The organism is Streptomyces sp. NPDC030799 (assembly GCF_055572255.1).
In genome coordinates this window covers 683,013-738,953 of record NZ_JBVIDS010000001.1, presented here as the reverse complement: position 1 = coordinate 738,953, position 55,941 = coordinate 683,013, and the positions used below count along the sequence as shown (strand labels likewise).

Annotated in this window: 53 protein-coding genes (2 of these 53 running past the window's edge); 27 read left to right on the top strand and 26 right to left on the bottom strand. The window is 72.0% G+C overall.

Going from position 1 to position 55,941, the window contains the following annotated elements:
- Positions 1-1,791, top strand: the 3' portion of a protein-coding gene (locus ACZ41I_RS03245; RefSeq protein ID WP_363216311.1) for a S53 family peptidase. The gene continues 162 nt to the left of window position 1, outside the view; 1,791 of the gene's 1,953 nt are visible here — the last part of the coding sequence; the start codon falls outside the window, past its left edge; it ends in the stop codon at positions 1,789-1,791.
- Between the two features lie 59 nt (positions 1,792-1,850).
- Here ACZ41I_RS03245 and ACZ41I_RS03240 read toward each other — a convergent pair whose 3' ends face one another.
- The 4 genes from ACZ41I_RS03240 to ACZ41I_RS03225 form a co-directional block, all read right to left on the bottom strand.
- On the bottom strand, positions 1,851-3,068 hold the full coding sequence (locus ACZ41I_RS03240) for an MFS transporter (protein WP_363216312.1): 1,218 nt from the start codon (positions 3,066-3,068) through the stop codon (positions 1,851-1,853).
- A gap of 117 nt (positions 3,069-3,185) precedes the next feature.
- Positions 3,186-4,235, bottom strand: a complete 1,050-nt coding sequence (locus tag ACZ41I_RS03235) for an endonuclease/exonuclease/phosphatase family protein (protein ID WP_363216313.1) — start codon at positions 4,233-4,235, stop codon at positions 3,186-3,188.
- Between the two features lie 186 nt (positions 4,236-4,421).
- The gene (locus ACZ41I_RS03230) at positions 4,422-5,051 is read right to left on the bottom strand and encodes a TetR/AcrR family transcriptional regulator (protein WP_363216314.1); all 630 of its coding nucleotides are present in this window, start codon (positions 5,049-5,051) and stop codon (positions 4,422-4,424) included.
- A gap of 75 nt (positions 5,052-5,126) precedes the next feature.
- Positions 5,127-6,713, bottom strand: coding sequence for an MFS transporter (locus ACZ41I_RS03225; protein WP_363216315.1), 1,587 nt, complete (start codon positions 6,711-6,713; stop codon positions 5,127-5,129).
- A gap of 201 nt (positions 6,714-6,914) precedes the next feature.
- Here ACZ41I_RS03225 and panB point away from each other — a divergent pair, with 201 nt between their 5' ends.
- The 3 genes from panB to ACZ41I_RS03210 all read left to right on the top strand — a co-directional run bounded on the left by panB (position 6,915) and on the right by ACZ41I_RS03210 (position 9,854).
- Positions 6,915-7,781 carry a 3-methyl-2-oxobutanoate hydroxymethyltransferase gene (gene panB / locus ACZ41I_RS03220; protein WP_399773744.1) on the top strand — a complete coding sequence of 289 codons (867 nt, stop codon included), beginning with the start codon at positions 6,915-6,917 and terminating at the stop codon, positions 7,779-7,781.
- A gap of 229 nt (positions 7,782-8,010) precedes the next feature.
- Positions 8,011-9,036 (top strand): ATP-binding cassette domain-containing protein, encoded by a 1,026-nt coding sequence (locus ACZ41I_RS03215; RefSeq protein WP_468513031.1) that lies wholly within the window; start codon positions 8,011-8,013, stop codon positions 9,034-9,036.
- On the top strand, positions 9,033-9,854 hold the full coding sequence (locus ACZ41I_RS03210; RefSeq protein WP_399773750.1) for an ABC transporter permease: 822 nt from the start codon (positions 9,033-9,035) through the stop codon (positions 9,852-9,854). Before ACZ41I_RS03215 ends, ACZ41I_RS03210 begins: the two co-directional genes overlap by 4 nt.
- An 8-nt stretch (positions 9,855-9,862) precedes the next feature.
- Here the strand turns inward: ACZ41I_RS03210 and ACZ41I_RS03205 are convergent, their stop codons facing one another.
- Together ACZ41I_RS03205 and ACZ41I_RS03200 are read right to left on the bottom strand one after the other, a co-directional pair.
- The gene (locus ACZ41I_RS03205; protein ID WP_399773752.1) at positions 9,863-13,120 is read right to left on the bottom strand and encodes an AfsR/SARP family transcriptional regulator; all 3,258 of its coding nucleotides are present in this window, start codon (positions 13,118-13,120) and stop codon (positions 9,863-9,865) included.
- Positions 13,121-13,133: 13 nt separating this feature from the next.
- Positions 13,134-13,622 carry a DUF6578 domain-containing protein gene (locus ACZ41I_RS03200; RefSeq protein WP_468323641.1) on the bottom strand — a complete coding sequence of 163 codons (489 nt, stop codon included), beginning with the start codon at positions 13,620-13,622 and terminating at the stop codon, positions 13,134-13,136.
- 109 nt (positions 13,623-13,731) lie between these two features.
- Here ACZ41I_RS03200 and ACZ41I_RS03195 point away from each other — a divergent pair, with 109 nt between their 5' ends.
- Positions 13,732-14,532: a site-2 protease family protein gene (locus tag ACZ41I_RS03195; protein ID WP_399773756.1), complete on the top strand. Its 801-nt coding sequence runs from the start codon at positions 13,732-13,734 to the stop codon at positions 14,530-14,532.
- Here ACZ41I_RS03195 and ACZ41I_RS03190 read toward each other — a convergent pair.
- Together ACZ41I_RS03190 and npdG are read right to left on the bottom strand one after the other, a co-directional pair.
- Positions 14,522-14,740 (bottom strand): hypothetical protein, encoded by a 219-nt coding sequence (locus ACZ41I_RS03190; protein WP_399773759.1) that lies wholly within the window; start codon positions 14,738-14,740, stop codon positions 14,522-14,524. The genes ACZ41I_RS03195 and ACZ41I_RS03190 overlap by 11 nt on opposite strands.
- A 55-nt stretch (positions 14,741-14,795) precedes the next feature.
- Positions 14,796-15,509 (bottom strand): NADPH-dependent F420 reductase, encoded by a 714-nt coding sequence (gene npdG / locus ACZ41I_RS03185; protein ID WP_363216324.1) that lies wholly within the window; start codon positions 15,507-15,509, stop codon positions 14,796-14,798.
- Positions 15,510-15,657: 148 nt separating this feature from the next.
- Between npdG and ACZ41I_RS03180 the strand changes: the two genes are divergently transcribed.
- Positions 15,658-16,254: a hypothetical protein gene (locus tag ACZ41I_RS03180; RefSeq protein WP_363216326.1), complete on the top strand. Its 597-nt coding sequence runs from the start codon at positions 15,658-15,660 to the stop codon at positions 16,252-16,254.
- 62 nt (positions 16,255-16,316) lie between these two features.
- Complete coding sequence (locus ACZ41I_RS03175) at positions 16,317-17,585, top strand: MFS transporter (RefSeq protein ID WP_468513030.1); 1,269 nt, start codon at positions 16,317-16,319, stop codon at positions 17,583-17,585.
- 10 nt (positions 17,586-17,595) lie between these two features.
- On the opposite strand, the gene ACZ41I_RS03170 is transcribed toward ACZ41I_RS03175, so the two are convergent.
- Positions 17,596-17,829 carry a hypothetical protein gene (locus ACZ41I_RS03170; protein WP_399773766.1) on the bottom strand — a complete coding sequence of 78 codons (234 nt, stop codon included), beginning with the start codon at positions 17,827-17,829 and terminating at the stop codon, positions 17,596-17,598.
- Positions 17,830-17,887: 58 nt separating this feature from the next.
- Between ACZ41I_RS03170 and map the strand changes: the two genes are divergently transcribed.
- Complete coding sequence (gene map / locus ACZ41I_RS03165; RefSeq protein ID WP_363216329.1) at positions 17,888-18,745, top strand: type I methionyl aminopeptidase; 858 nt, start codon at positions 17,888-17,890, stop codon at positions 18,743-18,745.
- A 141-nt stretch (positions 18,746-18,886) separates the two neighbouring features.
- Positions 18,887-19,534 carry a heme oxygenase (biliverdin-producing) gene (locus ACZ41I_RS03160; protein WP_399773769.1) on the top strand — a complete coding sequence of 216 codons (648 nt, stop codon included), beginning with the start codon at positions 18,887-18,889 and terminating at the stop codon, positions 19,532-19,534.
- Here ACZ41I_RS03160 and ACZ41I_RS03155 read toward each other — a convergent pair.
- Complete coding sequence (locus ACZ41I_RS03155; RefSeq protein WP_363216331.1) at positions 19,531-20,175, bottom strand: PhzF family phenazine biosynthesis protein; 645 nt, start codon at positions 20,173-20,175, stop codon at positions 19,531-19,533. The genes ACZ41I_RS03160 and ACZ41I_RS03155 overlap by 4 nt on opposite strands.
- A gap of 227 nt (positions 20,176-20,402) precedes the next feature.
- Between ACZ41I_RS03155 and efeO the strand changes: the two genes are divergently transcribed.
- From efeO to ACZ41I_RS03135, 4 genes are read left to right on the top strand one after another with little or no spacing between them, the layout of a single operon-like run.
- Complete coding sequence (gene efeO / locus ACZ41I_RS03150; RefSeq protein WP_363216332.1) at positions 20,403-21,539, top strand: iron uptake system protein EfeO; 1,137 nt, start codon at positions 20,403-20,405, stop codon at positions 21,537-21,539.
- Between the two features lie 15 nt (positions 21,540-21,554).
- On the top strand, positions 21,555-22,805 hold the full coding sequence (gene efeB / locus ACZ41I_RS03145) for an iron uptake transporter deferrochelatase/peroxidase subunit (protein ID WP_363216333.1): 1,251 nt from the start codon (positions 21,555-21,557) through the stop codon (positions 22,803-22,805).
- A 3-nt stretch (positions 22,806-22,808) separates the two neighbouring features.
- Positions 22,809-23,681, top strand: a complete 873-nt coding sequence (gene efeU / locus ACZ41I_RS03140; protein ID WP_363216334.1) for an iron uptake transporter permease EfeU — start codon at positions 22,809-22,811, stop codon at positions 23,679-23,681.
- Positions 23,641-24,633 (top strand): SCO2278 family lipoprotein, encoded by a 993-nt coding sequence (locus tag ACZ41I_RS03135; protein ID WP_468513029.1) that lies wholly within the window; start codon positions 23,641-23,643, stop codon positions 24,631-24,633. The genes efeU and ACZ41I_RS03135 overlap by 41 nt, the downstream gene beginning before the upstream one ends.
- A 5-nt stretch (positions 24,634-24,638) precedes the next feature.
- Here ACZ41I_RS03135 and ACZ41I_RS03130 read toward each other — a convergent pair whose 3' ends face one another.
- The 5 genes from ACZ41I_RS03130 to ACZ41I_RS03110 all read right to left on the bottom strand — a co-directional run bounded on the left by ACZ41I_RS03130 (position 24,639) and on the right by ACZ41I_RS03110 (position 29,540).
- On the bottom strand, positions 24,639-25,364 hold the full coding sequence (locus tag ACZ41I_RS03130) for a bifunctional DNA primase/polymerase (protein ID WP_363216336.1): 726 nt from the start codon (positions 25,362-25,364) through the stop codon (positions 24,639-24,641).
- Between the two features lie 63 nt (positions 25,365-25,427).
- On the bottom strand, positions 25,428-26,057 hold the full coding sequence (locus ACZ41I_RS03125; RefSeq protein WP_468513028.1) for a TetR/AcrR family transcriptional regulator: 630 nt from the start codon (positions 26,055-26,057) through the stop codon (positions 25,428-25,430).
- 26 nt (positions 26,058-26,083) lie between these two features.
- A complete protein-coding gene (locus tag ACZ41I_RS03120) occupies positions 26,084-27,088 on the bottom strand; it encodes a small ribosomal subunit Rsm22 family protein (RefSeq protein ID WP_363216338.1) in 1,005 nt (334 codons plus the stop codon).
- A gap of 20 nt (positions 27,089-27,108) precedes the next feature.
- A complete protein-coding gene (locus tag ACZ41I_RS03115; RefSeq protein WP_468513027.1) occupies positions 27,109-28,290 on the bottom strand; it encodes a serine hydrolase domain-containing protein in 1,182 nt (393 codons plus the stop codon).
- Positions 28,230-29,540 (bottom strand): multidrug effflux MFS transporter, encoded by a 1,311-nt coding sequence (locus ACZ41I_RS03110; RefSeq protein ID WP_468513026.1) that lies wholly within the window; start codon positions 29,538-29,540, stop codon positions 28,230-28,232. Before ACZ41I_RS03110 ends, ACZ41I_RS03115 begins: the two co-directional genes overlap by 61 nt.
- Positions 29,541-29,703: 163 nt before the next feature.
- Here ACZ41I_RS03110 and ACZ41I_RS03105 point away from each other — a divergent pair, with 163 nt between their 5' ends.
- Positions 29,704-30,462, top strand: a complete 759-nt coding sequence (locus ACZ41I_RS03105) for an SDR family oxidoreductase (protein WP_399773776.1) — start codon at positions 29,704-29,706, stop codon at positions 30,460-30,462.
- Positions 30,463-30,691: 229 nt separating this feature from the next.
- Here ACZ41I_RS03105 and ACZ41I_RS03100 read toward each other — a convergent pair whose 3' ends face one another.
- Both ACZ41I_RS03100 and ACZ41I_RS03095 read right to left on the bottom strand, forming a co-directional pair.
- A complete protein-coding gene (locus tag ACZ41I_RS03100; protein ID WP_468513025.1) occupies positions 30,692-31,906 on the bottom strand; it encodes a D-alanyl-D-alanine carboxypeptidase family protein in 1,215 nt (404 codons plus the stop codon).
- Between the two features lie 153 nt (positions 31,907-32,059).
- Complete coding sequence (locus tag ACZ41I_RS03095) at positions 32,060-32,386, bottom strand: nuclear transport factor 2 family protein (RefSeq protein ID WP_363216343.1); 327 nt, start codon at positions 32,384-32,386, stop codon at positions 32,060-32,062.
- Positions 32,387-32,520: 134 nt separating this feature from the next.
- On the opposite strand from ACZ41I_RS03095, the gene ACZ41I_RS03090 reads away from it, so the two are divergent.
- On the top strand, positions 32,521-33,066 hold the full coding sequence (locus tag ACZ41I_RS03090; protein ID WP_399773782.1) for a DoxX family membrane protein: 546 nt from the start codon (positions 32,521-32,523) through the stop codon (positions 33,064-33,066).
- 154 nt (positions 33,067-33,220) lie between these two features.
- Complete coding sequence (locus ACZ41I_RS03085) at positions 33,221-34,087, top strand: LysR family transcriptional regulator (protein WP_363216345.1); 867 nt, start codon at positions 33,221-33,223, stop codon at positions 34,085-34,087.
- Between the two features lie 118 nt (positions 34,088-34,205).
- On the opposite strand, the gene ACZ41I_RS03080 is transcribed toward ACZ41I_RS03085, so the two are convergent.
- The 4 genes from ACZ41I_RS03080 to ACZ41I_RS03065 are packed head-to-tail and all read right to left on the bottom strand — an operon-like array spanning position 34,206 to position 37,762.
- Positions 34,206-35,447 carry an FAD-dependent monooxygenase gene (locus ACZ41I_RS03080; RefSeq protein WP_399773785.1) on the bottom strand — a complete coding sequence of 414 codons (1,242 nt, stop codon included), beginning with the start codon at positions 35,445-35,447 and terminating at the stop codon, positions 34,206-34,208.
- A complete protein-coding gene (locus ACZ41I_RS03075) occupies positions 35,444-35,698 on the bottom strand; it encodes a hypothetical protein (RefSeq protein WP_363216347.1) in 255 nt (84 codons plus the stop codon). The genes ACZ41I_RS03080 and ACZ41I_RS03075 overlap by 4 nt, the downstream gene beginning before the upstream one ends.
- Positions 35,695-36,303 (bottom strand): VOC family protein, encoded by a 609-nt coding sequence (locus ACZ41I_RS03070; RefSeq protein WP_363216348.1) that lies wholly within the window; start codon positions 36,301-36,303, stop codon positions 35,695-35,697. The genes ACZ41I_RS03075 and ACZ41I_RS03070 overlap by 4 nt, the downstream gene beginning before the upstream one ends.
- Before the next feature lie 49 nt (positions 36,304-36,352).
- A complete protein-coding gene (locus tag ACZ41I_RS03065; protein WP_363216349.1) occupies positions 36,353-37,762 on the bottom strand; it encodes an MFS transporter in 1,410 nt (469 codons plus the stop codon).
- Positions 37,763-37,930: 168 nt separating this feature from the next.
- Here ACZ41I_RS03065 and ACZ41I_RS03060 point away from each other — a divergent pair, with 168 nt between their 5' ends.
- A complete protein-coding gene (locus tag ACZ41I_RS03060) occupies positions 37,931-38,806 on the top strand; it encodes a LysR family transcriptional regulator (RefSeq protein ID WP_363216350.1) in 876 nt (291 codons plus the stop codon).
- Between the two features lie 68 nt (positions 38,807-38,874).
- On the opposite strand, the gene ACZ41I_RS03055 is transcribed toward ACZ41I_RS03060, so the two are convergent.
- Positions 38,875-40,584, bottom strand: coding sequence for a class I adenylate-forming enzyme family protein (locus ACZ41I_RS03055; protein ID WP_468513024.1), 1,710 nt, complete (start codon positions 40,582-40,584; stop codon positions 38,875-38,877).
- Between the two features lie 620 nt (positions 40,585-41,204).
- Between ACZ41I_RS03055 and ACZ41I_RS03050 the strand changes: the two genes are divergently transcribed.
- From ACZ41I_RS03050 to ACZ41I_RS03020, 7 genes are all read left to right on the top strand, one after another.
- On the top strand, positions 41,205-41,942 hold the full coding sequence (locus tag ACZ41I_RS03050; protein WP_399773795.1) for a hypothetical protein: 738 nt from the start codon (positions 41,205-41,207) through the stop codon (positions 41,940-41,942).
- Between the two features lie 468 nt (positions 41,943-42,410).
- Positions 42,411-43,106, top strand: a complete 696-nt coding sequence (locus tag ACZ41I_RS03045; protein WP_363216353.1) for an O-methyltransferase — start codon at positions 42,411-42,413, stop codon at positions 43,104-43,106.
- 154 nt (positions 43,107-43,260) lie between these two features.
- Positions 43,261-44,460: a 3-deoxy-7-phosphoheptulonate synthase gene (locus ACZ41I_RS03040; protein WP_468513084.1), complete on the top strand. Its 1,200-nt coding sequence runs from the start codon at positions 43,261-43,263 to the stop codon at positions 44,458-44,460.
- A gap of 97 nt (positions 44,461-44,557) precedes the next feature.
- Entirely contained in the window at positions 44,558-44,890 is a 333-nt protein-coding gene (locus ACZ41I_RS03035; protein WP_363216354.1) for an antibiotic biosynthesis monooxygenase family protein, read from the top strand.
- Positions 44,891-44,991: 101 nt separating this feature from the next.
- Positions 44,992-46,155 (top strand): methionine adenosyltransferase, encoded by a 1,164-nt coding sequence (gene metK / locus ACZ41I_RS03030; RefSeq protein WP_399773800.1) that lies wholly within the window; start codon positions 44,992-44,994, stop codon positions 46,153-46,155.
- Between the two features lie 31 nt (positions 46,156-46,186).
- Positions 46,187-47,158, top strand: a complete 972-nt coding sequence (locus tag ACZ41I_RS03025) for a carbohydrate kinase family protein (protein ID WP_363218922.1) — start codon at positions 46,187-46,189, stop codon at positions 47,156-47,158.
- Between the two features lie 91 nt (positions 47,159-47,249).
- Positions 47,250-47,990 carry a thioesterase II family protein gene (locus ACZ41I_RS03020; RefSeq protein WP_468513023.1) on the top strand — a complete coding sequence of 247 codons (741 nt, stop codon included), beginning with the start codon at positions 47,250-47,252 and terminating at the stop codon, positions 47,988-47,990.
- On the opposite strand, the gene ACZ41I_RS03015 is transcribed toward ACZ41I_RS03020, so the two are convergent.
- Positions 47,970-49,343 carry a class II 3-deoxy-7-phosphoheptulonate synthase gene (locus tag ACZ41I_RS03015; protein ID WP_363218924.1) on the bottom strand — a complete coding sequence of 458 codons (1,374 nt, stop codon included), beginning with the start codon at positions 49,341-49,343 and terminating at the stop codon, positions 47,970-47,972. The two genes, ACZ41I_RS03020 and ACZ41I_RS03015, sit on opposite strands and share 21 nt — an antisense overlap.
- A gap of 218 nt (positions 49,344-49,561) precedes the next feature.
- Between ACZ41I_RS03015 and ACZ41I_RS03010 the strand changes: the two genes are divergently transcribed.
- Together ACZ41I_RS03010 and ACZ41I_RS03005 are read left to right on the top strand one after the other, a co-directional pair.
- Positions 49,562-51,076, top strand: coding sequence for an anthranilate synthase component I family protein (locus ACZ41I_RS03010; protein WP_468513022.1), 1,515 nt, complete (start codon positions 49,562-49,564; stop codon positions 51,074-51,076).
- A gap of 29 nt (positions 51,077-51,105) precedes the next feature.
- On the top strand, positions 51,106-51,702 hold the full coding sequence (locus tag ACZ41I_RS03005; RefSeq protein WP_399773912.1) for an anthranilate synthase component II: 597 nt from the start codon (positions 51,106-51,108) through the stop codon (positions 51,700-51,702).
- On the opposite strand, the gene pdxR is transcribed toward ACZ41I_RS03005, so the two are convergent.
- Positions 51,689-53,065, bottom strand: a complete 1,377-nt coding sequence (pdxR, locus tag ACZ41I_RS03000) for a MocR-like pyridoxine biosynthesis transcription factor PdxR (RefSeq protein ID WP_468513021.1) — start codon at positions 53,063-53,065, stop codon at positions 51,689-51,691. The two genes, ACZ41I_RS03005 and pdxR, sit on opposite strands and share 14 nt — an antisense overlap.
- Positions 53,066-53,197: 132 nt before the next feature.
- Between pdxR and trpD the strand changes: the two genes are divergently transcribed.
- Positions 53,198-54,256, top strand: coding sequence for an anthranilate phosphoribosyltransferase (trpD, locus tag ACZ41I_RS02995; RefSeq protein ID WP_399773816.1), 1,059 nt, complete (start codon positions 53,198-53,200; stop codon positions 54,254-54,256).
- On the opposite strand, the gene trpC is transcribed toward trpD, so the two are convergent.
- Positions 54,234-55,040, bottom strand: a complete 807-nt coding sequence (trpC, locus tag ACZ41I_RS02990) for an indole-3-glycerol phosphate synthase TrpC (RefSeq protein ID WP_468513020.1) — start codon at positions 55,038-55,040, stop codon at positions 54,234-54,236. The genes trpD and trpC overlap by 23 nt on opposite strands.
- Positions 55,041-55,111: 71 nt before the next feature.
- Positions 55,112-55,941 carry the 3' portion of an ArsR/SmtB family transcription factor gene (locus ACZ41I_RS02985; RefSeq protein ID WP_399773821.1) on the bottom strand. 1 nt of this gene lie beyond the right edge of the window, so the window shows 830 of its 831 coding nt (coding positions 2-831); only part of the start codon is in view: it crosses the right edge, with 2 bases visible at positions 55,940-55,941; it ends in the stop codon at positions 55,112-55,114.

The following is a 55,941-nucleotide window of genomic DNA, read 5'->3' as shown; positions in this document are numbered from 1 at the left end:
GACAAGGGCGCGACCCCGGACAGCGCCCAGGTGAAGGCCCGGGTGTACCTGGCCGGCAAGGACGCGGCGGGCCTCGCGGCCTACGCCAAGGCCGTGTCCGACCCCAGCTCGCCGCTGTACGGCAAGTACCTGAACGCCAAGAAGGCGCAGGCCCGCTTCGGGGCCACCAAGGCCCAGGTGACCGCCGTCAAGAACTGGCTGACCTCGGCCGGTCTGAAGGTCACCCAGGTCACCCCGCACTACGTCGCCGTCTCCGGTGACGTCGCCGCCGCCGAGAAGGCGTTCGGCACCCAGCTGCACAACTTCGCCAAGGGCTCGGCGACCTACCGCGCCCCGGCGCAGACGGCCTCCGTGCCGTCCGCCCTGAAGGACGCCGTCCTGACCGTCACCGGCCTGGACAACGCCCCGCACAAGGCGAACCACGACGACCAGCTCCCGCCGCCGGACGCCGTGTTCAAGAACTCCGGGCCGTTCTCCTCGTACTTCGGCTCGAACATCGCGACGACCCTGCCCGACGCGTACGGCGGCAAGATCCCGTACGCGATCAAGGGCTACACCGGCAAGCAGCTGCGCGCCGCCTACGGCGCCGGCTCCTACACCGGCAAGAACGTCCGCATCGCCATCACGGACGCCTACGCCTCGCCGACCATCGCCTACGACGCCGGCAAGTACGCGCTGAAGAACGGTGACGCGGCCTGGAAGACCGGCCAGCTGCACCAGGTGCTGCCGAAGAACTACACCAAGACCAAGGAGTGCGGCGCCGGCGGCTGGTACGGCGAGGAGACCCTCGACGTCGAGGCCGTGCACGCGGTAGCCCCGGCCGCCGACGTCACCTACGTCGGCGCGGCCTCCTGCTACGACGACGACCTGCTCGACTCGCTCAGCAAGATCGTCGACAACCACCTGGCCGACATCGTCTCCAACTCCTGGGGCGACATCGAGGGCAATCAGACGCCGGACCTCGCCGCCGCCTACGACCAGGTCTTCCAGCTGGGCGCGGTGCAGGGCATCGGCTTCTACTTCTCCTCCGGTGACGACGGCGACCAGGTCGCCAAGTCCGGTACGAAGCAGGTCGACACCCCGGCCAACTCGGCCTGGGTGACCGCGGTCGGCGGTACGTCCCTGGCCGTCGGCAAGGGCGACACGTACCAGTGGGAGACCGGCTGGGGCACCGAGAAGGCGACCCTGTCGGCCGACGGCAAGAGCTGGACCAACTTCCCCGGCACCTTCACCTCGGGCGCGGGCGGCGGCACCAGCAGGACGGTCGCCCAGCCGTACTACCAGAAGGGCGTCGTCCCGGACTCGCTCGCCAAGGCCAACAGCGCCGACGGCAACCGTGTCGTCCCGGACATCGCGGCCATCGCCGACCCGAACACCGGCTTCCTGGTCGGCCAGAGCCAGACCTTCCCGGACGGCTCGCAGCAGTACAGCGAGTACCGCATCGGCGGCACCTCGCTCGCCGCTCCGGTGATCGCGGCGGTCCAGGCCCTGGCTCAGGAGGCGCGCGGCGGCAAGGCGATCGGCTTCGCCAACCCGACCATCTACGCCAAGTACGGCAAGAAGGGCGTCTACCACGACGTCACGGACAACCCGACGGGCTCCGGCCTGGCGGTCGCCCGCATCGACTTCGTGAACGGCCTGGACGCCTCCGGCGGCCTCGCGACCTCGGTCCGCAGCCTCGGCAAGGACAGCTCGCTGTCCGCGGTGAAGGGCTACGACGACGTCACGGGCGTCGGCTCGCCGGCAGGCGGATACGTCGCGTCGTACGCGAAGCCCGCGAAGAACCACTGACGCTCCGCTGAGCGGAAGGGGCCCGGGGTCACGAAGACCCCGGGCCCCTTTGCGCCGGGTCAGTGGTGCAGTGCCCCCGACTCCTGCGGAACGCCGGACGTGACGACCCGGCCGGCCGACGGAGTCCCCCGGCGTCGGTCCACCGCGTACGCCACGCTCGCCACGCCCAGCCCCAGCACCGCCAGCGCCGCACCGGCGAGCGCGGGGGACGTCGTACCCAAGCCCGCCGCGAGGGCGAGGCCGCCGATCCACGCGCCGCCGGCGTTGGCCAGATTGAACGCCGCCTGGTTGGCGGAGGAGGCCAGGGACGGTGCCGCGGCCGCCTTCTCCATCACCATCAGCTGGAGGGGCGAACCCGTGACGAACGCCGCCATGCCCAGCAGTGCCACCGCCGGCGCCGCGCTCCACGGCGCCCGCATGAGGAGGGGGAACAGCAGGAGCACGAGCCCCAGAGAAGCCAGCCCGCCGAACAGCGTGCCCCGCAGGGAGTGGTCCGCCAGGCGGCCGCCCAGCAGGTTGCCCGCCGTGGCGCCCACGCCGAACAGGGCCAGCAGCAGCGTCACGTTGCCCTCCGCGAACCCGGCCGACCCGGTCAGCATCGGGGTGACGTAGCTGTAGGCCGCGAAGAGCGCGCCGAAGCCCGCCACCGTCGTACCGAGGGCCAGCCAGACCGGGAGGGAGCGCAGGGCCGCCAGTTCGCCGCGCAGGCCCGCCGACGAAGCCCCGTGCCCCCCGTCACGCGGAACGAGCAGGGCCAGCGAGGCGATCGCCGCCAGGCCGATCACGCTCACACCCAGGAACGCCGCGCGCCAGCCCAGGTGCTGGCCGACCAGCGTCGCCACCGGCACGCCCGCGATGTTGGCGACGGTCAGGCCGAGGAACATCAGGGACACCGAGCGGGCCTTGCGCTCCGGCGGGACCATCGCCGTGGCGACGACCGCTCCGACGCCGAAGAAGGCACCGTGCGGCAGGCCGCTGAGGAAGCGGGCGGCGAGGAGGGAGCCGTCGCCGGGAGCGAGGGCGGAGAGGGCGTTGCCGACCACGAACAGGGCCATCAGGGCGATCAGGACCGTGCGGCGGGACATGCGGGCCGTGAGCGCGGCGAGCAGCGGGGCGCCGATCACCACGCCCAACGCGTAGGCCGAGACCAGGTGTCCGGCGGTGGGGATCGAGATGTGCAGGTCGTCCGCGACGTCGGGCAGCAGGCCCATCATCACGAACTCGGTGGTGCCTATTCCGAAAGCGCCGACGGCCAGGGCGAGCAGGGCCAGGGGCATGAAGGGCCTGTGCCTTTCACGTAGGAGTCGACTCGACGTGGGAGTCGACGAGAGGGAGTTCCGTACAGCTTATGTTCAGCTACAGAACAAACTCTCCCCGGGCCCTGTTCCACCGGCTTACGAGGACGTGTCCAGCTTCACACGGGCGGCCACCGGGAGGTGATCGCTGCCGGTGCGCGGCAGTGTCCAGGAGCTCTCCGGCTCCATGCCCCTGACCATGATCTGGTCGATCCGCGCCATCGGGAACGACGCCGGCCAGCTGAACCCGAAGCCACTGCCGGCCGCGCCCTGGGTGGAGCGCATCTGGGAGGTGACGGCGTTGAGCGAGCGGTCGTTCATCGTGCCGTTCAGATCGCCGAGCAGGACGACCTGCTTCAGGGGCTCGTCGGCGATGGCCTCGCCGAGCGCGTCGGCGCTCTTGTCGCGCTGGCGGGCGGTGAACCCGGCCTCCACCTTCACCCGGACCGAGGGCATGTGGGCGACGTACACCGCGACGGGGCCGTGCGGGGTGGTGACGGTGGCCCGCATCGCGCGCTTCCAGCCGAGCTTGATGTCCACCGCCTGCACATCGCTCATCGGGTACTTGCTCCACAGACCGACCGTGCCGACGACCGCGTGGTACCGGTACGTCGGTGCGAGCGCCTTCTCGTAGACGGCCACCGCCGTGCCGGGGACCTCCTCCAGGGCCAGGACGTCGGCGCCGGAGGAGGCGACGTCACGGGCGGTCACGGCGGGGTCGGGGTTGTCGGCGTTGACGTTGTGGGTCGCCACCATCAGGTCGCCGCCCGAGCCCGACTTGTCGGTGAGCAGCCCGCCGAAGAGGTTCAGCCATACGATCGCCGGGAGGACGACGGCGATGAGCGCGGTCGCCGACTTCCGGATCAGGCCGAGCAGCAGCAGGACCGGGATGGCGAGGCCCAGCCAGGGCAGAAACGTCTCGGTCAGACTGCCGAGGTTGCCCAGCCGGTTCGGGATGCGCGAGTGCAGCAGCATCACCAGGGCCAGGAGCAGCGCCAGCACCGCAAGGACGGTGCCCCGGCGCCAGATCCGTGGATCCCCGCGCCACCCGGCGAGCAGACGGTGCGTCAGGCGCCGAAGCCGGGATCCCGGTCGCTCGGGCCCCGAGCCGCCGTCCGCCGTCTCCGTCATGTACGCCTGCTGCGCCATACCGTCTGCCTCACTGCCTGCCGTGCACACCGTCGTCCCCCGTGTTCTTCCGACCCTAGGGGATGATCGGCTCCGTTCCCGCCGTCCCATGACGGCCGTACGGAAGACGAGGACGAAAGAGCCGGGGCGGGGAGTTCCGTTTTTCCCGGGACGGCCGGGGTCTGTGACGAAACGCGCACATGAGTGCTACGAGGCTGTCGAGCTGACGGGGCGTAGGCCTGCCAGGACCGTGTCGACGATCTGCTCCGCCAGGCCCTCGGGCAGGTCGGCGTCCGGGCGCAGCACGGCCCGGGTGAGCATGGGGCCGACGAGCATGTCGTTGGCCAGTTCCAGGTCCACATCGGCGCGGAGTTCGCCGTTGCGCTGCCCGCGGCGCAGGACTTCGACCCCGAGGTCGCGCCGTGGCGCCACGACGTTCGCGTGGTACGCGGCCCAGATCCTGGGGCTGCTCTTGATCTGGGCGTGGGCGTTGTGCAGGAGCGCCGACGTCCGGCTGGCGAGGCCGCGCTGGCGCAGGTTCTCCAGCAGGACGACGAGGTCGTCGCGCATGGAGACGCCGGGGAGTTCGGGGTCGGCGGGCTCAGCGGCGCGCACGACGTCGATGAACAGGTCCTCCTTGCCGCTCCAGCGGCGGTAGATGGTGGCCTTGCCGACCCCGGCGGTGCGGGCGATGCGCTCGATGGAGAGTTCGGCGAGGGGCACGCCCTCCTCCAGGAGCTTCATCACGCCCTCGATGATGGCGCGCTCCACGGCCTCACTGCGGGGCCTGCCCCGTGCGGGGCAGCCCGGTCGCGGCCGGCTTTCGGCAAGGCTCACGTCGATCCGTCCTCTCACTGTGCTGCGGGAATTGTCCCGCAGCCGCCTCCTTCCCCCGTTGAACCGCGGTCCGCGTCAGTCGGCGGCCGCGACCAGCTCTGCTTCCTTCTCGCCCTGCTCGGTGGCGGGCGGCTTGCCCGGCAGGAACAGGGCCGTGACGACGGCGCCGATCAGTGCGACGCCCACTCCGCACAGCGCGGTGACGTGCATGGCGTGCAGGAACGCGTCGTCGGCGGGTGTGACCAGGGCCTTGCCCTGCGGGCCGAGCTTGTCGGCGATGCCGAGCGTGGCCTCGATGGACTCGGCGGCCTTGTCGCGCAGGGCGGGCGGCAGCATGCCGAGCTTGCCCTCGATGCCGTTGCGGTACGACGTGGCGAGCACCGAGCCGAGGACGGCGATGCCGAGCGCGCCGCCGACCTGGCGGAAGGTGTTGCTGAGCGCGGAGGCGGAGCCGGCCTTCTCGCGCGGCAGCGCCTGCATGATGACGACCGAGGTCGGCGTCATGATGTGCGCCATGCCGGTGCCCATGAGGAAGAAGACGACCTCGAGGATCCAGATCGGCGTGTCGGCCTCGAAGGTGGCGAACATGGCCAGTGTCGCCGCGATCAGCACCAGACCGGCGGTGGTGGTGGCCTTGTTGCCGAACCGGTCGACCAGCAGCCGGGCCCGCGGCGCGAAGATCAGCTGGGCGACGGCGAGCGGCAGCATCAGCACACCGGACTCCAGCGGGGAGTAGCCGCGCACGCTCTGGGTGTAGAAGACGCCGAAGAACGTGACGCCCATCAGCGCGAAGAAGACCAGCGCGATGGCGCTCATGGCGGCCGAGAAGACCTTGTTCTTGAAGTAGGTGACGTCGAGCGACGGGTGGTCGCTGCGCTTCTCGAAGACGACGAACGCGGCCAGCACGACGAGACCGGCGATGATCGTCGCCAGCACCTTGGTGTCGGTGAAGTCGGCCAGCTCGCCGCCCTTGATGATGCCGTAGACCAGCAGGACGAGGCCGACGACGGACAGGACGACGCCGACGGGGTCGAGGCGGCCGGGCTTGGGGTCGCGGGAGTCGGGCACCAGCCAGACCATCAGGACCAGCGCGAGGATCACGATCGGCACGTTGACGAAGAAGACCGAACCCCACCAGAAGTGGTCGAGGAGCGCACCGCCGGTGATCGGCCCGATGGCGATGGCGAGGCCGACGCCGCCGGCCCAGATGCCGATGGCCTTGGGCTGCTCCTCGCGCTCGAAGACGTTCATCAGGACGGCGAGGGTGGCGGGCATGACGAAGGCGGCGCCGACGGCCATCAGGGCGCGGTAGGCGATCAGCTGGTTCGGCGAGCCGGACTCGGCGGCGAGCATGGAGCCGATGCCGAACACGGCGATGCCGCCGAGCAGCACCTTCTTGCGGCCGAGGCGGTCGCCGATGAGGCCGGCGGTGAACAGCAGGCCGGCGAAGACGAGGGTGTAGGAGTTGATCGCCCACTCGATCTCGCCCTGGGTGGCGCCGAGGCCGGTCGGCGCGGGGCTGGAGATGGTCTTGATGGCGACGTTCAGGATCGAGTTGTCGAGCACCACGATCAGCAGGCTCAGCATGAGCACGCCGAGAATCGCCCAGCGGCGCCGGTGCACCGCTTCCGGTATCCGGGAGGCAGGGACGGGACTTGTCATGTGTTCGACCCTACGGCCATTTCGATACGGAACCGTCTCGTATCTTAATTCTTTACCAAGGCCTTACCCGCAGGGACCTTCCCGGGCGCCGGGCGGGGATCACAAGGGGCCCCTCTGGTCCTGACTGGCACGAGGTGCCACCATGGAGGCGATCCGGGGACGCCGTCAGGGCGCCTCGAGATGACTGAAGGAGCCGTTGCCATGACGCAGCTTTCGGCTGCCCAGAACAAGCCTTCCGACGGCAGCAAGGCGCTGTACGGGGGGAAGGGCACCCGCCGCATCACCGTCCGCGACATCACGCTCGCCAAGGAGCGGGGCGAGAAGTGGCCCATGCTCACCGCCTACGACGCGATGACCGCGTCCGTCTTCGACGAGGCCGGGATCCCGGTGATCCTGGTCGGTGACTCGGCGGGCAACTGTCACCTCGGGTACGAGACGACCGTGCCCGTCACCCTCGACGAGATGACGATGCTGTCGGCGGCCGTGGTCCGCGGCACCCAGCGCGCCCTCATCGTCGGCGACCTCCCCTTCGGCTCCTACCAGGAGGGCCCGGTGCAGGCGCTGCGCTCGGCGACCCGGCTGGTGAAGGAGGCCGGCGTCGGCGCGGTCAAGCTGGAGGGCGGCGAGCGGTCGCACGAGCAGATCCGGCTGCTGGTGGAGTCCGGCATCCCGGTCATGGCCCACATCGGGCTGACCCCGCAGTCCGTCAACGCGATGGGCTACCGCGTGCAGGGGCGGGGCGAGGAGGCGGCGCAGCAGCTGCTGCGGGACGCGAAGGCCGTACAGGACGCGGGTGCGTTCGCGGTCGTCCTGGAGCTGGTACCGGCGGAGCTGGCGGCCGAGGTGACGCGGGTGCTGCACATTCCGACGGTGGGTATCGGCGCCGGACCGGAGACGGACGCGCAGGTGCTGGTCTGGACGGACATGCTCGGGCTGACCTCCGGCCGGGTGCCGAAGTTCGTCAAGAAGTACGCGAACCTCCGTGAAGTGATGGGCGACGCGGCGAAGTCGTTCGCGGAGGACGTCGTCGGCGGAACGTTCCCGCTGGAGGAGCACTCCGTCCACTGAGCCATTGCGGCAACACCGGGCAGCCCGCCGATCATCCCCCGTCGGCGGGCTGGCCCTTTTTTGGCGCCTGATCCGGCGCCGCTCTCGCGGACGTGGCTGCTCGCCGTCGTGGTTCCTCACTTGATGGTTGCGGTGGTCGTCTGATGGTTGCGGTGGTCGTCGGGAAGTTGTCGGTGGCTGTAGGCGGCCTGTCGGTGGTTTGTCGGTGGCCCCTGGCACCGTCTTCCCCATGAAGCGAATCCACGAGAACCCCGTCGGCGCGAGCCACGCCGTGACGGTACGGGGACTGGTCAAGCACTACGGCGAGACCAAGGCACTGGACGGTGTGGACCTGGACGTGCGCGAGGGCACCGTGATGGGTGTGCTCGGCCCGAACGGCGCCGGCAAGACCACCCTCGTACGGATCCTGTCCACCCTGATCGCCCCGGACGCCGGCCGGGCGACCGTGGCCGGGTACGACGTCGTACGGCAGCCCCGCCAGTTGCGCCGGGTGATAGGCCTCACCGGGCAGTACGCCTCCGTCGACGAGAAGCTGCCCGGCTGGGAGAACCTGTACATGATCGGCCGGCTGCTGGACCTGTCCCGCAAGGACGCCCGCGCCCGCGCCGACGAGCTGCTGGAGCGGTTCTCCCTGACCGAGGCGGCCAGGCGGCCGGCGAGCACGTACTCCGGCGGTATGCGGCGACGGCTGGATCTCGCCGCCTCGATGATCGGGCGGCCGGCCGTGCTCTACCTGGACGAGCCGACCACCGGGCTCGATCCCCGTACCCGCAACGAGGTGTGGGACGAGGTGAAGGCGATGGTCGGCGACGGTGTCACCGTGCTGCTGACCACCCAGTACATGGAGGAGGCCGAACAGCTCGCCTCCGAGCTGACCGTGGTGGACCGCGGGAAGGTCATCGCCACGGGAGGGACCGAGGAGCTGAAGGCCCGCGTCGGCGGGCGCACCCTGCGGGTCCGGCCGGTCGACCCGCTGCAACTGCGCCCGCTCGCCGCCATGCTGGACGAGCTGGGCATCACCGGGCTCGCCTCCACCACCGTGGACACCGAGACCGGCACCCTGCTGGTGCCGATCCTCAGCGACGAGCAGCTGACCGCAGTGGTCGGCGCGGTCACCGCGCGCGGCATCACGATCTCCTCCATCACCACCGAACTCCCCAGCCTGGACGAGGTGTTCCTGTCCCTCACCGGCCACCGCGCCAGTGCCCCGCAGGACACGACGTCCGCCGACGCCCGCCAGGAGGTCGCCGTATGAGCGCCACCACCGCCACCACCGCTGTCACCGACTCCGACGTCCGTATCCCGCTGCGCGGGCATCTGCGGCACACCGGCGCGCTCATCCGCCGCAATCTGCTCTGGATCCGCCAGGACCCGGAGTCGATGTTCGACGCGCTGCTGATGCCGGTCGTCTTCACCCTGCTGTTCGTCTACGTCTTCGGCGGGTCCATCGGGCAGGCGCTCGGCGGCGGCCAGGGCAGGTACGTGCAGTACGTCATCCCCGGCATGATCGCCATGATGAGCATGACCCTGTCGCAGGGGGTCGGCACCGGGTTCAGCCAGGACTTCAACAGTGGCGTCATGGACCGGTTCCGGTCGCTGCCGATCGGCCGCGGGTCCGTTCTGTTCGCGAAGATCGCCGTCGAGCTGGCCCGCATGCTGTTCGCCACGACCGTGCTGATGGTCGTCGCCGTGCTGGTCGGGTTCCACATCCACCACTGGGCCGGCCTGTTCGCGGCCGTGGGTCTGTCCGCGCTGTTCGCCTCCTCGATCATGTGGGTGTTCCTCACCCTCGGCGTGATCCTGAAGAACGCGCAGTCCGTGCAGGCGATGGGCTTCCTGGTGCTCTTCCCGCTGCAGTTCGGGTCCTCGATCTTCGCGCCGCCGAAGTCGATGCCGGGCTGGCTGCAGCACTTCACCGACTACAACCCGCTGTCGACACTCGCGGACGCGGCCCGCGGCCTGATGGACGGCGGACCGGTCGCGCATCCCCTGTGGGTGACCGTGGCCTGGTCGGTGGGGATCACGGCCGTCATGGGACCGGTCGCCATCCACAAGTTCCGCACCAAGAGCTGAGCCGTGGCTCAGACCAGGGCGGTGGCCTCCGCGAGGGAGAGGCCACCGCCCTCGGCGTACGCGGCCCGGTAGGCCGGTTCGTCCAGGCCCCGGCGGATCCGGGCCTCGGTCAGGTCGTGGCAGCGCAGCTCGACGCCGGAGAGGATGTGGCCGGCCGGCAGCAGGGCGTCGGCGGCGCCCAGGCAGCGGGCGGCGTCGGCGGCGCGGCTGCCGCCGTCCAGGGCGGCCAGGGCCATCGCCGCGGTGGTGAGGCACACCGAGTGCAGATGCGGGGCGATGGTCTGGGCCAGTGGGTCGCGGGCGAGGTGCATCGCCCGCCGGGACCGGTCCAGGGCCGCCTCGGCATGCCCGTCCAGCGCGTCCAGCCAGGCCTCCTGGGCGAGGATCATGGAGTCGAAGACGACAAAGTGCGCGATCTTGAACTCCTCGCGCAGCAGGCGCAGTTGCTCCCGGGCCTCGGCGACGCGACCGGTCAGGCCCAGCCAGCAGCCGAGGAAGAGCCGGGCGGCCGGCATCGCCTCGTTGAGGGAGCCCTCCTGGCTCGCGATGACGTCCCGGAGCAGTTGCTCGCCGCGTTCGAGGTCGCCCGTCTCCATGAGCACGCTGCCGAGGCGGGCGCGGAGGACGGCCATCTGGCCGCGGGCGCCGAGGCGTTCGGCGTGTTCGATGGCCGCCCGGTAGTCGGCGGCGGCCTCGCGGTAGGCGCCCTGGCGTTCATGGGCCTCGCCGCGGGCGGACAGCGCCTCCGCGGTGCCCCAGGCGTCACCGAAGCGGCGGAAGATCTCCAGCGACTCCTCGGCGTCACGGGTGGCGTTGCCGGCCCAGGCGGCACGGTTGGCGAGGAGGTTGGCGCGCAGTTGCAGGGTCGTGGCCAGTTCCCACTCGAAACCGGGGGTGTCGCGGCAGGTCTGTACGCACGCGTCGATGACCGCCCACATCCGCTCGGCGCCGCCGGTCAGCATGACGGCGAAGAACCAGAGCAGGCCGGGCACCCGGCAGGTCTGCGGCAGCCCGGGCTCGTAGGTCTCCACGACGGCGTGCAGCTTGGCCTGCGCCTCGGGCGTCTGCCACGACTCCAGATCGTGGTCCATGCAGGCGAGATGGGCGAGGTGGACGCCGCGCCGGGCCTCGGCGAGGATCTCGCCGGTGTACGGGGGCGGGGCGTCGGTGCAGCGCTGCCACAGCGGTGCGGCGGGCCGTACGGGTGCGGCGAAGGGGTCGGGGCCGAGCGCCATGACCTCCTCGCACCAGGCGCGGGTCTCGATGCGCTGGTCCCGCATCTGCCAGAAGACCACCAGGGACAGTACCAGGCACAGCGCCTCCTGCTCGTCGCCCGCGGCGATAGCGTGCCGCAGCGCGGTGCGCAGGTTCTCGTACTCCAGCTGGAACCGGTCGATGGCGGTGCGCTGTCCGGGGCCGCGCAGCAACGGGTCGGTGGTGCGGGCGAGTTCGCGGTAGTACGTCAGGTGCGCGCGTTCGGCGTCGGCGCGGCGGCCGTTCTCGTCGAGCCGTTCGCCGGCGTACTCGGCGACGGTCTCCAGCAGCCGGTAGCGCATCCCGCCCTCGGCCACAGGCGCGGCCACCACCAGGGACTTGTCGACCAGGGAGCCGAGCGCGTCCAGGGCGACGGGGCCGCACACGGCCTCGGCGGCGGCCAGGTCGCAGCCGCCCGCGAAGACGGACAGCCGGGCGAGGACGTCCCGTTCGTCCTCGTCGAGCAGTTCCCAGGACCAGTCCACGACGGCCCGCAGGGTCTGCTGGCGGGGCAGCACGGTGCGGCTGCCGGAGGTGAGCAGCCGGAACCGGTCGTCGAGCCGGTCGGCTATCTGACGGGGGGTGAGCATACGCAGCCGCGCCGCCGCCAGTTCGATCGCGAGGGGCAGTCCGTCGAGCCGCCGGCAGATCTCGGCGCAGCCCTCGGGATCGTCCTCGGTACGGAATCCGGGCCGGGCCGCCGCGCCCCGGTCGGCGAGCAGCCGCAGTGCGACCGGCTCGGGCAGCGGCTCCACCGGACGCACCAGCTCCCCCGGCACACCGAGGGGCTCCCGGCTGGTGGCGAGGACGGTCAGCCCGGGGCAGCGGGCCAGCAGCCGCTCGGTCAGGTGGGCGGCGGCCTCGACGACGTGCTCGCAGTTGTCGAGCACGATCAGCATCCGGCGCCGCGCGCAGTGCTCCACGAGCCGTTCGAGGGGGTCGTCGTACCGGTCGGCGACCGCGCGCATGCTCTCGGCGCCGGCGCCGTGCAGCACGGTCTCGCGGGCGCCGATCGCGGTGAGCACGGCCTGCGGTACGGCGTCGGGGTCGTCCACGGGTGCGAGCTCGGCCAGCCACACTCCGTCGCGGACGGTGTGCCGTACCGCTTCGGCGGCCTCCTGGGACAGCCGGGTCTTCCCGGCGCCGCCGGGCCCGAGCAGGGTGACCAGGCGGGCGGCGGCGAGATCGGCGCCGATGGCCTCGATGTCGGCTTCCCGGCCGACGAAGGAGGTGAGCCGGGCGGGGAGGTTGCCGAGGACCGGGCGCGCGGGCTCCGGCGGAGCCTGGGTGAGCAGCAACTCGGCGTGCAGCGCCCGCAGTTCGGGGCCGGGGTCGGAGCCGAGCCGGTCCGCGAGCAGCCGTCGTACGTCCTCGTAGGCGGCCAGTGCCCGGGCCGGGCGGCCGGTGTCGCGCAGGGCGCGCAGCCGCAGGGCCTGCAGCGGCTCGTCCAGCGGGTGGGCGTCGCACAGGGCGGTCAGTTCGGGCAGCGACTGCTCGGCGTGCCCGAGGGCGAGGGCGGCGGTGTGCCGGGCACGCAGGGCGTCGAGGCGGCGGGTCTCCCAGCGGGCCGCCTCGGCGGTGTGGTCGGGCAGGTCGGCGAGGGCGGGGCCGCGCCACAGGGCGAGTGCGTCGTCGAGGACGGCGGCGGCCTTGGCCGGGTCGCCGTCGGCGAGTGCGGCAAGGCCGTCGCCGGTCAGCCGCTCGAAGCGGGTGAGGTCGACGTCGTCGGGCGCGGCGGTGAGCCGGTAGCCGCCCTCGGCGGAGGCGACGGCGTCCGCGCCGAGGGTGCGGCGCAGCCGGCCGACGAGCGCCTGCAGCGCACCGGCGGCGTCGGCGGGCGGCTCGGCGCCCCACACCTCGTCGACGAGCATGCCCACGGGCACGGTCCGCCCGGCCCGCAGCGCGAGCACGCCCAGCAGGGCACGCAGCCGCGCCCCGCCGACCGGGACGGCCGTACCGTCGGGGCGGAGTACCTGGGTGGTGCCGAGCAGGCGATAGCGCACGGGGTCCATTGTCTCCGAGCGCTCAGCGGCGGTCACCGGGTTTCGGCGGTGTGCCGTCCGGGACCTCCAGGGTGACGAGGACGCCGACGGCGCGGCGGACACGGTACGGAACCCGCCGCGCCGGCCGCTTGTCCTCCTCGAACCCCGGGAACCACTTGGGACACTTGTCGACGGGCTCCAGGGTCCGTGCGCCGGGCACCGGTTCCAGCGCGCGCCCGGCCGCCCGGACGACCACCGTGCCGGGCGCCGGGCCGGCGGGTTCGGCGGCGCCCGGGTCGTGGCGGGCCGTGTACTCCTGGTGCACCAGGTCGATGGCGCAGACCCGGCCGACGGTCCTGTGCTTCGGGCCTCCGTGGTTCTCCACCCACGCGTCGGCGCCGTACCAGCGGTCGTCCCTGGCCTGTGACCCGTCGACGGCGACCAGCCGCCAGCCGACCTCCTGGCCCACGCCGAACGGCCTGCCGCAGCACTCCATCTGCCAGTCCTCGTAGAACACCCTCATCCGTGGCATTGCCCCACGTTTTCAGGAACCGGACGGCGAGCGCGAGACGTTTCCCCCACGAGTGCGCGGCCGGTACGGTCGCATTCCCGACCGTCCCCGTCCGCACAGGAGTCCGCCGATGACCACCGCCACCACCCGCCGCGGCGAGCGCCGAGTCAGCCCGGTGTTCATCGGGATCCTGGCCGTGACGGCGGTGACGGGCTGGGCCACCTGGAGCGGGTACGCGGCGCAGCCGGGCGTCGCGGTGTTCCTGTTCGTGACGGCGGCCTGGATCGTCTCCCTGTGCCTGCACGAGTACGCGCACGCGCGCACGGCCCTGCACAGCGGGGACATCACAGTCGGCGCCAAGGGCTACCTCACGCTGAACCCGCTGAAGTACACGCACGCGCTGCTGAGCATCGTGCTCCCGGTGCTCTTCGTGATCATGGGCGGGATCGGCCTGCCGGGCGGCGCGGTGTTCATCGAGCGCGGCCGGATCCGGGGCCGCTGGCGGCACAGCCTGATCTCGGCGGCGGGCCCGCTGACGAACGTGCTGTTCGCGGCCGTGTGCACCGCACCGTTCTGGCTGCACGCGCTGGACGGCGTCCCCGCCGACTTCCAGTACGCGCTGGCGTTCCTGGCGCTGCTCCAGGTGACGGCGGCGATCCTGAACTTCCTGCCGGTGCCGGGCCTGGACGGCTACGGCGTCATCGAGCCCTGGCTGTCCTACCAGGTGAAGCGCCAGGTGGAGCCGTTCGCGCCGTTCGGTCTGCTGTTCGTGTTCGCGCTGCTGTGGGTGCCGTCGGTCAACACCGCGTTCTTCGACGTCATAGACGCGCTTCTGCAGCACCTGGGCGTGGGCGGCTTCTCGCGCTACTGCGGCCAGGAGCTGTACCGCTTCTGGCAGGGCACCCCCGAGATCTGCCAGGTCACCCCGTGACGGACGTGTCCTGCGCGGTGGTGGTCCGGTCGCGCTTGACGTAGTACCAGGTCATGTTGGACGTCAGGCCTGCCAGCAGCACCCAGACGATCCCCAGCCAGCTGCCCTGGGCGAACGAGACGACGGCGGCGGCCACGGCGAGGACGCAGACGACGAGGGTGTAGAGGGCGAGTCGCCGGGTCCGGGCGGGCGGGGGCAGGAGGGGCATGGGGTCGGCTCCTTGCGGGGGGACACTGCTGCGACGAACAGTGTCCCCCATCCGCTCACACGTCGGTGAGGCGGAGCCCGGCGTGTGCCTTGTAGCGGCGGTTGACGGAGATCAGGTTCGCGACCAGTGACTCGACCTGGTGGGCGTTGCGCAGCCGCCCGGCGAAGATGCCGCGCATCCCGGGGATGCGCCCGGCGAGGGCCTGCACGATCTCGACGTCGGCCCGCTCCTCGCCCAGCACCATGACATCGGTGTCGATCTGCTCGATCCCGGGGTCCTGGAGCAGGACGGCCGACAGGTGGTGGAAGGCGGCGGCGACGCGGGAGTCCGGCAGCAGGGCGGCGGCCTGCTCGGCTGCGCTGCCCTCCTCGGGCTTGAGGGCGTAGGCGCCCTTCTTGTCGAAGCCGAGCGGGTTGACACAGTCCACGACGAGCTTGCCGGCCAGCTCCTCGCGCAGGGACTTCAGCGTGTCGCCGTGGCCGTCCCACGGTACGGCGACGATCACGATGTCGCTGCGGCGCGCGGTCTCGGCGTTGTCGGCGCCCTCGACGCCGTGACCGAGTTCCTCGGCGGCGGCGCGGGCACGCTCGGCGGCGCGGGAGCCGATGATCACCTTCTGGCCGGCCCGGGCGAGCCGGTAGGCGAGGCCCTTGCCCTGCGGTCCGGTGCCGCCGAGCACGCCGACGACGTACCCGGAGACGTCGGGCAGGTCCCAGGGGTCCTTGGCGGGGGCCTTGGCAGGGGTCTGTGCGCTGTCGGTAGAGGTCATGGGGCGAGCCTACGTCCGTGGCGCGGGCGGCACGGGTTCAGGTGAGCCGGTGCACGGGGAGGGGGTGGCCCGGGGTACGTCCCCGAGGCGGGCGAATTCCGCGTGAACTCCACGTCACGAATGGCCGGTTGCGGCAGGATGCGGACGCATGGACGCCGTACGGGTCGCGTTGCTGCGGGAAGTGCTCGCCGGGACCGAGTGGCTGGGGGCCACCCGGCGATTCGCGGGGGTGCTGCGCGGGTCGGTGGTGGCGCACGGGGGCGGGTTACTGCTGGTGGGCACGCCGGCGTACGAGCCGTGGCATCTGGCCGCGCACCTGGTGGACGAGGCCGCGTGGTCCGGGACGCCCGAGCTGGCCCCGACCCTGGTACGGCATCACGCGCGCCCCTGCGACCCGCCGCACCTGGCCGTCGGACCGGGCCGGATCCAGGCGGCGCGGCGCGGCGAGACCCTGCTGGTGGTGGCTCCCGAGGAGCCCGCGCCGCTGCTGGAACGTGTCCACGACGCCCGCCGGGCCGGGGTGACCGTGCTGGCTCTCGGTGCGGGCGGGGGTGAACTCGCCGCGATGGCGCATGACACGCTGGCCGTGCCGGAGGGGGCGGAGCTGGACCTGGACACGGTGCAGCACCTGCTCAGCGCGGCGGCGGGCGAGAACGGCGGCTCTCCGAGGGTTCGGCGGGGGTTCCGGGACAGGCTGGCCCGGCTGACGGAGATCCTGACGGCACCGCCGCCCGCTCCCTGGTGACACAAGCGGCTCGGCACGGAAATACGGTTGCCCCTGCACCCGGCCCGGCCGAACATGCCCCGGTGACCCGCGCCCTTCTCCCCGACCTGTCCCCCTGGAAGGCATCCGCGGATTTCCGGCGTCTGTGGAAGTCCGGCCTGATCAGCAACTTCGGCAGCTTCCTCACCTTCGTCGCGCTCCCGGTCCAGCTGAAGGACCTGACCGGCTCCGCGGCAGCGGTGGGTGCGATCGGCGCCGTGGAACTGCTGCCGCTCATCGTCTGCGGCCTGTACGGCGGCGCCCTCGCCGACGCGCTCGACAAGCGGAAGCTCATCGTGTGGACGGAGGCCGGCCAGGGGCTGCTCAGCGCCGCCCTGCTGGTCGACGCCCTGCTCCCGCACCCGGCGGTGTGGCCGCTGTACGCCGTCGCCGCCCTCTCCTCCGCGCTGGTCTCCGTGCAGCGTCCCGCCCTGGACTCCCTGTGGCCACGGATCGTCGCCCACGACGACATGCCGGCGGCGGCCTCGCTGAACTCGCTGCGCTGGACCGTCGGCGGAGTCGCGGGACCGGCCCTCGCGGGCGTGGTCGTCGCCTACGCGGGCCTGGGCTGGGCGTACGCCGCCGACCTGCTGACCTTCGCCGTCTCGCTGGCGTTCATCGTGCCCATCGCCCCCTCCCCCGCCTCCCACGAGGCGTCGAGACCCTCGCTGGGCGCCGTCCTCGAAGGCGCCCGGTACGCCTGGAGCCGCAAGGACCTCCTCGGCACCTACGTCGTCGACCTCGCCGCGATGTTCCTGGCCATGCCGCTCGCGGTGCTGCCGTTCCTCGCCGACGAGCTGCACGCCGACTGGGCCCTCGGCCTGATGTACGCCACCGTGCCCGCCGGGGCGATGCTGGTGAGCCTGACCGGCGGCTGGGCGTCGAGGATCCACCGGCATGGGCTGATGGTGGTGCTGTCGGCGGCCGGCTGGGGCCTCGCGGTCGCGGCGGCCGGTGCGTGCGGGAACGTGTGGCTGGTCCTGCTGTTCCTCACCGTCGGCGGTGGGTTCGACATGGTCAGCGGGATCTTCCGGGCCGCGATGTGGAACCAGACGATCCCGGACGAGCTGCGCGGCCGGCTCGCCGGGATCGAGCTGCTGTCCTACTCGGTCGGCCCGCAGCTGGGCCAGGTCCGGGCGGGTGGCCTGGCCGCCTGGGCGGGCGTACGGACCTCCGTCGTCTCCGGCGGGCTGGCGTGCGCGGGTGCGATGGGGCTGCTGGCGCTGTGCCTGCCGGGTCTCATGACGTACGACGCCCGGACCGACGAGCACGCGGTGCGGATGCGCGAGCGCCGCGCCGCCGTACCGGCGTGACCCCTCGCCCTCACGCGTCGTCGGTGTCGCTCTTCGCGGACGCGTCGTGCCAGCGCGGGTCGTTCTCCCACTGGAGGTTGCGCTCGGCGGCGGTCTCCATCGCGCGCTGGGCCTCCTGCGGAGAGGCATACGGCCCGAAGCGGTCCTTGCCCGGGCAGTCCGGGCCCTCCTCGACCTTCTTGTGTTCCAGGCAGTAGTACCACTCGCCCGGCTTGCCGACGGTGCGCTTCTTGAACAGGGCCATGAACAGCTCCTCTCGCCACCGACATGTTCCCCCATGTGCGCTCGATAGACTCGCTGGCATGTCTGGCCAGTCGCTGCTCGTACCAGGGGAGCTGTCTCCCACCCGTTCGGTTCCCGGAAACATCCGCCGCCCCGAGTACGTCGGCAAGCCCGCGCCGGCGCCGTACACCGGGCCGGAGGTGCAGACCGCGGAGACCATCGAGGCGATGCGGATCGCCGGCCGTATCGCCGCGCAGGCGATGGAGGAGGCCGCGAAGATCATCGCGCCCGGGGTCACCACCGACCAGCTCGACAAGGTGGCCCACGACTACATGTGCGACCACGGCGCCTACCCGTCCACGCTCGGCTACCGCGGCTTCCCGAAGTCGCTGTGCACATCGGTCAACGAGGTCATCTGCCACGGCATCCCGGACTCGACGGTCCTCAGGGACGGCGACATCGTCAACCTGGACGTGACGGCGTACATCGGCGGGGTGCACGGCGACAACAACGCCACCTACCTGGTCGGGGACGTGGACGAGGAGTCCCGGCTGCTGGTGGAGCGGACCCGCGAGGCGCTGAACCGCGCGATCAAGGCGGTCCGGCCGGGCCGGCAGATCAATGTCATCGGCCGGGTCATCGAGTCGTACGCCAAGCGGTTCGGGTACGGCGTGGTGCGGGACTTCACCGGCCACGGGATCAACTCGTCGTTCCACTCCGGGCTGATCATCCCGCACTACGACAGCCCGCACGCGACGACGGTCATGCAGCCCGGCATGACCTTCACGATCGAGCCGATGCTGACGCTGGGCACCCATGAGTACGACATGTGGGACGACGGCTGGACGGTCGTGACGAAGGACCGCAGGCGGACGGCCCAGTTCGAGCACACGCTGGTGGTGACGGAGACGGGTGCGGAGATCCTGACCCTGCCGTAGCCGCCGCTTTTCGCTCGGCCCGCTCCCTTCGGGGGGCGGGCCTTTCTCATGCCCGGATCCGTGCCGGGGGCGGTCCTGATGTTTTTCCGACACACTGTCGGTAAACTTGCCGACAGGCCGTCGGCAAACCGAGGAGTGTCCATGGAGTCGTTCTCGTCCCTCATCCGCATCGCCTCCCACGAGCAGCACATGGAGGCGGAGACCTCGACGTTCATGGGCGACCTGCTCGGCGGCAGGCTCGGCGTGGACGCCTATGCGCGCTACACCGAGCAGCTGTGGTTCGTGTACGAGGCGCTGGAGAGCGGCATCGGGCGGCTGGCGGCGGATCCGGTGGCGGGGCCGTTCATCCGGCCCGAACTGTTCCGGCTGGCCGCGCTGGAGCGGGACCTGGCACATCTGCGGGGGCCGGAGTGGCGGGCGGGCCTGAGCGCCCTGCCCGCCACGCACGCGTACGCGGCTCGGGTCCGCGAGTGCGCCGAGCGCTGGCCGGGCGGTTATGTCGCCCACCACTACACCCGCTACCTGGGCGACCTGTCCGGCGGCCAGATCATCCGCGACCGGGCCGAGAAGACCTGGGGCTTCACCAGGAAGGGCGACGGCGTCCGCTTCTACGTCTTCGACGGCGTCCCCAACCCGGCGGCCTTCAAGCGCAGTTACCGGCAACTGCTCGACGGAATAGGGGTGGACGACCTGGAGAAGCAGCGGATCGTCGGAGAGTGCAAGCGGGCTTTCGCCCTCAACACCGCGGTGTTCCGGGCGCTCGGGGACGAGTTCCCGCTGAGCGCCTAACGCTCCAGGAACACCCGGCCGCCGATCTCCACCCAGCCGTGCGGCTGAGGCGCGGTCAGGATCTGGGAGCCCCTGCCCTGGGTGATGTTCAGGGCGCGGCCCAGCCGGTCGGTGAGGAGCAGTGCGGCGGCGCCGGTGGCCTCGTCCTCGTCGATGCCGTCGCCCCGGCCGGGGAAGGCGCGGGCCCGGATCCGGCCGGCCGCCTCGTCCTCCCAGGCCCAGGCGTAGATCCACTCCCCGGGCGGGGGCACCTCCAGGGCGTCGACCTCGGCGGCGGTGGCGTACTGGCGCAGGGTGCGCGGCGGGGCCCACTCCGCCCGTGCCTCGATCCAGCTGAACTCGCCGTCCAGGCGGGCACCGACCACTCCGGCCGGGGTGACCAGTTCGGGCACGTCGAGCAGCCAGGCCGTGCCGACGCAGGGGTGACCGGCGAAGGGCAGCCGCAGGGTGGGCGTGTAGATGTCGATCACACCACGCTCGGGGTCGTCCACGAACACGGTCTCGCTGAAGCCGAGTTTGCCCGCCAGCGCCTGCCGGTCGGTTCGCTCGGGCAGCACCGAGCCGTCGCGGACGACACCGAGTTCGTTGCCGTAGCCGCCGTGCGGTCCGCAGAAGACACGGAGTACGTCGTAGTCAGTCACGGGGGAATTGAAACATCGCGGCGGCGGCGAGCGCGTCCCAGGCGGGGGCGCCGCCGGGGAGCGGCCGGGCGCGGATGCCGGACGGTTCGTACGGCGTCCCGGCAGTAAGGCGACGGTCTGCCCACGGGCCATTCTGAGACGTGAATCACGACCCCGGGGGGTAGTGGTGAGGTAAGCCTCAGGTAAGTTAGGCCAGCCTCACCACACCAGATCCGCTGGGAGCCTGCATGCGAGCCGTCCGACTGACCGTCACCGCCGCCACGACCGTGGCCGCTCTGACCGCCCTCTCGGCCTGCACCGCGAAGAGCGAAGCCAAGGACGGCGACGCCATCCAGGTCACCGCCGCCAACTCGAAGTGCGACACCTCCGCCACGTCGGTCCCCGCCGGCCACGTCACGCTGAAGATCGAGAACAAGGGCACCAAGGCCACCGAGGTCGAGATCCTCTTCCCGGACGACCGGATCGTCTCCGAGAAGGAGAACATCGGGCCGGGCACCGAGTACACGCTGACCGCCGAGATCAAGGCGGGCTCGTACGAGATCGCCTGCCGCCCCGGCATGAAGGGCCGCGGCATCCGGCAGAAGCTCGACGTGACCGGCGGTGGTACGAACGCCAAGCGGAACCCGCAGCTGGACAAGGCGGTCGCCGACTACCGCCAGTACGCGCAGGACCAGGCCGACGCCACCGTGCCGCTCGCCGAGGCCTTCGCCAAGGCGGTCAAGTCCGGCGACCTCGACGCCGCCAAGAAGGCCTACGCCCCCTCGCGCCTGGGCTGGGAGCGCACCGAGCCGGTCGCCGAGTCCTTCGGTGACATCGACCCGAAGACCGACACCCGCGCCGACGGCCTGGAGAAGGGCCAGAAGTGGACGGGCTGGCACCGGCTGGAGAAGGCCCTCTGGGCGGACAAGAAGATCGGCGCCGACGAGAAGACCCTCGCCGACCAGCTGGTGAGCGACCTGAAGGACTGGCAGAAGCGGGTCGGCACGGCCGAGATCACCCCGACCTCCATGGCCAACGGCGCCAAGGAACTGCTCGACGAGGTCGCCACCGGCAAGGTCACCGGTGAGGAGGACCGTTACTCGCACACCGACCTGGCCGACTTCAAGGGCAACGTCGAGGGCGCGCAGAAGGCGTACGAGCTGCTCAAGCCGGTCGCCGCGAAGAACGACCCGGCGCTGGCCAAGGAGCTGGACAAGCAGTTCACCGCGCTGAACGGCGTGCTCGACAAGTACCGCACGGACAAGAACTCCTACGACTTCGTCTCCTACGACAAGGTCACCAAGGAGCAGCGCAAGGAGCTGTCGGACGCGGTGAACGCGCTCGCCGAGCCGCTGTCCAAGCTCGCCGCCGCGGTCGCGAAGTAAGCAGGGGGCAGAGCGATGACCGAGAACCAGGGGAGCAATCCGTCGCGCCGGGCGCTGATCGGCTGGGGCGGCGCCGGGCTCGCGCTCGGTGCCGCGGCGGCCGGAGGCGCGGTGGCGATGGCCAAGGCCGGCGACGACGTGGACCCGGTGGCCGCCGAGACGGGCGGCGCGGTGGAGTTCCACGGCGCCCACCAGGCGGGCATCGCCACGCCCGTCCAGGACCGGCTGCACTTCGCCGCGTTCGACGTGAAGACCGAGGACCGCGACGAGTTCGTCCAGATGCTCAAGGACTGGACGGCGGCGGCCCGGCGGATGACCGCGGGCGAGCCCGTCGGTGAAGGCGCCTACGGCGGACTCGCCGAGGCACCGCCGGACGACACCGGCGAGGCGCTGGGGCTCAAGCCCTCGCGGCTGACGCTCACCATCGGCTTCGGGCCCTCGTTCTTCGAGCACTTCGGGCTGCGGGACCGGCGGCCGGAGGCCCTGGCCGACCTGCCGCAGTTCCCCGGCGACAACCTGGACAAGTCCCGCACCGGCGGCGACCTGTGCGTCCAGGCCTGCGCGGACGATCCGCAGGTGGCCGTGCACGCGATCCGCAACCTCGCCCGCATCGGCTTCGGCAAGGTCGCCATCCGCTGGTCGCAGCTCGGTTTCGGCAAGACCTCGTCCACGACCCCGGACGCACAGACGCCCCGCAACCTGATGGGCTTCAAGGACGGCACCCGCAACATCGCGGGCACCGAGACGGACCGGCTGAAGAAGTTCGTGTGGGTCGGCGACGGCGACGGTCCCGGCTGGATGACGGGCGGGTCGTACCTGGTCGCCCGGCGCATCCGGATGAACATCGAGACCTGGGACCGCACCTCCCTGCAGGAGCAGGAGGACGTGTTCGGGCGGGACAAGCGCGAGGGCGCGCCGGTCGGCAAGGCCAAGGAGCACGACGAGCCGTTCCTGAAGGCGATGAAGCCCGACGCGCATGTGCGTCTCGCGCACCCGGACTCGAACAACGGGATCACGATCCTGCGCCGTGGCTATTCCTTCACCGACGGCACCGACGGCCTCGGCCGCCTGGACGCCGGCCTGTTCTTCCTGGCCTACCAGCGGGACGTGCGCAAGGGGTTCATCCCGCTGCAGCGCAAGCTGTCCGCGCACGACGCGCTCAACGAGTACATCCAGCACGTGGGTTCGGCGGTGTTCGCCGTGCCGCCCGGTGTCCGGGACTCCGGCGACTGGTGGGGCCGCACGCTGTTCTCCAAGGAGGCGTAGCCCGTGTTCTCCAACTACCTGATCGGTCTGCGCGAGGGCCTGGAGGCGTCGCTCGTCGTCTGCATCCTCATCGCGTACCTGGTCAAGACCGGCCGCCGGGACGCGCTGAAGCCGGTCTGGATCGGCATCGGCATCGCGGTCGCCATCGCGATGGGCTTCGGCTGTGTCCTGCAGTACGGCTCCCAGGAACTGACGTTCCAGGCGCAGGAGGCGCTCGGCGGCTCGCTGTCGGTCGTCGCCGTGGGCCTGGTGACCTGGATGGTGTTCTGGATGCGGCGCACCGCCCGGCACCTGAGGTCGGAGCTGCACGGCAAGCTGGACGCGGCCCTCGCCATGGGCACGGGCGCGCTGGTCGCCACCGCGTTCCTGGCCGTCGGCCGGGAGGGCCTGGAGACCGCGCTGTTCGTGTGGGCGTCGGTGCACGCGGCGAGCGACGGCACCCCGCGCCCGCTGATCGGCGTGGCCCTCGGCCTGGCCACCGCGGTCCTGCTCGGCTGGCTGTTCTACCGGGGCGCCCTGAAGATCAACCTCGCGAAGTTCTTCACCTGGACCGGCGGCATGCTGGTCGTGGTCGCGGCGGGAGTCCTCGCCTACGGCTTCCACGATCTGCAGGAGGCGAGCTGGCTCCCCGGCCTGACGAACCTGGCCTTCGACATCAGCGACACCATCCCGCCGGACAGCTGGTACGGCACCCTGCTCAAGGGCGTCCTCAACTTCCAGCCCGACCCGACGGTCCTCCAGGTCACGGTGTGGCTGCTGTACCTGATCCCGACGCTCGCGATCTTCCTCGCCCCGGTAGGGTTCGCCTCCGGAAAGGGGAAGGTGAAGGGATCCGATGAGCAGGGATCGCAGCCCGCGCAGGCTCCGCAGGCGTGAGAGGAACGCACTCATAGCGGCCACGCTGACCGCTTTGTCGCTCACGGCGAGCGGATGCGTGGTGGTGCACGGGGAGCGCGAGGTGCTCCCCGCCGCCAGCCGCGCCGAGGCCGCCAAGGCGCTCACCGCGTTCACGACCGCGTACAACAAGGCCGACAAGGCCTACGACAACTCCCTGGACGCGCCCTTTCTCACCGGCCCGTTCGGCGACATCACCGCCGCGCGGCTGAAGGCGCTGCACGCCAACAGCCCGTCCGGCAACCCGAACCACGTGCCGCTGACGCTGTCGGACGTGAAGATCACGATCCCCGAGAAGGCCGGCTGGCCGCGCTGGTTCGTCGCCGACGCCCAGGGCAACAAGACCGGCAGGGCCCGCTGGCTGATGGTCTTCACCCGGCAAGACCTCGGTCAGCGCTGGCGGGTGGCGTATGTGACCCTCCTGGCGCCCGGCACCGTGCCGGAGTTCAAGACGGACAAGGACGGCTGGGCCGAAGCGGTACCGGCCGACTCCGCACGGTTCGCCGTCGAGCCGGGGAAGCTGAGCGCGGACTACGCGACCTATCTGAAGAAGGGCGGCCGGACCTTCGCCGACGGCACGTACACCAGTGTCGAACGCGCCAACCGCGCCAAGCGGGACCGCAAGCCGGGGCTGGTCACGCAGTTCATCGACCGGCCGCTGACGAGCGGCGACTACGCCCCGCTGGCGCTGCGCACGGCGGACGGCGGCGCGCTGGTGTTCTTCACCACGCACCACTACGAGAAACAGACCGCCTTCACCGGCACCACGGTCCCGGCCCAGCCCAAGGACGTCCAGGCCCTGACCAAGGGTGAGGTGAAGCAGTCCCTGACCCTGGAGCTCATGTCGGCGGAGGCCGCCCTGGACCCGCCGGGAAGCGGCAAGGTGTCGGTGCTGGGGCGGGTGCCGGGTCTGGTGTCAGCGCAGGGCGAGTAGCGCTCCTAGGCGCCGCGCAACGGCCAGGCCACACTCTCCGTGCCCGTGTACCGCGCACACGCGTCGGTCAGCGCCTCCAGCAGACTCAGGGGATCCGGCAACGCATGCTCGGGCCCCCGCACCCACCGCACCTGCTGATCGTCACCGGGCAGCCGCGCCGGCGGCACCAGCACATACGAACCCCGGCAGTGCCAGCGCAGCCCCGGGTGCTCGTCCATGGTCTCGGGGTGGCAGTCCAGCTCGCACGGCCACCACTCGTCCTCGTCCTCGGGGGTGCCGCGGGTGAGCGTGAAGAACAGCATGCGGCCGTCGTCGCTCTCGGCGACGGGACCGACCTCGACACCGGAGGAGAGCAGCCGCTCAAGGGCCTCCCGCCCGGCTTCCAGGGGGACGTCGAGGACGTCGTGGACCATGCCGGTCGCGGTGATGAAGTTGGCCTGCGGCTGGTGCCGGGCCCAGCGCTCGAGCTGGGCGCGGTCGGTGGTGGACTGGGTCTGCCAGGCGAACGACACCGGGTGCCGGGCCGGGGTGGGACAGCCGACGCGGTCGCAGGAGCAGCGGTAGCCGGGGGCGGGGTACGCGGCCGGGGCGAGCGGCAGGCCCGCCGCGGCGGCGGCGAGCAGCAGGGCCTCACGGCCGCCGTCGTCGGCGGCTTCCTTCGGGCGGCGTCCGAGCAGCCACTGGGAGAGTTTGCCCTGCCGGCCCGACCGGCCGCCGAACGTCGCGCTCATCTATCCCCTCAGTCTGGTGGTCGCCTCGCTGGTGTGCGGACAGTGTGCCCCATCGTCCCATCTTCATCTGCTTCGGGGTGGCTGGGATGCGATTCCGTGCAGTGCGTACTCGACCAGGGTGTCCGTGTAGTCGTAGGAGATCGGTCCCGTGTGCTGCAGCCAGCGCTGCGCGAGCGGGGAGACGAAGAGCTCCAGGGCGATACGGGGGTCGACGCCGGCCCGTACGTCCCCGGCGTCCTGGGCGGCGCGCAGCCGGTCGACGTACAGCTGGAGCTGGGGTTCGAGGAGTGTGGTGACGAGCTCGCGGCCGAGCTCCTCGTCGACCACGCCCTCGGCGGCCAGCGCCCGGGAGGGCACCTCGAAGCGCGGGTCGAGCAGCTGGTCCACCGTGATCCGCAGCACCGCCTTGAGGTCGGCGGCGAGGTCCCCGGTGTCCGGGACGGCGTACGGCTCCTGGCCCGCTTCCCGGGCCGCCTGCCGGGACAGGTCGAGGAACGCCTCCAGCAGGACGGCCGCCTTGGAGGGCCACCAGCGGTAGATCGTCTGCTTGCCGACGCCGGCCCGGGCGGCGATCCCCTCGACGGTGGTCTTCCGGTACCCGACCTCGCCGACCAGGGCGAGGGCGGCGGCGTGGATCGCCCTGCGGGACTTCTCGCTGCGGCGGGTGGCGTCGGGGGCGGGCTTGTCGACCATGGGGCGACGTTAACAAGCCACGGCGGCTACGCGGACGGCTCCGGGGCGTCCTCCGGCGGCCACGGGTCTCCCCACTCGGCGTCCCGTGCCGCCTTGTACAGGTGGCCGTGTCGTTTGGTGACCGTCGTGCGGCGCAGTTGCTCCTCCGCCTCGCACAGATCCAGCAGCACCTGGCCCTTGCGGATCTGCGGGCGCCGGACCACGCGGGCGGGGGCCGGTTCGGCGGGCAGGCGGGTGGCGACGACGTACGAGAACTTCTCGTCCTCGTACGGCAGGGTGCCGCCCTTGACCTGCCGGTGCAGGGAGGAGCGGCTCACCCGGGCGGAGAAGTGGCACCAGTCCCTGCCGGGCTCGATGGGGCAGGCGGCGCTGTGCGGGCAGGGGGCGACGACGTGGAGTCCGGCGCGGATCAGGCGGTCGCGGGCTTCCAGGACGCGGGCGTAGCCGGCCGGGGTGCCGGCCTCCACGATCACCACGGTCTGCGCGGCGGCCGCGGCGGCGTCGACGAGGGCGGCGCGGTCGGGCCCGGCCAGCTCGTTGAGGACGTACGACACCGTGACGAGGTCGGTGTCCGCAAGGGTGAGGTCGGCGCCGATCCGGGCGCGCTGCCAGCGGGCGCCGCGCAGGGCCGGGTGGGCGGCGGCGATCTCCCGGCCGAGGGCGAGCGCGGGCTCGGCCCAGTCCAGCACGGTGACGCTGCGCTCGCCGGGCCAGGTCGCGGTGACGGCCCAGGTGGCGGCGCCGGTGCCGCCGCCGACGTCGACATGACTGCCGGGCGTCCAGTCGGGCACGGCCTGGGCGAACGCCTCCAGTGCCGAGCGGACCGCTTCGAAGGTGGCGGGCATGCGATAGGCGGCGTAGGCGGCCACGTCGGCGCGGTCGCGGAGGATCGGGGCGTGGGTGGGGGTCTCCCCGCGGTAGTTGGCGATCAGCCGTTCCACGGCTCCGGCGGCCTGGGTGGGCGGGAGCCCGGCGAGGACGTCGTCCAGGGCGGCGCGCAGGGTCTGGGCCGGGGTCACGGGGTCGTTCACCCGGTGATTCTACGGCGGACTCAGATCACCGCCCGTGCCAGAAGGGTGGCCAGGGCCGCCCTGGGCCCGCTGTCCGGTGCCTTGCGCCGGGGATGCACGGTGTTGGCCAGCAGCACCAGGAACGTGTCCGTCCTCGGGTCGAGGACGAGCGACGTGCCGGTGAAGCCGGTGTGGCCCGCCGCGCCGCTGCCCGCCAGTTCGCCCATGAACCACGGCTGGTCGACGACGAAGCCCAGCCCCGGCGGGGTCAGCAGCAGCTCGACGAAGTCGGGGCCGAGGATGCGGGCGGGACCGTAGGAGCCGCCGGCGAGCAGGGTGCGGCAGAAGACCGCGAGGTCGCGGGCGGTGGAGAAGAGGCCCGCGTGGCCGGCGACGCCGCCGAGCGCCCAGGCGTTCTCGTCGTGGACCACGCCCCGCAGCATCCCCCGGTCCGCCTTGGCCCACGGCCGCCGCTGGTCCTCGGTGGCGGCGGCGCCGGGGCAGGGTCCGAAACCGGTGGCCGTCATGCCGAGCGGGCGGGTGATGCCGTCCTGGACGAGGACGTCGAGGGTGCGGCCGGTGATGCGTTCCAGGACGGACTGGAGCAGGAGCATGTTGAGGTCGGAGTAGCGGTACCGGCCCGGCTCGGCCGTCGGGGCCTCGGCGCGCAGCAGCGCCAGCCGGGCGGCGTCGTCCGGGCAGTCGTACAGGGGCAGCTCCGGGCGCAGCCCCGAGGTGTGGGTGAGCAGCTGCCGCACCGTGATGCCATGGGCGGCTGCGGCGTGGAAGTCGGGCAGGTAGTCGCCCACCCGGGCGTCCATGCCGAGGGTGCCGCGCTCGATCTGCTGCACCGCGGCGACGGCGGTGAACAGCTTGGTGAGGGAGGCGAGGTCGAAGGGTGTGTCGACGGTGGCCGGGACCCGGGCGGCGAGCGGCAGTTCGACGCCGGTGCCGGTCTCGGGGTCGCAGGAGGCGTAGCGGACCGCCCAGCCCGCCGCCTCGGCCACGGCGATCACGGGGCCGCGGCCGGCCAGCACGACGGCGCCGGCCGCCCAGGGGCGGTCGCCGGCGGTGAGGGCGTGCACCTCGCCGACCAGGTGCCCGAGCTCCACGGGGTCGAGTCCGGCCCGTTCCGGCGTGTCGGCGCGCAGTCTGGGTGCGCTCAGTTCCCGTCTCCCTCCACCTGCGCACGAGTGTTCCCACGTGCGCTCCAGGGACGGCACATTCCCACGAAGCAGGCCGCCGCGACCAGTGCTCCCGCCAGCTGGACCACCGCCATGGGGACGGCGGTGTGCTCTCCGGCGACGCCGACGAGCGGGGAGGCGACCGCTCCGACGAGGAAGGAGGAGGTGCCGAGCAGCGCGGAGGCGGAGCCGGCGGTGTGCCGGGTGCGCAGCAGGGCGAGGGACTGGGCGTTGGGCAGGGTGATGCCCATGGCGGACATGAGGACGAACAGCGCTGCCGCGACGGGGGCGAGGCCCACGTCACCGAGGGCGCCGGTGGACATCAGCAGCAGCGCGGTCGCGGCGAGCACGATCACCGTCAGGCCGGTGGCGAGGACCTTGTCCAGGGCGACCCGGCCGACCAGCAGCTTGCCGTTGACCTGTCCGGCGATCACCAGGCCGACCGAGTTCAGGCCGAACAGCAGGCTGAAGGTCTGCGGGGAGGCGCCGTAGATCTCCTGGACGACGAAGGGGGACGCGGATATGTACGCGAACAGCGCGGCGAAGGCGAAGCCGCCGGCCAGCATGTAGCCGGTGAAGGGCAGGTCGGCGAGGAGCGCCCGCATGGAACGCAGGGCCGCGCCGACTCCCCCCTCGTGCCGGTCGCCCGGCGCCAGGGTCTCGGGCAGCCGCAGCCAGACCAGCGCGGTGAGCAGGGCTCCGACCGCCGTGAGGACCACGAACACCCCCCGCCAGTCCGTCACTCGCAGGATCTGCCCGCCGATCAGCGGGGCGACGACCGGCGCGGTCCCGGAGATCAGCATCAGGGTGGAGAAGAAGCGGGCCATGGCGACTCCGTCGTACAGGTCGCGTACGACGGCCCGCGCGATGACGATGCCGGCCGCGCCCGCGAGTCCCTGGGCCAGACGGAAGGCGACGAGGGTCCCGACGTTCGGCGCGAGGGCGCACAGGGCGGTCGCGAGGAGGTAGACGGCGAGGCCGGTGAGCAGGGGCCTGCGGCGGCCCCAGCGGTCGCTCATCGGGCCGACGACCAGCTGCCCGAGCGCCATGCCCAGCAGGCAGGCGGTGAGGGTGAGCTGGACGGTGGCGGCGGGCGCGTGCAGGGACTCGGTGACCTCCGGCAGGGACGGGAGGTACATGTCCATCGCGAGCGGGGGTGTCGCGGTGAGGCCGCCGAGGACGAGGGTGACGAGCAGGCCGGTGCGGCGGGTGCCGGCGGTCGGTGGCGCGGCAGGGGCGGTGGAGCCCTGTTCCGTCTCCGGTGGCGGTGCCGCCGCGTGCTCGGGCATGTGTTCCTCCCTGGGTGTGACCGGCACCCATGCTCTCAGCTCGCACAGAGTGCCGGGGTACGCATGAGCGAGGGCGGGGCGACGAGACGGCCGCCGTGACCGTGTAACCGTATGGCGGACAGTAGATTCCGTATGGCGGATGCTCCGCCTACGCTGCGGAGCCATGACTGACAGGCAATCGAAGATCGCGGTGGTGACCGGCGCCGGTTCCGGCATCGGGCGGGCCGTCGCCGTGGAGCTGCTCGGGGCCGGCTGGTCGGTGGCGCTGGCCGGCCGGCGCACCGAGCCGCTGGAGGCGACGGCGGCGCTGGTCCCGGGGGCCGCCGCGCTCGCCGTGCGCACCGACGTGTCCCGGCCCGAGGACGTGGAGGGGCTGTTCACGGCGACGGTGGAGCGGTTCGGCAGGGTGGACCTGCTGTTCAACAACGCGGGCACCTTCGGCCCCGGCGGAGTCCCCGTCGAGGAGCTGTCCTACGACGCCTGGCGGCACGTGGTGGACACCAACCTCAACGGGGCGTTCCTGTGCGCGCAGGCGGCGTACCGGCGGATGAAGGAGCAGGAGCCGCAGGGCGGCCGGATCATCAACAACGGCTCGATCTCGGCCCACACCCCCCGCCCGCTCTCGGTCGCCTACACCACGACCAAGCACGCGCTGACCGGGCTGACCAAGTCGCTGTCGCTGGACGGGCGGCCGTACCGCATCGCGGTCGGGCAGATCGACATCGGCAACGCGGCGACCGACATGACGGCCCGGATGCAGGCCGGTGTGCTCCAGGCCAACGGCGAGGTGGTCCCGGAGCCGGTGATGGACGTGTCCGACGTGGCACGCACCGTACGGCACATGGCCGAGCTGCCGCTGGAGGCGAACGTGCAGTTCGCGACGGTACTGGCGACGGCGATGCCGTACATCGGGCGCGGCTGACCCTGCGTGCGCAAGCGGACTTCGAACATCCGCGGTATTGCGGCCGGTCGAGCACATGTGCTCAACTTTCCTCCACAAGAGCTTCACACTTGGAGCATGTGGATTCCGCAGCCACACCGCAGCCACACCGAGGGGGGAGGCGGCGGCCGTTCCACCGGGCCGGAGTTGGGGGCGGCCCCCGCGCGGGACGCGGGGTGCGCACCGGCCGGTGGAACGGCCGCCGCTCGCTTCAGCGCCGGTGCCGGCCGCCCGGCGCCGCAGGCTCCTCGGCCTCCTGGGACGCCTCCGCCCCCGCGACCGCCGCCACCGCCCTGCGGCGCCGTTTCATCACCAGCACCCCCGCCGCCGCCAGCAGCAGCGCCGTGCCTCCCGCGCCCTCCACCAGCCGTCCGGTGGACGGGCCGCCGGAGCCCGAGCCGGGCGCGCCGGCCGCCGCCCGCACCGTCTTCCGCGCCGGCGCCGGACCCGCGCTCGCCCCGCCCTCGCTGAGCGGATCGACCAGCGTGCCCACGGCCTGTGCCGAACGCCCCGGTCCGAAGCCCCAGTCGAGCAGCGCGGCGGTCTGCTCGTAGACGGCGTTGCTGCCCTCGGCGGGGTGCATGACCGTCACCAGCAGGGTGCGCCCGTCCCGGGTGGCCGCACCGGTGAAGGTGTTGCCGGCATGGCTGGTGTAACCGTTCTTGACGCCGATCAGGCCGTCGTACGTCTTCAGCCCCCACGCCCCGGTCAGCAGGCGGTCGGTGTTCTGGATCTGGAAGGTCTTCTTGCCGCCCGCCGGGAAGTCGGCGGTCCGCGTGCCGCAGTAGCCGCGGAAGTCGGCGTCCTTCAGGCCGTGCCGGGCGAACAGCGTGAGGTCGTAGGCCGAGGAGATCTGGCCGGGGTGGTCGAAGCCGTCGGGGCTGACCACATGGGTGTCCAGGGCCTGCAGGTCCACGGCCTTGGCCTGCATCTCGGCGACGGTCCTGGCGATGCCGCCGTTCATGTGGGAGAGCACGTGCACGGCGTCGTTGCCGGAGCGCAGGAACACGCCCTGCCACAGCTGCTCGACGGTGTAGGTGATGCCGGGCTTGATACCGACGAGGCTGGAGCCGGCCGGAACATCGGCGACATCGGCGTCCTTGACCGTGTACCGCTCGGTGCGGTCGAACTTCTTCAGCACGGTGTCCGCGAACAGCATCTTCAGCGTGGACGCGGGCGGGAGCCGCCGGTGCGCGTTGAACGAGGCGAGCACGTCTCCGCTGTCGTAGTCGGCGATCAGCCAGGACTGGGCGGTGATCTTCTTGGGCAACCCCGAGGCACCGCGCACCTGGACGCCGGAGCGGGCCAGCCGCTCGCCCCCGACGACGGTGGAATCGGCGGCGGCCGCGGTGGCTGTGGACACGGGAAGGGCGGCGGCCGTCAACCCGAGGACGGCACGTCGGCTGAGCCGGGAACATTCACGCACCCGGGGACCGTACACCGCGCCCAGCAGGGGATTCCCTCAGGGCGGGCCGGTACGGCGTGGAATTTGCCGCGTTATGTAAATCCGATGAGTCGCCTCGGTTTCACAACTGCCTTTTACCTGCCCGTCCATGCCCGCCCGTCCATGCCTGCCCGTCTATGCCTGGCCGGTCTCGAAGCGGGAGATCCGGCCGTCGTCCTCCACCGTGAAGGTCCACCTGGTGCGCATCTCGCCCCAGGTGTCATTGCGGTAGCGGGCGAGCAGGGCGCGGCCGCCGGCGGACTCCTTGTCGACCTCCATGTGGCCGTGGGAGGAGAAGATCTCCCGGTCGATCCAGTCGGCGAGGTCACGGTCGGAGCCGTCGTCGGACATGGTCGCGCCGGGGGCGAGCAGTGCCATGAAGCCTTCCAGATCACGGGAGTTGACAGCGTTCACGAAGGCCCGGACGGCAGGGTCGCTGAGCTTGGCCGGCTGAATCGTCATGGCGCCAGGTTCACACCGCTCTCCCGGCCCCGCCACCCGAACGCCCGCCACGGCGGGCCCGCCGGTGCGAGAGCTGCGACGGTGGAAACGCGGGAGGAACCAGCCCCCGTCCGCCTGTCTGCATGGGAGTCACCGTGAGCTGTTACGACCGACGCGATCTGGGGCTGCTGCTCCTCAGGCTGGGGACCGGCGGGGTGCTGGCCGCACACGGCGCGCAGAAGCTGTTCGGCTGGTTCGGCGGGCACGGCCTGGAGGGCACCGGCCAGTTCATGGAGTCCGTCGGTTACGCACCCGGCAGGGCGAGCGCGACGGCGGCCGGGCTCGCGGAGGCCGGCGGCGGCACTCTGCTCGCCCTGGGTCTGGCGACCCCGGCGGCGGGCGCGGCGGCGGCCGGCGCGATGGCGGGGGCGGCGGCGGTCCACCTGCCCAACGGCTTCTTCGCCCAGGAGGGCGGCTACGAATACGCGGCGAGCCTGGGCCTCGCGGCAGCCGGCCTCGGCATCGCGGGTCCCGGCCGGCTCTCCCTCGACCACGCCCTCGGCCATGTCTTCGACCGCGGCTGGATGGTGCCGGCGGCCCTCGGCGCCACGGCCGCGGCGACGGCGCTGGTCGTGGGCGTGCGCGCGCGGCGGGTGCGGGCGAAGCGGGAGGGCGAGCAGGAGGTGCTGTTCGAGGAGTAGCGGGGGGACGAGCAGGAGGCGCCGCTCCGGGTCACCCCGGCCACCCGGGCGTCAAGTATTCTTTCCCATTCAATTATTGGAAATATCTGACCGATGAGGTATCAATATAGCCACATAATCGTGCGGGAACGCAGACGGTTCGGGGGGATTCCGTGTGCAGCGCGACATAGAAGTGAAGCTCCTGCGTACGTTGCTGGCCGTCGTCACCGAAGACGGATTCTCCCGTGCCGCACAGTCGCTCCACGTCACCCAGCCGACGGTCAGTCAGCAGATCCAGCGGCTGGAATCGATCGTCCAGGCCCCGCTGTTCCACCGCGAGAAGCGGCCGATGCGCCTCACTCCGGCCGGGCGGGAACTGGTGGCGCACGCCCGCCGGGTCATCATGCTGAACAACGAAGTGCTGGATCGCGTGTCGGCGATTTCCAGCCAGGAAACATTCAGCATGGGCTGTTCCATCCATTTCACCGACGGCCTCGGCAGGATGCTCACCCGCATGGCCGTGGAGCGGCCCCATGTGCGGTGCGCCATGATCACCGGCCAGAGTTCCGCCCTCGCCGACCGGGTCGCCGAGGGCGAACTCGAAGCGGCCCTGCTGCTCGGCACGAACACCCCGCGCTGCGAACTGCTGGGGCGGCTGCGCCTCGACTGGTTCGGCCGGGTGCCGCTCACCGCCGGGAGCCGGGTGCCCATCGCCCTCATAGGCGGCCGTTCGGCGCTCAGCCTGCACATCGCCGAGACCCTCGACCGCAACGGTGTCCCCTGGTACTCGATCCCCTGGTGCTCCGACCCGCTGGCCGTACGGGCCTCCGTCCAAGCCGGCCTGGCCTACACGGCCCTGTGCGAGAACGCCCACGAAAAGCACTCGGAACTGCGCCCGGCGGCACCGGGCATGCTGGGCCCCGCTCCCGCGCCGCTGCCGGTGTACCTGGCCTTCTCCCCGACCGTCCGCGAGTCCGTCGTGGACGCGGTGCGGGCCGCTGCCCGCACCATCCTGGCGGACTCACCCGTCTCCCCGCCCTGAGCCGGCCTTCGCGTGGCCCGTGCCCTGGAGACCTCCGGCGACGGCCCGTGCTCGGGTGGCCGGCCCGGGGGATTGGCCGGCCGTGGCGGCCCGTCGCCGGAGGTGGATCGGTGACGGCTCAGTACGAGCCGCGGGCCGCCCCCCGCGCCGTCAGCTTCGGGCCGTACGGCGCCGAATCCAGCCACTCGCCCGCCCTGCGGCCCGCCGAGGCCACCGCCGCGGCGGCACGCTCGCGCAGCCACAGCGAGGGACGCCGGGCCAGCATGTGGTCCAGTGCGGTGGTGGCGCAGGCACGGTTGTAGGTGGCCGCGTCCTTGCGTTCCTCGGCGAAGCGGCCGATCGCCGCCCCGGCGGCGGCCCGGTCGGGGCCGGCCTCCAGGGCCCGGACGATCGCCTCCACCGCCCGGACCGCGTCCGGGATGCTGGAGTTCATGCCGCGGGCGCCGAACGGCGCGAACAGGTGCGAGGCCTCGCCGGTCAGCAGGATCCGCCGGTGGGTGTCCGTGAACCGGGCCGCGACCTGCTGGGCGAACCGGTAGGTCGAGACCCAGCGCACCCGTTCGCCGTAGGCCTCCGGGAGGATCCGCGGGATCCAGCGGCGCAGGCCCTCCGGGGAGACGAACCGCTCCGGGTCGTCGTCCGCCTTCAGGTTCAGGTCGACCCGCCAGCCCCCGGCGAAGGGAACGGTCAGGACGTTGCGGCCGCCGACGTTCGGGTGGCGGTAGTGGAAGACCCGTTCGATCGGCATGGGATGGTGCTCCGGGTCGTCGTCGAGGTCGACCACCACGAAGGTGTTGCGGGACCGCGGACCCTCCAGCGGGCTGCCGATCGCCGACCGCAGCACGGAGCGCGAGCCGTCGGCGGCCACCACGTAGTCGGCCTGCCACTCACGTCCCGCGGAGTCCGTGAGCAGAACGCCCTCGGGCGTGCTCAGCGCCGAGGTCACCTCCACGCCCCAGTGGAACTCCACCCCCTGCTTGCGGCACGCCGTCGCCATCAGGTCCTCGGTGATCACCTGTGGCAGGCTCGTGAAGTGCGGCAGCCCCTCGCGGGTCGTCGGCGGGTAGGTGCGGACGTAGATCTCCCGGCCGGCCCAGTACGAGCGCTTCGTCGCCCACATAAGGCCCCGGCCGGCCGTCTCGTGGCCGAGCCCGGGGCTGAGCCGCTCCAGTTCGCGCAGCGAGGCGCCATGCAGGTAAGCGGCACGGCTGCCGGGCCGTACGGTGTCCTCCGTACGGCGTTCCAGCACCACCGCGGGCAGGCCGGCGGCGCTCAGCGCCAGGGCGGCGCTGAGGCCCGCGGGACCTGCGCCCACGACGAGGACCGGGTGACGCGTGGAGGTGCCGGTGTCCGCGTTCATGCCGTCTCCTCGGCGAGGTGGAGGGTGTCGGAGGTGAAGCTGACGATGCGGCCGTCGAGACCGCCGGTGAGGGCCGCGTGCCACACGGCGGTGCGGATCTCCGTCCCGTCGCGGCGCAGTACGGCCTCGGCCGCGTCGGTGCTCAGTTCGAGGTAGTCGCCGGCCCGGCGTGCGGTCAGGCCGGCCGCCTCGGCCGCGCCCACCACCGGCGCGAACTCCGGTACGTCGAGCACGTACAGGGTGAGGCTCACAGTCCCGCTCCTTCCGTGCCCTTGCGGACCAGCTCCGCCTTGCGCTGCCACAGCGCCTCCACCGACGGCCGCGGGGACTCCGCGACGTCGGCGAGTGCGCGGACGGTCAGTTCGGCGTCCCGGGCGTCGATCGCGGACATCACCCGCAGCGGGCGGGTGATCTCCAGCTGGATGCCGTTGGGGTCGTCGAAGTAGACGGACTCGATGAGTTCGTGGGCGAGGGGCCGGGTGACCCGTATCCCGTGTGCCTTCAACCGCTCGCGCCAGGCGAGGAGCTGCTCCTCGGTGTCGACGTGGAAGGCGAGATGCCGGGAGCGGTGCATGAGGTCGCTCGGGGCATCCTCTTCCGGCAGTCCGAAGTAGTAGAAGAACGCGAGGCGGTTGCCCGCGCCCATGTCGAAGAAGAAGTGCACGAAGTCCGGGTAGTCCTCGGTGACCCATCCGGTGGCGGTGATGGCGTGCACGAGTGGCATGCCCAGGGCCTGGGTGTAGAACTCGACGGTGGCCCGGGGTTTCCAGGTGACGAAGGCGAGATGGTCGACCCCGTCGACGTGCAGGGCCGGCAGGCCCGGCCCGGGACGGGCGGACGGTGATGCGGTTGCCAATGCTCCTCCTGTGGTGGGAACAGGCGCTGCACGCCGGGGCGGGGTCGGTTCAGCTCGCGGAACGCCCCCTGAGCCCCGTCACGGCGATGATCGCCCCGAGCAGCAGGGTCAGACCCCCGACGACGAGGGCCCACTTGGTGCCGCCCGCGTTCGTCGAGGACAGGTTGAGGACCACGCCGAGGACGGCGACGCCGAGGGAGGCGCCGACCTGGCGGGCCGAGTTGAGCGCGCCGGCGCCGATGCCGGCCAGCTCGGGCGGTACGGAGCTGGCCATGCCGGCGACGAGCGCGGGCAGGGCGAAGGAGACACCGAAACCGAAGGCGAGCAGGCCGACGACGGTGGCGGCCAGCGCGAGACGGGAGTCGCCGGTGAACGGCGCCTGCAGCAGCGCGCCGACGCCCATCAGGACGAACCCGATGGTGGCGGGGCGGCGCGGGCCGATACGGCCGACGAGGCGCCCGGTGTAGATGGGGTTGAAGGCGGTGGGCAGGGTCAGCGGCAGGAAGGCCAGGCCGGCGCTGAACGAGGAGTAGCCGCGGCTCTCCTGGAAGTACAGCGACAGGACGAACAGCAGCCCGGACAGACCGAAGTTGGCGAGCAGCCCGGCGCCGAGCGCGGCGGAGAAGCCACGGCTGCGGAACATGCGCAGCGGCAGCATCGCCGCGTCCCCGGCGCGCGCCTCCGCGGTGACGAACACCGCCGCCGCGACCGCCGCCAGGACGAAGGAGCCGACCACCAGGCCGGTGCCCCAGCCCCGGTCCGGGCCCTCGATCAGCGCGTACGACAGGGCACCGAGGGCGACGACGGCGCTGATCTGGCCGACCCCGTCGAGGCCGCTGCGCTGCTTGCGGGCGGTCTCCGGGGCGAGGCGCAGGGTGATGACGAAACTGATCAGTGCCAGCGGCACGTTGATGAGGAAGATCGCGCGCCAGCCGACGGTGTCGGTGAGCGCACCGCCGACCAACGGACCGGCGGCGAGGGCCAGTCCGGTGATGGCGGCCCAGTTGCCGACGGCGCGGGCGCGGTCGGCCGGGTTGCTGTAGGCGTTGGTGATCACGGCGAGGGACGCGGGCAGCAGCAGCGCGCCGGCGACACCGAGGGCGAGGCGCAGCGCGACCAGTGCGCCCAGGGAGTTCGCGGCGGCCGAGACGCCGGAGAGGACACCGAAGGCCACCAGGCCCCAGAGGAAGATGCGGCGTCCGCCGAAGCGGTCGGACAGCCAGCCGGCGGTGAGCAGCAGAGCGGCGAAGGTGATGGTGTAGCCGTTGGTGACCCACTGCAGACCGCTGAGCCCGACGTGGAGTGCCTTGGAGATGGCGGGCAGCGCCACCGAGACGATCGTCATGTCCAGCAGGACCATGAAGTAGCCGAGCGAGAGCCCGACCAGCAGGGTCCGCGAGGGCTTGTCGGTTCGTGCCGGTGCGACGGAAGCCCGTTGCGGTTCCGCCTGCGTCGACATGTTTTTCTCCTTTGTTTCGCTGGAGTCAAATTGCCGCGCCACGCGGGGAGTCGGGCGGCGGCACAAACCATTCAAGCGGACCGGAAAGGCGAATTGTCGCTGGTGACGACGGGAATGCCCTATGGGTAACATCGGCTCAGCCGATCGGTCATCGGGGGGAGCACGGACGTGGAGTTACGGCATCTTCGAACATTCGAGACGGTCGCCAGGACGCTGAGTGTCACCCAGGCGGCCAGGGAGCTGCACTACGCCCAGTCCAGCGTCAGCGACCAGATCCAGGCGCTGGAGCGTGAGCTGGGGGTCGAGCTGCTCGACCGCTCGCAGCGGCGGGTGCGGCTGACGCCGCAGGGCGTGACGCTGTCGGAGTACGCCGAGCGGCTGCTGAAGCTGCTGGAGGAGGCGCGCTGGGCGGTGAGCAGGCCCGGCGCGGAGGTCTCGGTGGGCGCGCTGGAGACGGTGTGCCTGCACGTCCTGCCCGGGGTGCTCACGCGTTACCGCGCGCTGTACCCGGAGACGCGGGTGCGCATCGCCCAGGACAACCGGGGCGAGCTGTACAAGGCGGTACGCCGCGGTGACCTCGACGTCTGCCTGACCTTCGGAGACCCGCCGCCGGACGCGGGCCTGCACGCCGAGACACTGGCCGAGGAACCGCTGGTGGTCATCACCCCGCCGGACCATCCGCTGGCGGCGCGCGGCCGGGCACACCTCGGGGAGCTGGCCGCGGAACCCTTTCTCGCCACCGAACGGGGCTGCGGGTTCCGGGAGATGTTCGACAACACCTTCTCCGGGCCGGCCGCCAAGGAACCGGTCGCGGAGGTGTCGAGCATCGGCACCCTCGGCGCGTGCGTGGCGGCGGGCATGGGCTGCGCCCTGCTGCCGTCCCTCGCGGTACGGGCCCAGGCCGACCGCGGCGAGGTCGCACTCGTCGAGGTCGACGACGTGTCCCTGCGCACGCACATCACCATGACCTGGCTCGCACGCAACTCGACCAACCCGAACCTGATCACCCTGCAGACGGTGCTTCGTAAGCAACTGGGGGGCTGAGGCGGGCTGCCGGGCGGTGAGCGCGGGCCGCGGCGGCCCGGCCGGCGAGGTGACCCGGCGGTGGGGCGTCATCGCTGGGGCTCCCGCTCGTCCGGTGTCCGTTCCGGGGCGCGGCGGGACGGGTGGGCGGGTAGCGGGGGCAGGGGGATCGCGCGGAGGCGGGCTCGGGCGATCTTGCCGGTGACCGTGGTCGGCAATTGATCCAGCACCACCAGTTGTTCGGGGAGCTTGTAGGTCGCCAGCCCCTTCGTGAGGAGGTGGGCGGTGATGTCGTCCAACGTCATGTGCGTACCCTCGCGCAGCGCCACGATCAGGCACGAGCGCTGACCCAGTCGCGGGTCGGGGCGTGGGACGATCGCATGCTGGGCCAACTGGGGCAGGTCGTCGAGGAGTTCCTCCACCTCCAGCGCGCTGAACTTCAGCCCGCCCCGGTTGATCAGCTCGTCGGCGCGCCCGCGATGGACGACCGAGCCGTCCGGCTCCAGCGCGGCCCGGTCACCGGTGCGCAGCCAGCCGTCCGCGGTGAACGCGGCCCGGGTCAGCTCCGGGTCGAGGTGGTAGCCGGAGAACATGTACGGGCTGCGGTACTGCAGCTCACCGGTCTCGCCGGGCGCCGCGGGCCTCCCGTCCCGGCCGAGTATCCGCACCGCCGCACCGGAGACCGGCCGCCCGACGGTCCCGACCGCCTCGGGCCGGTCACCGGGACGGGTGTAGGTGCCGGCGCCGACCTCCGTCATCCCCCACTGCACGACGAGGCGCGCCCCCAGCGTCCGGCGGACCCCGTCGGCCAGCTCCCGGGGCACCGGCGCACCTCCGGTGCGTACCTCGCGCAGCGTCCGGACGGGCGGCCAGGAGGCCTCCGTACCGTCCTCCAAAAGGGCGATCAGATCGCGCAGTTGAGCCGGTACGGCGAACGCGGCGGTGGCGCCGGCCGCCTCCAGTGCGGCGGCGAACCGGCTCGGATCCCAGCCGTCGACGAGCCCGACGGCGCCGCCGGTGACCAGTGCGAGGTGCACGGACAGCAGTCCGAAGGCGTGGCTGAGCGGGCTCGCCGAGACGATCGTGTCGGCGGCGTCGAGGCCGCCGTCGGCCGCGACGGCCGCCGCGTTGCCGAGGAGCCCGCCATGGCTGTGGACGCACAGTTTGGGCCGCTGGGAGGTCGTTCCGGAGGAGGCCAGCAGCATCAGCGGGGTCCGCGGATCGGCCGGCGCGGGCGGCAGCCGCAGCGCCGGGTCGGCGTCCGCGTCCGGGTATGCGCCCGGGACCGCGTCCGGGTCCGCGTCGAACAGCTCGGCCAGGTCCGGCAGGCCGCCGGTGTCCGGGCGGGCGGCGCCCGCGGTGGACACCCACACGTGCCGTAGTCCGGGGCACCGTTCCCGCAGGGTGAGGATCTCACCGGTTCGGTCGTGCCCCCGCTGGAACGCCGCGGCGGCCAGCGCGACCGCGCCCGACTGCTCGATCAGCCGCTGCGTCTCACGGGTACCGTGCGCGCCGTGCAGCGGCAGCAGCAGCACGCCGAGCCGGGCGGTGGCGGCGTGCAGCACCACCAGCTCCCAGGAGTCGGGCAGTCGGGCCGCCAGTACGTCGCCGGCCGCGAGCCCGCGCCGGTGCAGCGCGGCAGCGGCCCGCTCCGCCTGTTCCAGGCAGTCCCGCCAGGTCCGCCACCGGCCCGCGTCCCACACGGCGGGCTCCGTACGGCGGGCGGCGGCGTGCTGCAGGGCGTCGGTGAACGTACGGGTCGCGGTCACGGGTTCCGTGCGGGAAACGGGGGCGTTCACGAAGCAACCTCCGAGGGCGGCAGAACGATGCAGACGCTGCCTTGCGACACGGATTGTGTGCGGCGCCGGATTCACTCGTCCAGCACCACCCGATAAGAAATCCCGATGGAGCAAGGGCCGCCTGCGCGCAATAAAAAACCTCAATGGAAGGGATTTCCCGGCGGCCCACGAAGGATTCTCCCCGTGTCACGCGCTCCCGGCCGCCCTGCCCGCCGCCGGAAAACGATCAACGGAAGGGAAACCGGGAGGTCGGCGGCACACCCCCTGGGCATGGAAACCCTTGATCTCCGCACGTGCGAGGGGGTGGGAAACAATCAATAGGGAAACGGGAAATTCCGCTTCTGGAAAGCGCCGAAACAGCCCCACCGAAACCGATCGCCGGCACCGATTCGCGCCATCGGGAAAGCCGATGCGCCGCATTTTCCCTGATGAGGGCGGCCGTAAGGCGGCGCGGCCGTGCTTTTTCGGGCCGCTGGAGCCCGGCAGCACCAAATCGCCCTTGTCCGGAAAGCACGCGGCGACACAGAATTCCCACGGCCCTGAGGCAGGAGGTATCGATGGCCTTCGTACATTCCTCTGGCACCACCGACCGGCAATCCCGTCCGACCGACGGACCGGCCGTGGAAGAGGCTTTCCGGGCGGCAGACCTGCGCCGCCTGGACGCTGTGATCCGTGACGCCCGGTTCGCCGCCACGGCGTCGGCGTCCGAACTCGTCGCGCCGGCGCCGCACGGCACCGGGGCGGCGCTGACCGAGCGGGAGTGCGTCTTCGACCACTGCGCCGTCCTGCTGTTCCCCACCACCCTCGCGGCGGGCCTGCGTGACCTGCGGGCGCGGGGGCTGGATCCCCTGCCGACCGTGCCCAGCACCGTGGTGCGCGCCCGCCTGGCGGAGCGTCACGGGCTGGACCCCGCGGCATGCGAGGTGCACATCACCCGGCTGCGGCTGGACTTACCGGACGGGCGGCGGCACCCCGCGGTGGAGGTCTTCCTCTTCCCGCGCGACAGCGCCGCGTTCGAGGACCGGATCGCGGTGCACGAGGCCGCGTACGGCTTCGAGAACCACACCGCGTTCGTCATGCCCCGGCCCTCCGGTCCGCTGCTGCGCCGGCTCGTCACCGCCTGGCACACCGAGGCCGGGCTGCTGTGGGAGGGCGGCGGACACAATCCGCACGAGGGCGGCCGGGACGGCTCCACCGTCACGTACTTCGTCCGCGAGCCCCGGCGGCCCGGCCGCCGCCGCTTCGAACTGCACTGCGCCGGCGACCTGCGCGGCGCCATCGCCGACCTCCCCCGACCGACGGAGGCGGTCCGCCACGCCTACGCCACCTGGCCGACCACGACCGGCACACCCACCTGAACCACGGGCAGCCCCAACCCGGCGGGGCCACAGCCGAAACGACTCACCCCGGCAGGCCCGACCGCCGAAGCCGCAGCCGGACCCGGCGAGCCCGGGAAGCCCGACCAGCGGCCGGTGGCCGGAACCGGCGGGCCCGGCAGCGTCAACCGCCGGACCGGGCGCCACCGACCGGCAGGCGCGCACAGCCCGAACGGCCGGGCCGGCAGCCTCCACCGCCGGACCCACGGTCCGAAGTGCCGGACCGGACCACCCCGGCCACCGGGCTCCACGGCCCGACCGCCACACCCGACCGCACCACCCGCCGGACCCCACAGCCTCCACCACCGGCCCCGACCGCCGGACCCGGCGACCCCGCGGAGCCGCCCGGCCCGCTCCGCCCGCTTCGACCTGCTCCGACCCGCGTGTCCCCTCTTCTGCCCCGCCTTCTTCGCCCACGCACCCAACCCCCTACAACCACCGGGAGTACTCGTGCTGCGGAACGACACGCTCAGGAACATCCCGCTCACACCCGAGCTGCACGACTACCTGCTCACCCAGGGCAGGATGAGTCCCGACCCGCTCCTGGTGGAACTGGAGGAGCGGACCCGGGCGGCGATACCCGACCAGGCGCACATGGTGGTCGCCCCGGAGGAGGCCGCGCTGCTGACCTTCCTGGTGCGGCTGCTGGACGCCCGGACCATCGTCGAGGTGGGCACCTTCACCGGATCCTCCTCGCTCTGCCTGGCCCGCGGCCTGCCCCCGGGCGGTTCCCTGATCACCTGCGACGTCTCCGCCGAATGGACCGCGCTGGCCGAGGAGTTCTGGGACCGGGCCGGTGTCGCCGACCGTATCGAGCTGCGCCTCGGCCCGGCCTCGGACACCCTGCGCGCCCTGCCCGCCGAACCGCACCTCGACCTCGCCTTCATCGACGCCGACAAGCCGGGCTACATCGACTACTGGGAGCAGCTGGTCCCGCGCATACGGCCGGGCGGGCTGATCCTCGTCGACAACACGCTCTTCAGCGGTCAGGTGGTCGACCCCTTCCCCGGCGAGAAGCCGGCCGCCGTGCACGCGTTCAACGAGCACGCCCGCAAGGACGAACGCGTGGAGCTGGTCATGCTCGCGGTCGCCGACGGCCTGACGCTGGCACGGCGGCTGCCCACCGAGGAGTCGACGCTCCGATGACGCCCACCGGATCGCCGTACGCGCCCCGACGCGGGCGTACCGCCGGGGGCCACCGTCCGCCCCCGCCCCGAACCGCAGGAGGACGAGCGTGATCGGGCTCTCCCGCCCCGGATATCCACTGCACTCGCTCGGCGTCGAGGTGCCCCTCGACGACCTGGACGAGGACTTCCCACGCGACCTGGGCGCCGCCGAACAGCAGCCGGACTGGGCCGACCCCGTCCAGGTCGCGGCGGCCCGCGCCGAACTGGCCCGGCTGCCCGGCCTGGTGACCTGGGAGGAGGTCCGTCTGCTGCGGACCCTGCTCGCCGAGGCCGCCACCGGCCACTATCTGGTGATCCAGGCAGGCGACTGTGCCGAGGACCCCGCCGAGTGCGCACCGGCGACGGTGATGCGCAAGGCGGGCCTGCTGGACGCCCTGGCCGGGGTGATGGTGGCGGGCACCGGGCAGCCGGTGGTCCGCATCGGCCGGATCGCCGGTCAGTTCGCCAAGCCGCGCAGCGCCGGCACGGAGCAGGTCGGCGGTGTGGAACTGCCGGTCTACCGCGGCCATCTGGTCAACGGCCCCGAGCCCACCGCCGCGGCCCGCCGCCCGGACCCCCGGCGCATGCTGGAGTGCTACTACGCCGCCCACCGTGCGGTGACGTATCTGCGGCAGCGCACCAGCGACTGGGCGCTGCCGACCGGGGCGCCGGTGTGGACGAGCCACGAGGCGCTGGTGCTGGACTACGAGCTGCCGCTGCTGCGGCGTACCACCGCGGGCCACATCCTGCTGGCCTCCACACACCTGCCGTGGATCGGCGAGCGCACCCGCCACCCGGACGGCCCGCACGCCCGGATGCTGGCGCATGTGACCAACCCGGTGGCGTGCAAGGTCGGGCCGGCGACCCGGCCGGAGGATCTGCTCGCGCTGTGCGCCCGGCTGGACCCGGGCCGCGAGCCGGGCCGGCTGACGCTGATCTCCCGGATGGGCGCGGCGGCGGTCCGCGACGCGCTGCCGCCGCTGGTCACCGCCGTACGCGAGGCGGGACACCGGGTGGCGTGGCTGTGCGACCCGCTGCACGGCAACACCGTCAAGTCGCCGTCGGGCGTCAAGGTCCGTTCGGTGCGGACGGTGGTGGCGGAGGTCCGGGCGTTTCTGGAGGTCGTCGCCAAGTCCGGCGGCACGCCCGCCGGGCTGCACCTGGAGACCACGCCGCACGAGGTCGCCGAGTGCGTCTGGGCGGATCCGGCGGAACTCGACACCGAGGCCGCGCGGACCGCGTGCCGGGCCGTCCCCGCGTCCCTGTGCGACCCGCGGCTCAATCCGGCGCAGGCGGTCGAGGTGGCCCGCGCATGGGCCGCACCTGCCCCCTGACGGCCGCCGGCCCCTTCCCGTCCCCCGAGCCGTCGCCGACCGGCGCCCGCCGGGCGGTCGACCGTTCAACCACCTGTTCACGAAAGGAATACGACCCATGTCAGAAACGATCATCCGCACCGACGACGGCACCTTCGCCATGATCAACGTCTTCGAGGTGGAGCCGGAGAAGCAGCAGGAGCTGGCCGAGGTGCTCAGCGAGGGCGCCGAAAAGTTCATCCGGCACCGGCCCGGCTGCATCTCCGTCAACATCATGACCAGCCTGGACGGCAAGCGCCTGGTCTACTACGCGCAGTGGCGCAGCAAGGGCGACATCAAGGCCACCATGGCCGACCCGGACGTCCAGGTGTACCGGGACCGGGCCGCCGCGCTGGGCAAGCCCGACCCGCACGCGTACACGGTGTTCGCCGTGCACCACCCGGAGAGCTGACGGCCGCTCCCCCAGTCCGGCACCGCGCCTCCCCGTCCGCCGGGGCGGCGCGGTGCCCCCGCACCGCCCCCCACTCGCCCGGGTAAGGAGACGCCCGCACCATGACCCGTCGTCTGTTCACCTCGGAGTCCGTGACCGAGGGTCATCCCGACAAGATCGCCGACCAGATCAGCGACACCGTTCTCGACGCGCTGCTGCGCGAGGACCCGGCCTCCCGGGTCGCCGTGGAGACGCTCATCACCACCGGCCTGGTGCACATGGCCGGCGAGGTGACGACCACGGCCTACGCGGACATCGCGACCCTGGTCCGCGACAAGATCCTGGAGATCGGCTACGACTCCTCCAAGAAGGGCTTCGACGGTGCCTCCTGCGGAGTGTCGGTGTCGATCGGGGCGCAGTCCCCGGACATCGCGCAGGGTGTCGACACCGGCGGCGCCGGGGACCAGGGCCTGATGTTCGGCTACGCGACCGACGAGACGCCGGAGCTGATGCCGTTGCCGATCCGGCTCGCCCACCGCCTGGCGGAGCGTCTGACCCGGGTCCGCAAGAACGGCACGATCCCCTACCTGCGTCCGGACGGCAAGACGCAGGTCACCATCGAGTACGACGGCGACAAGGCCGTACGCCTCGACACGGTCGTCGTCTCCTCGCAGCACGCCTCCGACATCGACCTGGAGTCGCTGCTCGCCCCCGACATCCGCGAGTTCGTCGTGGAGCCGGAGCTGAGGGCGCTCGGCGAGGGGGACATCAAGCTGGACACCGAGGGCTACCGGCTGCTGGTCAACCCGACCGGCCGGTTCGAGATCGGCGGCCCGATGGGCGACGCGGGCCTGACCGGCCGCAAGATCATCATCGACACCTACGGCGGCATGGCCCGGCACGGCGGCGGCGCGTTCTCCGGCAAGGACCCCTCCAAGGTGGACCGTTCGGCGGCGTACGCGATGCGCTGGGTCGCCAAGAACGCGGTGGCGGCCGGCCTCGCCTCCCGCTGCGAGGTGCAGGTGGCGTACGCGATCGGCAGGGCGGAGCCCGTCGGCCTCTTCGTCGAGACCTTCGGCACCGAGACCGTACCCGTGGAGCGGATCCAGTCGGCCGTCACCGAGGTGTTCGACCTCCGTCCGGCCGCGATCATCCGCGACCTGGACCTGCTCCGCCCGATCTACGCCCGGACGGCGGCCTACGGCCACTTCGGCCGCGAGCTGCCCGACTTCACCTGGGAGCGCACGGACCGGGCGGAGGCACTGCGGGCCGCGGTGGGAGGGTGAGATGCGGACGGGTGAGGTGCGGGAGGGTGAGATGAGGATCGCCGTCACCGGGTCCGTCGCCACCGACCATCTGATGACGTTCCCGGCCCGCATCACCGACCAGTTGCTGGCCGACCGCCTGGACCGGGTGTCGCTGTCGTTCCTGGTGGACACCCTGGAGATCCGGGAGGGCGGTGTGGCGGCCAACATCGCCTACGGGCTGGCCCGGCTGGGCCACCGTCCGCTGCTGGTCGGGGCGGTCGGCGCCGACTTCGAGGGCTACGGCGCCCGGCTGGCGGCCCTGGGCGTGGACACCGGTGCCGTCCTGGTGTCCGCCACCCGCCACACGGCCCGGTTCCTGTGCACCACGGACCCGGACGGCAACCAGCTCGCCTCCTTCTACCCGGGTGCGATGACCGAGGCCGCCGCGATCGACCTCGCCGAGACCGTCCGGTCCCGGGACGGCGTGGACGTCGTCCTGATCGGCGCGGACGACCCGGCGGCGATGGTCCGGCACACCCGCGCCTGCCGCACCCTCGGGATCCCGTTCCTGGCCGACCCCTCCCAGCAGCTGGCCCGGCTGGAGGGCCCCGACGTCCGGGAACTCGTGGACGGCGCCGACCACTTGTTCACCAATGAGTACGAGCACGGGCTGCTGCTCCGCAAGACCGGCTGGTCGCACGCCGAGGTCCTCAGCCGGGTGGGCACCTGGGTGACCACCCTGGGCGGCCGGGGCAGCCGGGTCGAACGGGCCGGGCAGCCCGCGGCGGAGGTGGCGGCGGCCCCGGCGACCGCGGTCGCCGACCCCACCGGGGTGGGCGACGCCTACCGCGCCGGCTACCTGTCCTCCCTGGCGGCGGGCCTGGACCCGGTGCGCTGCGCACAGACGGGCTCCGTGCTGGCCTCCCTGGCCCTCGCGACGGTCGGCACCCAGACCTACGACGCCGACCCGGCCACCGTGCAGTCCCTGCTCACCACGGCCTACGGCGCGTCGGCCACACGGGGCGCGCTGACACCGGGCTGAGGTGCCGGCAGCTGCCGCGTCTCTGTCAGGGCTCTGTCAGCCATAGGCTGGATCCTCGGTGCGCACGCACAGGACGCCGGAGCAACCGATCTTGGGGGGCAGGATGGTGTGGACGCAGTTGGTCGAGCCGCAACCGTTTGCAGCGCGGCGGCTGATCTGTTTCCCGCACGCCGGAGGGTCGCCCTACTTCTTCCGGGGGTGGGGCAAGGCGCTCCGGGATTTCGAGGTGCACACGGTCTGCTACCCCGGGCGCGCCGAGCGGATGGCCGAACCTCCCCCCACCGACCTTCTCGGCATGGCCGCCGACATCGCCGGCGCCGTGCGGGAATTGATGCGCGACGGACGGCCCACCGTTCTCTTCGGACACAGTATGGGTGCCATCGTCGCGTACGAGGTGGCCGCGGCTCTGGAGGAAGCGGGATGTGCGCCCGGTCATGTGTTCGCCTCCAGCGCCCGGGCGCCGCACCTGATGCGCCCCGATCGCGCCGACACCTGGGATGACGCCTCGATCACCGCGACACTGGTCGAGCTGGGCGGCACGGACGCCGAGCTCCTGGCGAATCCGGCGTTCGTCGATCTGGTGATGCCGTACATCAGGGCCGACTTCCGGATGCTCGCTTCGTACCGGGCGCCGAAACGAGCCCGGCTGTCGACCGCCGTCACAGCGATCGTCGGTGACATGGACCCCCGGGTCGACTCCCGTCAGGCAGCTGCCTGGCGGGACGCGACCCGGGGGCCGTTCCGGATGCGGACACTGCCCGGAGGCCACTTCTATCTGGCCGAGCGCCCTCCCTTCGCCGTGCTCACGGCGTCAGCGAGCGGTTCCTCCTGAGCCGGCCGGTCGTTCGCGGTACATCTCGGACAGCAGGAAGGCCAGGTCCAGGGACTGGGTGTGGTTGAGGCGGGGGTCGCAGGCGGTTTCGTAGCGGTGGTGCAGGTGCTCGGGGAGTATCGCGTTGCCGCCCCCGACGCACTCGGTGACGTCGTCTCCGGTGAGTTCCACGTGGATGCCGCCGGGGTGGGTCCCCAGTGCGTGATGGACCTCGACGAAGCCACGGACCTCGTCCACGATCGCGTCGAACCTGCGGGTCTTGTGGCCGCTCGCCGCGGTGATGGTGTTGCCGTGCATCGGATCGCTGATCCAGCAGACCTGTGCGCCCTCCGCCTTGACCTTCTCCACCAAGGTGGGCAGCAGGTCGCGGACCCGTTCGGCGCCGGCCCGCACCACGAACGTCAGCCTGCCGGGCTCCCGGTCCGGGTCGAGCCGGTCGAGCAGACCCATGACCGCGTCGGCATCGGCCGTGGGGCCCAGCTTCACCGCGATGGGGTTGGCCACCCGGGAGAAGTACTCGACGTGCGCCCCGTTCAGGTCCCGGGTTCGCTCCCCGATCCAGAGCAGGTGACCACTGGTGGCGTACGAGCGGCCGGTGGCGGCGTCGACGCGGGTCAGGGCGGACTCGTAGTCGAGCAGCAGCCCCTCGTGGCCGACGAAGAACTCGGCGGTGCCGAGCTCCCGGGTGTCGACCCCGCAGGCGTGCATGAAGGCCAGGGTGCGGTCGATCTCGTCGGCCAGCCGTTCGTAGCGCTCGCCGACCTGTGAGGTCGCCACGAAGCCCTGGTTCCAGGCGTGCACCTGGCGCAGGTCGGCGAATCCGCCGGTGGTCAGGGCACGAACGAGATTGAGCGTGGTGGCCGACGACTCGTACATCATCCGCAGGCGGGCGGGGTCGGGCCGCCTGGCCTCGGCGGTGAACTCCAGTCCGTTCACCGCGTCGCCCCGGTAGGAGGGCAGTTCCACCCCGTCCCGGCACTCCGTCGCGCTGGAGCGCGGCTTGGCGTACTGGCCGGCCATCCGGCCGATCTTGACGACCGGCAGGGCCGTGGCATGGGTGAGCACGACGGCCATCTGCAGGAGAGTCCTGAGCTTTCCGTGAATCGCCTCGGACGTCGTCCGCCCGAAGGTCTCCGCGCAGTCGCCCCCCTGGAGCAGAACGGCCTCGCCCCGGGCGACCGCGCCCAGCCTGCGACGCAGCAGATCGCATTCGGCGGCGAAAACCAGGGGCGGCGCCAGCGTCAACTGTTTCAGCACAGCACGCAATGCGGCCTCGTCGGGCCATTCCGGCTGCTGGGCCGCGGGGAAACGGCGCCAGGACTCGCTGCCGTGATTCTTCGCTTCGGGTTCCATCGGAGTTCTCATTGCTGCCTTCCGTGCGAGTGACGAACAGAAGATGGCTCGCATGCCGGCCGAGCTGGTTGTCGAACAGCTCAAACCAACGGGACTGCCCGGGTCAAGCGAATCGGGAATGGCCCGCATCCGGGGAATCGAATTGGTCTGGTGCCGGCGGCGCGCCCGCTGATTTGCTGACGCCAGTCGAACGGCACCGAATTCACGAGGAGTTCACCATGCCGGAAATCAGCACGATCGGTGTCCGGGTCGCCGATACCGGGCTGCCGCGCCACGACCCGCTCGATCTGTATGCGCTCATACGGCAGGTACTCCCGGCCCGTGACGTGTTCCTGTTCGAGAGCGTGGACGGCGCCGACCAGGATCGCCGCTCGGCCGTTGTCGGCTTCGGCCGGCTGGCCGAGATCAGAGTGTTCGACGGGTACGTCGAGCTGGACGGGGTGGAGCCGATCGCGCTCGCCCTGGCGCGGGAGGCCGGCTCGCTCGGGATGACCGCGGCCCTGCCGGCCGTCTCCGGTGTGCACACGGTGCGCTTCACCGACCCCCACCAGATGTGGGGTCTGCTGTCGCGCGCACAGGAGTTGTTCACCGTGGACACCGGCGTCCCGGCCACCGCGTACTCCTTCGGCTTCCTGACCAGCCTCGCCTACGAGTCCGCCTGGCACATGGAGGAGTTGCCGGACCGCTCCGAGCAGCCTCGGGGACCGGACATCACGCTCACGCTCTTCCGTGACACCGTCTGGTACGACCCGGCATCCGGACGGGTTCGCCTGCTGAGTGCCGAGAGCGACGCCTTCGCGGACGCACCGCCCCCGGTGGATGTCGTCGCATTGGCCCGGCAGGCCTGTGACGCCCTGGTTCCGGGAGCCGCCGCCGCTGTCCCCGAGGCGCCCAGCCCCGTGTCGGTGCACGACACCGTGCCCCGGGAACTCTTCCTGGAGTGGGCCGGCCGGTGTCTGGAGCACATCAGGGTCGGCGACATCTACCAGATACAGATCGGCCATCGCATCGACGTCCGCTCCGCCCTGACACCCCTTGAGGTCTACCGCCGGCTGCGCAGCCGCAACCCCTCTCCGCACATGTACCTGATGCCTCGCGCGGACAGCACGCTGATCGGCGCGAGTCCCGAGTTGTTCTTCCGTATCGAGGGCGACACGATCGTGATGCGCCCCATCGCGGGCACCGCGCGGCGCGGCCCCGACGAGGAGGAGAACCAGCGGCGCATCAAGGACATGCGGGAGAGCTCCAAGGAGCAGGCCGAGCACATCATGCTGGTCGACCTGTGCCGCAACGACATCGGCCGGGTGACCCGCCCCAGCACCCAGCCGGTCGAGCGGCTGATGGCAGTGGAGAGCTTCTCGCACGTCTTCCATCTCGTCTCCACCGTCACCGGCCGCCTGGAGGACGGCGTGGACACCTGGCAGGCCGTACGCGCGACGTTCCCTGCCGGCACGATGACCGGCGCGCCCAAGGTCCGGGCCATGGAGATCATCGACGGCCTGGAGGAGCAGCGGCGCGGCAGTTACGCCGGTGCCGTCGGCCTGGTGGACGTACGCGGCTGGAGCGAACTGGCGCTGTGCATCCGCACCGTCGAGTTCGACGGAACCCGGTACTCCACCCAGGCCTCGGCGGGGATGGTCGCGCAGTCGGACCCCGAGGCGGAGTGGCGGGAGACACTGGCCAAGATGGGGGCCGCCTACTGGGCCCTGACCGGCGAGGAGTTGCTGTCGTGAACACTGCCGAGCCGAAGGGCGTACCGGGCATGAAGGTCCTGCTGATCGACGCGTACGACAGCTTCGTGCACATCATCGACCAGTACCTGCGCACCCTGGGGGCGCGTACCGAGGTCGTGCGGTCCCTGACCCGCTCCCCCGACGAACTGGCCGCCTCGCGTCCGGACGCGGTGGTGCTCGGCCCCGGGCCCGGCCATCCCGCCGAGTCCGGCCATGTCGAACTCGTACGCCGGTTCGCCGGAGAGGTACCGCTGCTCGGCGTCTGCCTCGGGCACCAGGCGGTCGCACTGGCCCACGGGGCCCGGATCGAGGTGGCCGGCCAGGTGATGCACGGGCGTACGAGCACGGTGAGACACGACGGGGAAGGCTTGTTCCAAGGGCTCGGCAACACCCTCGAAGTCACGCGCTACCACTCGCTGATAGTCGCCGAGCCGCTACCCGAAGAGCTCGTCACGACCGCCGTCGCCACTGATCACGGCTATGTCATGGGGCTGCGGCACCGCACGCTGCCCATCGAGTCGGTGCAGTTCCACCCCGAGAGCATCACCACCACGGGAGGGGTCGCCATGATGCGCAACTTCCTTGCCATGGCGGCGGACGCGCAGGAGGAACTCAGCAACGCCTGACCTCCCCGATCGCGCGGACGGCCTCGGCCACCCCGGCACGCGGCAGGTGCGCGTGGCCCACCACCAGGGCCGGCGCGGACCTGCCCGGCCGGGCGTGGAACGCCGCGGCCCCGCGCACCAGGACGGAGCGCCGCAGCGCCCCGGCCACCAGCGCCGCCTCGTCGACGTGCCGGGGCAGCCGTACGTAGGCGTGCAGCCCGGCGCTCTGACCGAGCACCACCGCGCCGGCCAGGTGTCTGCGCACCGCTTCGTCCAGAGCGTCACGGCGGTTGCGGGCCAGGGAGTTCAACCGTCGCAGGTGGCGGTCGAACAGGCCGGTGCGCAGGAGTTCGGCGAAGGCCAGCTGGGTGAGGGTCTCGGTGCCCAGGTCCTGCCGGGCCCGTGCCCGGAGCAACCGGTCGAGCATCTTCCCGGGGGCCGCGAGCCAGCCCAGGCGAAGCCCCGGGGAGAGGGCCTTGCTGGCCGTACCGGCGTAGACGACCCGGTCGGGCATCGTGCGCTGCACCGCGAGGGGCCGGGCGCCTCGCTCGTACCACAGGCCGCCGTCGTAGTCGTCCTCGACCACCCATCCGCCGACGTCCCGGGCCCAGCGGGCCAGGGCGTCGCGGCGCTCCTCGGACAGGGTGACACCGGTCGGGAACTGGTGGGTGGGGGTGACCAGAACGGCACGCGCGCCGGACGCGGCCAGCGCCGCGACGTCGATGCCCTCGCCGTCGACGGGAATCGGCGCCACCCGCAGCCCGCTCTCGCGGACGAACTGACGCTGGCCCGGATGGCCCGGGTCCTCGATCGCGAGGGTGTCGATGCCCAGGCTCGGCAGCACGGCACAGAGCAGACTGAGCGTCTGGGCGAATCCGGCCACCACCATGATCTCCTCGGGCGAGGTGCGCACTCCCCTCGTCCGCCCCAGGTAGTGGGTGAGTTCGCGACGCAGCGAGGGTTCGCCGGCCAGCGGCGGGTAGTCGTGGTACGACGGGACCGCGGCCTGCACGGCCCGCTGGTAGCAGCGCAGCCATTCGCCCCGCGGGAAGGCCGGAGTGTTGCGGCCGCCGGGGCGGAGGTCCCAGTCGACCCGCGGCACCTGCCCTTCGTCCAGCAGGACGGGGACGACAAGCTCCCCCGCGAGATGTCCGACGACCTTGGTCCCGGCGCCCTGTGTCGCCTCCAGGTAGCCCTCGGCGACGAGTTGCCCGTACGCCTCCACCACGACGCTGCGCGAGACGTCGAGGTCGTCGGCGAGCCGGCGGCTGGACGGCAGCCGGGTGCCCGGATGGAGAATTCCGGCGGCTATCTCTCTCTTGATGAATTCCTGGATCTGCGAGGTCAGGGAATGCTTGGAATTCCTGACCACCTCTACTGCCATGTGCAGGGCCACCAGCCCCACCCCTTACTGAATGGACCGTACAGGTCGCCGGACATTGGTCTGGAACGAGTTCGGCGCCCTTCGCAGACTGGACGAGGAAACGTCCGCTGGCGCCGTTCAAGGAGAATTTCCGTGACTGCCGAACCGCAGGGCCGAACCTGGCCGGAACTGCTCAACGCACTGCTGGAACGCAGGAATCTGACTGTTCACGACATGGCCTGGGCCCTGGACGACGTGATGTCGGGGAAAGCCGGGGCGGCCAGGCTGGCCGGTCTTCTGGTGGCGCTGCGCGCCAAGGGAGAGACCGTCGACGAGATCGAGGGCATGGTGCGCGCCATGTACCGGCACGCCGTGCCACTCGATGTGCCGGGCCCCACGCTGGACATCGTCGGAACCGGTGGTGACGGCTCGAACAGCGTCAATGTGTCAACGATGTCGGCGATCGTCGCCGCCGCGGCGGGTGCGCGGGTGGTCAAACACGGCAACCGCTCGGCGTCCTCGGCCTGCGGGTCGGCCGATGTGCTGGAGGAGCTGGGGGTGGCGCTGACGCTGACGCCGCAGGAGGTCGCGTCGGTCGCCACGGAGACCGGCATCACCTTCTGTTTCGCGCCGGTCTTCCATCCGGCGATGCGGCATGCGGCCGGGCCGCGCCGCGAGCTCGGTGTCCGCACCGTCTTCAACGTCCTCGGCCCGCTGACCAATCCGGCGGCGCCCACGGCCCAGGCGGTGGGTGTGGCGGACCGGCGACTGGCACCACTGCTGGCCGGAGTACTGGCCCGCCGCGGGGTGTCCGCGCTGGTCTTCCGCGGCGACGACGGAATGGACGAGCTGACCGTCACCACCACCTCCACCGTCTGGTCGGTCGTCGGAGCCGAGGTCCGTGCCGAGACCTTCGACCCACGTGACATCGGGATCGACCACGCGCCGGCAGCCGCGCTGCGCGGCGGGGACCGGGCCCACAACGCCCGCGTCGCACGCGAGGTGTTCGCGGGGGCGCGGGGGCCGGTGCGCGATGCCGTGCTGCTGTCGGCCGCGGCCGGCCTCGCGGCCCTCCGGCCCAGTCGGCGCCCGGTCGCCGAGCGGCTTTCGGCGGGCGTCGAGCTGGCGGCCGAGGCCGTGGACTCGGGTGCGGCGGCCGGCGTGCTGGAACACTGGACGGCGGTCAGCGTCAAGCACGCGCAGGGCGGCTGAGCCGGCCGGCGGCCACCAGCGCGGCAACCGATCGCCGGGGAGTGCCGCCCGTGACCAGCGCTTCTCCGACCAGGACGGCGTCCGCCCCGTGAGTCGCACACTCCCTCACGTCCTCAGGTCCTCGAACGCCGGACTCCGCGACCCGTACCACGCCGTCCGGGAGCACGGGTGCGACCCGGGCGAACGTCGTGCGGTCCACCTCCAGGGTCCGCAGATCCCGCGCGTTGACCCCGACGAGACGAGCGCCGGCCAGCACCGCCCGCTCCGCCTCTTCCTCGTCGTGCACCTCCACCAGCGGTGTCAGCCCGATCCCGACCGCCAGCGCCAGCAGTTCGCCCAGCTGGGACGGCTCCAGTGCCGCGACGATCAGCAGCGCCAGACTCGCGCCGTGTGCCCGCGCCTCCCAGAGCTGGTAGGGGTCGACGATGAAGTCCTTGCGCAGCACGGGGACGTCGACGGCGGCCCGTACCGCGTCCAGGTCCCCGAGCGAGCCGCCGAACCGCCGTCCCTCGGTGAGGACGCTGATCGCGTCGGCACCGCCGGCCTGGTATGCGGCGGCCAGTGCCGCGGGGTCGGCGATCTCGGCCAGCTCGCCCTTGGACGGGCTGGCCCGCTTGACCTCCGCGATCACCTTCACACCGTTGGCACCACGCAGGAGCGCGACACAGTCCGGACCGGGGCCCGCGTCCGCTGCCCGGCCGGCGAGTTCGGCCTGGGAGACGCGCCGTCGGCGTACGGACAGATCGGCGCGGGCTCCCTCGATGAGTTCGTCGAGTGCGTTCATGGCTGCGTTCGTTCCTTTCCCGTTCGAGGCGCCTGGAGAAGTGACGGCTGCGGCTTGTGCACTGCCGGAGTTCAGAAGGGACTCGGGGCGATCTGCTGCGGGACGGCCTCGCAGTGCCGTCGCTGCGGGCTCACGGCCAGGCCTTCCAGGAGGGCCACGCCCAGTGAGGTCAACGTGTGCAGAACGGTGTTGCGGATACGACGGGTGGTGATCAGGCCGGTCCTGCGGAGCACGGCGGTGTGCTGGCTGGCGCCGGCCGCGGAGATGCCGAGCCGGTCCGCGAGCTGGCTGGTGGTGCAGGTGGTCCGTAATGCCCGCAGTGCGGCCGCCCTGGTCGGGCCGACCAGGGCCTCCAGCGACTGGGGTCCGTCGGCGGGCTCGTCCCACAGCTCCGCCGCCCGCTGAGCGTCCGGCGGCGCGGCGAACACGAGCGTCGCCTCACCGTCTCCCTGCCGGTTCTCGGTCAGCTGGGCCGGCCGGTGATGCAGAAAGACGGAGGGAGTGAGCACGAGTCCGCGCCCGGCGAGGTGGATGTCCTCGTCCGGCCCGCCAGGAATCTCAAGGACCGGGGAGCACCACCTGATCCTGGGGTGCAGGGTGCCCAGGAGCAGGTCCACTCCCCCGGCGACGAGGACCCTGCCACGCACATCGCACTCGGATTCCAGATAGGTGACGATGCGCGGCCAGTACGGGGCGACGGCCGCACGCCACACGTGTGGCAGGAGCATGCCATCACGATGGCCGGAGAGCTGCGGCGCGACCTGTCTGCGCCACCGGGCGAAGGGTGTGCCGACTCCCCGGGTCAGCATGCCGTGGGCGAAGGCTGTCTCGGTCAGCGGACCGGCCGTCGTCCTCAGCCGTGTGCGGGCGAAGTCGGCAGCGGTGAAGTGGATTCTCTGCA

Coding starts and splice junctions, on each gene's coding strand:
- ACZ41I_RS03135 (WP_468513029.1), top strand. CDS start 23,641: ATGAGCAGGGATCGCAGCCCGCGCAGGCTCCGCAGGCGTGAGAGGAAC.
- pdxR (WP_468513021.1), bottom strand. CDS start 53,065: ATGGCAGTAGAGGTGGTCAGGAATTCCAAGCATTCCCTGACCTCGCAG.
- panB (WP_399773744.1), top strand. CDS start 6,915: ATGACGCAGCTTTCGGCTGCCCAGAACAAGCCTTCCGACGGCAGCAAG.
- ACZ41I_RS03025 (WP_363218922.1), top strand. CDS start 46,187: ATGAGGATCGCCGTCACCGGGTCCGTCGCCACCGACCATCTGATGACG.
- ACZ41I_RS03170 (WP_399773766.1), bottom strand. CDS start 17,829: ATGGCCCTGTTCAAGAAGCGCACCGTCGGCAAGCCGGGCGAGTGGTAC.
- ACZ41I_RS03095 (WP_363216343.1), bottom strand. CDS start 32,386: ATGACGATTCAGCCGGCCAAGCTCAGCGACCCTGCCGTCCGGGCCTTC.
- ACZ41I_RS03210 (WP_399773750.1), top strand. CDS start 9,033: ATGAGCGCCACCACCGCCACCACCGCTGTCACCGACTCCGACGTCCGT.
- ACZ41I_RS03125 (WP_468513028.1), bottom strand. CDS start 26,057: ATGGTCGACAAGCCCGCCCCCGACGCCACCCGCCGCAGCGAGAAGTCC.
- ACZ41I_RS03225 (WP_363216315.1), bottom strand. CDS start 6,713: ATGACAAGTCCCGTCCCTGCCTCCCGGATACCGGAAGCGGTGCACCGG.
- ACZ41I_RS03065 (WP_363216349.1), bottom strand. CDS start 37,762: ATGTCGACGCAGGCGGAACCGCAACGGGCTTCCGTCGCACCGGCACGA.
- ACZ41I_RS03010 (WP_468513022.1), top strand. CDS start 49,562: ATGCCGGAAATCAGCACGATCGGTGTCCGGGTCGCCGATACCGGGCTG.
- ACZ41I_RS03190 (WP_399773759.1), bottom strand. CDS start 14,740: ATGCCCCTCCTGCCCCCGCCCGCCCGGACCCGGCGACTCGCCCTCTAC.
- ACZ41I_RS03215 (WP_468513031.1), top strand. CDS start 8,011: ATGAAGCGAATCCACGAGAACCCCGTCGGCGCGAGCCACGCCGTGACG.
- metK (WP_399773800.1), top strand. CDS start 44,992: ATGACCCGTCGTCTGTTCACCTCGGAGTCCGTGACCGAGGGTCATCCC.
- ACZ41I_RS03205 (WP_399773752.1), bottom strand. CDS start 13,120: ATGGACCCCGTGCGCTATCGCCTGCTCGGCACCACCCAGGTACTCCGC.
- ACZ41I_RS03015 (WP_363218924.1), bottom strand. CDS start 49,343: ATGGAACCCGAAGCGAAGAATCACGGCAGCGAGTCCTGGCGCCGTTTC.
- ACZ41I_RS03235 (WP_363216313.1), bottom strand. CDS start 4,235: ATGGCGCAGCAGGCGTACATGACGGAGACGGCGGACGGCGGCTCGGGG.
- ACZ41I_RS03005 (WP_399773912.1), top strand. CDS start 51,106: ATGAAGGTCCTGCTGATCGACGCGTACGACAGCTTCGTGCACATCATC.
- ACZ41I_RS03130 (WP_363216336.1), bottom strand. CDS start 25,364: ATGAGCGCGACGTTCGGCGGCCGGTCGGGCCGGCAGGGCAAACTCTCC.
- ACZ41I_RS03105 (WP_399773776.1), top strand. CDS start 29,704: ATGACTGACAGGCAATCGAAGATCGCGGTGGTGACCGGCGCCGGTTCC.
- map (WP_363216329.1), top strand. CDS start 17,888: ATGTCTGGCCAGTCGCTGCTCGTACCAGGGGAGCTGTCTCCCACCCGT.
- ACZ41I_RS03110 (WP_468513026.1), bottom strand. CDS start 29,540: ATGCCCGAGCACGCGGCGGCACCGCCACCGGAGACGGAACAGGGCTCC.
- ACZ41I_RS03160 (WP_399773769.1), top strand. CDS start 18,887: ATGGAGTCGTTCTCGTCCCTCATCCGCATCGCCTCCCACGAGCAGCAC.
- ACZ41I_RS03240 (WP_363216312.1), bottom strand. CDS start 3,068: ATGCCCCTGGCCCTGCTCGCCCTGGCCGTCGGCGCTTTCGGAATAGGC.
- efeO (WP_363216332.1), top strand. CDS start 20,403: ATGCGAGCCGTCCGACTGACCGTCACCGCCGCCACGACCGTGGCCGCT.
- npdG (WP_363216324.1), bottom strand. CDS start 15,509: ATGACCTCTACCGACAGCGCACAGACCCCTGCCAAGGCCCCCGCCAAG.
- ACZ41I_RS03035 (WP_363216354.1), top strand. CDS start 44,558: ATGTCAGAAACGATCATCCGCACCGACGACGGCACCTTCGCCATGATC.
- ACZ41I_RS03080 (WP_399773785.1), bottom strand. CDS start 35,447: ATGAACGCGGACACCGGCACCTCCACGCGTCACCCGGTCCTCGTCGTG.
- efeB (WP_363216333.1), top strand. CDS start 21,555: ATGACCGAGAACCAGGGGAGCAATCCGTCGCGCCGGGCGCTGATCGGC.
- ACZ41I_RS03180 (WP_363216326.1), top strand. CDS start 15,658: ATGGACGCCGTACGGGTCGCGTTGCTGCGGGAAGTGCTCGCCGGGACC.
- trpC (WP_468513020.1), bottom strand. CDS start 55,040: ATGAACGCACTCGACGAACTCATCGAGGGAGCCCGCGCCGATCTGTCC.
- ACZ41I_RS03200 (WP_468323641.1), bottom strand. CDS start 13,622: ATGCCACGGATGAGGGTGTTCTACGAGGACTGGCAGATGGAGTGCTGC.
- ACZ41I_RS03195 (WP_399773756.1), top strand. CDS start 13,732: ATGACCACCGCCACCACCCGCCGCGGCGAGCGCCGAGTCAGCCCGGTG.